We start from the raw sequence: 48422 nt of genomic DNA on the forward strand, positions 1-48422 counted from the left end.
ACGACCTGACCGGCCTGGCCCGCGTGAAGGAGGGACGCAACCCCGAGCCGACAGCATCCGTCATCGACACCCAGAGTGTGAAGACCTCCACCAACATGCCCCTGACCAGCCAAGGAACCGACGCAGCGAAGAGAACGCCATGGTCGAGCACGGAGCCAGCCTGGGAGTCGACGTCGAGGTCGTCCACCGCAAATCCGAAGCCCCTGGATTTCACGTGGTGAAAAGGCGATGGGTGGTCGAACGAAGCCTGGGGTGGATCATGCTAAGACGGCGCCTCGCCCGCGACTACGAGACCTTGCCGACCAGCTCCGAAGCCATGATCCACATCGCCTCGATCGACAACCTCGCCAAGCGCATAACGGACGAGACCACACCAACCTGGCGAGGGACTTACTAGGGCATAAAGGGCAATCCGTTCACATCAAACGCCCACTGAGTGCCTGACTGAAAACCGGTGACTGTGCAGATGGTCAGCGCCATTCGCCGACGACGAGGCCCGGGAGCGTCCAGGGAACTCCACCGCGCTGTACGGTCGGGCGAGTACCGCAGCTGTCGACACAGGAGCCGAGATGGGACCGGATCATGTTTCTGATTGGTTCTGGGAGGTCCTGGAAGCGACACGACCGCGTCTGTCTGCTCTGGAGTTGTGGTTGGAGTCCCACTCGCGGGAGGTGCTTGAAGCCTTCGCGCTCGCATACGAGTCCGCGGCGGAATCGCTGGCCGACTTCTCGGAAGGTGTGAGCGTGGATGGGGACGTCTGGTCCGAAGACAGCACCGAAGATCTGTGCATGTGGGTGGTCGGGCAGGGCTACGGGCTGTGGAGCTCGGTGGTTGTGGGAGAACTGCGGCTGGAAGAAGTCGCTCAGATGTATCTGGGCCGTGCTCCGCTGCTTCCAGAAGGCGTGGCGCCGTGGGACGGGGATGTCTCGGACCCTGAGCACAGGGGCTACCAGTCTCCCGGGGCCATCGTCCACGGCGTCTACCGGACGCGATTCGCCGAGGAGCTCCATGAACGGCTTGAGGGTATGTGAGGAGATTGCCCGGGCCGGGCGGGTAACGCGGGCGGGGCTCCTGGCGGATGCGGCGGCCCACTTCGGCCCGCTGCGGCAGTTCACCCTGGCCAACTCCCACCACCGCAGTCACCCCGCGCAAACCCAGGCACTGCACCGCTACCTGCGCTGGCGCAACACCAACGCCCGCCACCCCGACGTACTCGCCGCCCAACGCAAGGAACGTGCCCGCAGCCGCAGCGAAAAGGGCATCCGCTGGGGCGGCGCCCCCTCAACACCGCAGCCTGACCAACCGCGAACAGCAGCCCCCGAACGCCGACGGGGCAGGTTCAGGAGAAGGACAAGCGACAGAAGGATGACTCAGGAGGCGAACGGCTCGATCTCCCCCGCAAAGACGATGACCTGGTCGATGAGGCTCCGCCGCAGATGGACGACATCCGTTCCCGCCAGGCGGGGGCCTCCATCGGGCGTGGTGAAGACCCACTGGTACCGGGCCCACTCGTCAGGCATGTCCACCGCTGAGCAGCGCAGCATCGTGCCGGTCCCCGCCGGGTGGCGCCGGATGTCCAGCACGAACCGCTCGACCGCCGCGATTCCTTCGATGCGGCCCAACGGCCCCCAGAAGACCACGTCTGAGGTCAGGGCCTGGGAGAGCAGGGCAGTCACATAGCTGTCGTCCGAGGCGTTGAACGCGGAGATGAACGTGTCGATCGCGGAGCGTGCGGTCTCTTCCTGCATGCCCCAGTAATACCAGCCGTTTCGCGTGCGCGCTCATCCCGCGAGCCGCCTTCCGATCACGGTGAACCATCCCGGTCACAGCACTAGGGCGGGTATCGGGTCGCGATCAATCTGTGGGAATCGCCCTCACGGCGAGGCCTGATCAGGTAGATCATGTCGCGTGACGCGAGTGCAACTGGCGGATGCGGAATGGGAGTTCATCGAGCCGTACCTGCCGATCGGCGAGTACGGCCCGTACCCGGAGCGGCTGCGGCAGCAGTTCGGGGGCGTGATCTGGCGGTTCAGGACCGGAGGGCAGCGGCGGGAGATGCCGGCGGAGTTCGGCGCGTGGTCAACCGTCTCCGATCGCTTCCGGCAATGGCGTGACGCGGGCGTCTTCGAAGCCCTGCTGGAGGGCGCGATCGCGGAGGCCGCGAGGCGGGGCGAGAACGACGACGTGCCCGGCGGCGGCGCAGGCTCCGGCTGAAGGCCGCCCTGCCCGGACGCTCCAGAGGCGGGCAGGCCAGCAGGATCCATGTCGCCGGTGAGCGGAAGTGCCGACCGCTGGTGTTCGTGCTGACCGAGGGACAGGCCGCCGACAGTCCGCAGTTCATCCCCGTGCTCAAGAAATTACGGGTTCACGGGCCGGTCGGCCGTCCCCGCACCCGGCCCGACGCGGTCGCCGGGGACAAGGCCTACTCGTCCTGTGGCAACCGCGCCCACCTGCGTCAACGCGCGATCAAGGCCGTCATCCCGGAGAAGGAGGGCCAGGCCGTCAACCGGACGAGGAAGGGCAGCCGTGGCGGCCGGCCCGTCAGCCACGACGCCGACCTCTACAAAGAGCGCGACACTGTCGAACGGCTGATCAACAAGCTGAAGGCCTGGCGAGGCATCGCCACCCGCTACGACAAGACGTCCGCCGGCTACCTCGCCGGCCTCCATCTCCGCGGCGCGATGATCTGGATCAAAGACCTCAACAGGATCACCCCTTGATCGCGACCAAATACGCTCCCTAGCCTGCGCGTTTCACTTGCGGGTGCGTCTGGGTCATGATCAGAAACGCGAAAGTGCCTTCTGTACTGGGATGATGAGGCTTGTCGAAGGTCTCTGTCAGCCCAGCAGGAAGGCACTTTCTACGTGCACACTACCGGGTCACGTCCCCCGGCTCGTCGTCTCCGCCGACGGTCGCGGTGTAGTCAGCCATGCCGGATCCCGCCTGCTGGCGGATCTTGCCGAGGCCACCGGCCTCACACAAGCCTTCAGCCACGCCCTGCGCCGGCTGCGTCCGCGCGGCACCGGCCACGACCCGGGCAGGATCGCCGCCGACCTCGCGGTGATGCTCGCCGACGGCGGCGAGGCGATCGCCGACCTGGCCCTGCTGCGCGACCAGCCCGAGGCCTTCGGCCCCATCGCCTCCACCCCGACCGCACGGCGACTGCCGGCCGGCATCGATGCGGCCGCGCTCAGCGCCCTGCGCGCGGCCCGGGCCGCCGCCCGCGAGATCGCCTGGCTGCAGGCCGGCGAGACCCGGGAAGCAATACCCGCCTCGCACGCGGGCGGACGTCAACTGCCCGGCCACGGCGTTCGATGGGCCGGGTCGGCTCCAGTTACGACAACGCGATGGCCGAGTCGTTCTTCGCCACGTTGAAGCGCGAACTGCTCTACGGCTCACGCTGGCTGAACCGGGCACAGGCCCGTATGGCGGTCTTCGCCTGGATGGCCTGGTACAACCGAAGGCGGCGTCACTCCGCCCTCGGATACCGCAGCCCCGTCGACTATGAACGGCAACACGCCGCGAGCGTCATTAACCTGGACTTGGTCGCATAACAGGTAAGTGTCTATAAAATAGGGCAAAGCCTGCCTCACCTGGGACATCAACAACCGTCTGCCGCAGATCGCCACCGAGACCGACGGCTCAGGCGCACTGATAGGCGACTACACCTACGACCCACTCGGACTCCCCCAGAGCCAGCACACGCCATACGGCACCTCCCACTTCCACCACGACTGGCTCGGTTCGACCACCGACCTCACCGGCTCCACCGGCGAGCAGAAGAGCCGAACCGCCTACGACCCCTACGGGCAAGCGGGCACCGCCACAGTCGCGACCAGCGCCCCGCCCACACCGTTCGGCTTCGCCGGTCAGTACAACGACCCGGCCCTGCAGGGCAAGCAATACCTCCGGGCTCGCGAATACGACCCCGCCAGCGGCCGCTTCAACACCCGCGACCCCCTCGCCACCCCGGCGAACTCCCCGTGCGCGTCCAGGTACACCTACGCCGCTGGTGCACCCACCATCTACACCGACCCCACCGGCCTGTCCCCGAAGACGACAACCCCGACGACGTAACCCTCGGAAACGCCGGCGGCTGGCTCGCTCAAGGCGCCAAAGCCCCCTTCGAGTTCGTCGGCGACGTCTTCAACGCCGTCACCGGCCGCAACGGCGGCGCCGGCGCCTTCGTCGACAAGTACTTCCCCGTCCGCCCCGCCTACGCGATGTACGTCGCCGCAGCCAAACTCCGCGAATTCGGCTGCACCAACGTCGCCGATCTCGTGGAAAAGAACGCCGACGCACTCGCCCAACAAGTCGCGGTAGCCGGTCTCGGAGGCCTCAGTAGGTGGATGACTGGCCGAGGGAAGCTCGAAGCATCGGCGATAACTGATCAACTTTCCAGCCTTGAGCGCGAGGTGGCTCTTCAACGGGCCAAGCGGACCGGCTCTGGACCCAAGCTACTCATGAACACGGACGTAATCCAAGCCACCGCAAAGAAGTTCGGCATCGACTACAGCAACATTACGGTGGAACTATGCAAGGGGACCGCCGGGCTTGGAGGCTTCACTAGGCCGGATCAGACAGTCGTACTCGCCCGCGATGCCTTCCTGAACGAAGAGACACTGGCCCGCACGCTATTTCATGAGAAGATCCACGTCGACGATATTCGACGCGGCATTCCCTACCCCAAGTCGCAGGAGGAGGCGGAACCATGGGAGGACCGCGCATATGCCCAGGAGGAGGAGTGGTGGCAGAATATGGGGAAACATATCCGCTAGACAAACTCGGGCCGCAGGAGACAGGTAGAATGCAGAGCAAGCGCGCAGATTGGGAAAGCTGGCTGAACAGCTACCAGCGAGCCATCAAATCTCACCCTAGTCGCATCGAAGACGAATGCCCAAACTGCGGAAGCCGCTCCCTGAAGCTGGTTTTCATTGGGCCGCTGGGGCTCGGGGCCGCGTCCGCGCAATTCTGGTGCGAATACTGCCTCCGGGGAATCATCATCTCGCGGTGCCAGATCCCTGAAGGCGCACACTTCATCCCGTCCGATCAACCGCGAAGTCGAGATTCCGGATGGCCTCCAAACTTTATTCTGGTAACCCCGGAATAGCCATCTGAATTCCACACCTTCGGCAGGCGAGGGCACCCGCCCTCGTCTGCCGTTTTCAGCTCACTCCATGCGCAGCAATCTTCCAGCGGCTCACCGGCTCCGCCTCTTCCGGCTCAGTGTCCGGTTCGGAGGACGGCGTCAGGCCGGAAGCACGCACAGAGCATGGACGAATCCGTCGGGGTGCGTGGCCTTCCCAGCCGTCGTCCCAGGTACGAGACAAGCCGACCTGCCACACCCCTTCCAGGCCAACATCGCACACCGTTCTCTCCTGCAGCTCACAGGTTGTGCTGCCGGCCTCGACCGCGCGCTGCAGTTCGGTGCCGATCGGTTGGCGGTTGCTAACTTGCGCGTTTCATCCGGGGTCGCGTCCGGATCATGATCGGAAAAGCGAAAGTGCCTTCTGAGCTGCAACGATGAGGCTTGTCTAAGGTCCCAGTCGTTCCAGTAGGAAGGCACTTTCTGTGTGCACCCTACCCGCTCACGCCCCAAGCTCGTCATCAGCGCCGACGGGCACGGGGTGGTCAACCACGCCAGCTCGCGTCTGCTGGTGGATCTGGCCGACGCCGCCACCCTGACCGGTGCCTTCTCCGACGCCCTGCGCCGGCTGCGGCCTCGCGGCACCGGGCACGATCCCGGCCGTGTCGCGGTGGACCTGGCGGTGATGCTCGCCGACGGCGGCGAGGCGATCGCCGACCTGGTCGTGCTGCGCGACCAGCGCGATGTGTTCGGCTCCGTCGCCTCCACCCCGACCGCCTGGCGAGTCCTGGCCGGCATTGACACGGCAGCCCTGAATGCCTTGCGGGCAGCGCGGGCCAGGGCCCGCGAGGTCGCCTGGCTGCAGGCCTCCGAGACCGGACGCGACATACCCGCCTCGCATGCCGGAGGGCGTGAACTTCCGGTCCTGGTCCTGGACATCGACGCCACCCTGGTCACCTGCCACTCCGAGAAGGAACAGGCCGCCCCCACCTACAAACGCGGCTTCGGCTACCACCCGCTGCTGTGCTTCCTGGACAACACCGGCGAAGCCCTCGCAGGTCTCCTGCGGCCGGGCAACACCGGAGCGAACACCGCCACCGACCACATCACCGTCATCGACCAGGCCCTCGCCCAGATCCCCGACGCCCACCGCCACGGCACCCCGATCCTCGTCCGCGGAGGCTAGGCCGGTCGCATTTGCCAGGAGCTCCTTGTGTCCTTTGACCCTGCCGGGACTGGTGATGCCAACTCTGAACCGGCTCCGGCGTGTTGTTGCGTGGCCTGCCGGTTCGGCCGCGGTGGCGCGCACCCGCCGCGGCCGCGTCGGTATCCCTCGGACATGAGCGATGCGGAGTGGCTGGTCACGGAGCCGCTGCTGCCCCTGGCGGCGTGGCGGTGGGGGAAGGGCGGGCGTCCGGAAGAGCGCTGCCGCCGGGTGATCGTGGATGCGATCCGGTACGTGGTGGACAACGGCTGCAAGTGGCGGGCCCTGCCCGCGGACTTCCCGCCACACGCCACCGTCTACTTCTTCTTCGTTCGTTGGGAACGGGCCCAGGCCGTCGACGACCTGCACGATCGGCTCCGGGATCGGCTTCGCCGACGGGAGGGCCGCGATGCCGAGCCGAGCGCGGCGATCGTCGATTCGCAGTCGCTGCGGGCCGCCGAGACCGTGGCCACCACAGGCCGCGGCCAGAAGGTGAACGGAACCAAGCGGCACGTCGCGGTGGACACGCTTGGTCTGTTGCTGGTCGTGCTGGTCACCGCCGCGAGCGTGCAGGACCGCGACGGCGGCCGGCCGCTCCTGATGCGCCTGCGGCAGATCCACCATCGTATTCAGCACGTGTGGGCGGACGGCGGCTGTGCCGGCAGGCTCGTGACCTGGGCGAAGGCGCGGCTCGCGCTGACCGTGGAGATCGTCGAACGCAGTGACGACATGACGGGATTCGTCGTGCTGCCCCGCCGCTGGGTGGTCGAGCGGATGCTGTCGTGGATCTGCCGCAGACGCCGCTGTGTCCGCGACTACGAGCGGCTGCCCGACCACCACGAGGCCATGGTGAAGTGGTCGGTGATCATCCTCATGACCCGCCGACTCGCCCGATCATCAGCCGTCTCCCGCGCAACGTGACCGGTTCTCGGTCAGGCGCTCAGCGGCCCATCACCCGCAAAGGAGCGAACACCACCTGATGCCACGCCAGGTGGGAGCCCAACCGTGCGCCGACAAGGCCCATGACCACCACTTCGTCCGGGTGTTCCTCCGCGAGCGCGGCATCGCGGCCCGCGTCCTGCGGCGAGGCCGGGCCCGGCGAGGGCGAGCAGCTCGGCGGTGGCCGGCTGCTTCGGCGGCCAGTCGTAGGTCCGCCACGGCCGAGCGCGCCGAGGAGGCGGTGGTGCCGACCAGGACCACCAGGAGCCGCGGGAAGGTCCGCCGGTGCAGCTCCCACGCCCGCCCCGCCCTTCGGGCCCGGCTGCTCCCACAGCCGCGCGCAGGCGGCCAGCTGCGCCGTGCGGTGCTCGGCGCCCGCACCGGGGCGCGGTGGTGTGCCGGTCAGGGCGACCAGCGCGCTCGGGAATGCCCGTCGGCGCCGCTCCCATGCCCGCTCCGATCCGTCCGGGACGCGGTCCGGCCCGGGCCACCGGCGGGGCCGTGTTCGGGCCCTGACGGCCGCTCCGTAAGGTACACGCATGCGTCTCATGCGTTTCCCGGTTTTGGTCACTGCCGTTCTGTTTCTGGCCGCGGCCTGCTCCGGCAGCCCTGATCCGGTGTCCCCGTCGCACGCCCGCCCCTCCTCTCTGCCCGCTCCGGATGCCGAAACACAGTCGGAACCCGCCCGGATCGCCTTGCGCGACCTCACCTCGGCCGAGTTCCAGCACATGTGGTGGAACTGGGCCGCATCGACCGAGGCCTCGCAGAACCCGGTCATGGACACCGACGGCCGGTTCTGCTCGCGGGGCCAGCGAGACGAGGGGATCTGGTTCCTGGCCGGGACCTTCGGCGGCGCGGCAACACGCACCTGCACAGTGCCTGAGGGCGCGTCGGTGGCGTTTCCACTGGTGAGCCGGGTCAGCGGGGAGTCCTCGGACTGCCTGAGCTTCATGAACGAGGCAAAGGGAAGCGCCGTTCTCGACAGCCGCACGTTGCCGCACGAGGAACTCGCCTCCACTCGCATCAGGCTGACGCCCGTCGAGGGAAGCCCGATCAGCGAGCCACCGGGCATCTTCACCTGGTCCTGCGGCCTGTGGGTGCGGCTCGACCCACTCACTCCCGGAACCCATGAGCTGAGCATCCGTGGTTCCTCGGGGACCTTCTCTGTCTCCGTCGACTACAAGCTTCTCGTCTCCAAGCCGAAGCCGACGGAAGCGGTCTGACGGTCGGCGCCCGTACGGCCGTCGCATCAACTGGGCCTCGCTCAACAAGCCGGCCGAAGGCTCGCTCGACCATCCAGCCGAGAGACCGGACGACGAATCCTCTGGTGGCCGGGTCGCGGTGGACGATTCCGATGTCGCTGCCGGGGCTTGCCGGGAGCACCGGTACCTTGGCGCCGGGGTCGCGCAGCACACCTCTCCGGAGGGCCTCGCCATGCCGTCGTCATGGGACAAACTCACTGCGGACGATCGCCAGGAGTTCCGCGAACTGCGGGATTCGCTGGCCGCCGCCGGCATCATGACCAGCATTACCCAGGTGGCCGCCAACGAACAGGACGTCCGGCAGTGGGGCCGCCGCGTAGCGCAGCCGGCCCGTGTCCGCCCGCCGGGACCTGGGCCGGGCGATTCTCGACTCTGCACTGGTGTGTGGTGCGATCTGGCTGCGCTGGTCGGGCCACGACGGCATCCGTACCCTGCACCACGGTGCCGGCCTCGCCCGCGGCTGGGTGGAGAAGGACATCGACGGCCTGGCCGGCTGGGCGGCCCTGGTCGACGGCCGGCTCGTCGTCACCCGGGACCGGGACGGACGGGAGCAGCCCGTGCTGCACGCCGAGGCGTGGGAGGCCGGATCGACGTCGCACGCCGCCCTCGCCCAGTACCCCGCCCACCCCGGCGACGAGGACGAGTCCGGGGATCAGGACGAGGACCAGGAGCACCAGCTGCTCGGCGACATCCGCACCCGGGTCCGGCGCCGGGCGGCCGGGCTCACCTGGCCGCGCCGCCGAGGCCGCCTACCAGGCCCGGCAGAGCGCCGATGCCGCGCACCGCCGACCCTCCTCTACACGGCCCTCGGCCGCGCCGGCCTCCACACCCTCACGAGGTCTTCACGTTGGTCAGCGGTGCCGGGACGGTGTCGGTCACGGTGTAACCGCTGGAGTTACCGGGCCCGTTGTTCTTCACCGTCAGCGTGTACGTCACGGCCGCACCCGGCTTGACGATCTCCGGCCCAGGTGACACTGCCGGAGGCGCCGGTGATCGCCTTGTAGGGCCGGGTCGGCACTTCCTGCCCGATGAACACCTGCGGTTCGGCCGGATCGAACGGGTCACCGGCCGCCGCGTGCGACTGAGGCGCGATGACGAACGGGGTCGCGAAGGCGCCTGCTCCGATGAGCAAGGCCATCAACAGCAGTCCTGTGAGCGAGCGGCGCGGGCGCCCTCTGTGCCGCCCTGAGCGGCGAACTATGGTGCTCATTCAGTACCTTCCGGTCTCTGTCGCGGTATCCCGCGAAGAACGTTTCGTGCTCGATGCAACTGCCCTCTGCCGGGCCACTCCGAGGCCTGCTCGGCGGCTGCGCCGGCAGAGGTCTCCGTTCGGCCGGAGGCCTCCGCGGGGACGGTCGTCGAAGACTCGGTGTCGTCCTGTGCCGCTTCCGGCGGCGGTGGCGTTGACGACGTGACGGGATCGGACATCGGCTGGACCGGCTCCGGTACCTCCTCGGGTCGGCCTCGCCTGTCCGCGCCGGGCCGGGACTCCGGCTGCCGCGGTGGCGGTCTCTCCCCGGGTCCTTCGGCGCCAGCTCTCAACCACCGCTTCAACCAGCCCACTTACGGGACACCCTCCTGATAGGAAGCCACGGCGCGCGCAGCATCGGACCCCGTCCACGCACCGGAATCAGGCCGGCAAGCACCCGATTCTGAAGGGGAGTAAAGCACTGGTTTATTCAAACTTGTCGTATCTGCGCATGTTTTGCGTCTGCGTTTCGCCCCCCACTTGAGATCGCGGCGGGTTGAAACGATCCGCGTGTCATCGGCCGGCTGTCGAAAAGTGCCGAAGGGTGATTGAACACCAATGGGGCACCGGGGAGTTCACCCCGCCGGGCGATCTCCGGCGACTTGCCGGCGACCGGTGCCGCCGTGCCCAGGGGGCAAGTGGGCGAACATGACGGCTGGCCGGTTTTTTCGGTTCTGCGTATGTTCCTTGGGGGGATCAGGGATGAGGAGGGCGATGTCATGGCTCGGCGTGATCGGCGAATGGGCCGCAATGAAGTACCCGGGGGGATTCAGAGGGCCGAGTCGGGGTGGCTCACTCGAAGGTCGGGTGGCCGGGCGCTCGTGATCCTCCTGCGACCAGGCAACGCCGGAGTGAACACCGCCGCCGACCCCATCGCGGTCGACGCCGCCCTCGCTCAGATCCCCGACGCCCACCGCCACGGCACCGAGATCCTCATCCGCGCCGACATCGCGGGCAGCGCCAAGGCATTCCCAACCCACCTGCGCGCACCCTCGGACAGCGCGGCATCCCGACCGCCTTCTCCCTCGGGCACGCCATCACCGCCGAGTTCCGCAAAGCCATCCGCGCGCTGCCCGAGCAGCTCCGGCACCCCGCCCTCGAACAGGACGGCTCCCTCCGCACCGGGGCCGAGGCCGCCGAACTGACCGGCATGGTCGATCTCGCCGGCCACCCGGACGGCACCCGGGCCATCGTGCGGCGCGAACGCCCCCACCCCGGCGCCCAGCTCTCGCTCTTCGACTTGGACGAAGGGATGCGCCACCAGGTCTTCCTCGCCGACACACCCGCCGCCGGTGGAGGCTCGCCGCAACACCCGGAGGTCCGCCACCGCGCCCACGCCGGAGTCGAGGACCACATCCTCCCCCAGACTCCGTCCGGGGGTACCCCCAGCGGCAAGACCACCGGCTTCGGGCGCCTCTCCTCACGCCACTTCGCCATCAACGCGGCCTGGCCGGAGCTCTCCCTGACCGCCGTCGACCTGCTCGCCCGGGCGCGGACCCTGCTGCTGGACGGCGAGCCGGCCACCGCCGAGCCGAAGAAGCTCCGCTACCGGATCCTGCACACCGCCGCCCGGATCACCCGTGCCGCACGACGCATCCGCCTTCGAATCGCCTCCGCCTGGCCCTGGCGCCACGAGCTCACCCTCGCCTTCGCCCGCCTCGCAGCGCGGCCCCGCCCGGTGACCTGACCCGACGACACCGCCACCGACCACCCACGACCCGAGGACCCAAGGAGCACCCGACCGCGCGTCGGGCCCTCGGCATGCCCACCCCGCCCCGAACAGGCCGGGCACCGCCACCCCAAAGATCGACCCGGCTCGGCCAGCCCCAACCGAAACGCGAAGGCCAGGGCCGAACTCGGCCGAAAGAAGCAGAGGGAAGCAATAGTTGACGATCAGTCGGAGAGCTGTGGCGCGAGCCGCCGCGCGCCCGGCCGCCCGGCCCGAGAAGAGGCAGGTGCTGAGGAAGGTACCCTCCAGCGCGTTGTAGCCGTGGACCCCGCCGCCCCCGAAACCGGCCACCTCGCCCGCCGCGTAAAGGCCTTCGACGGGCCGCCCGTCCGGGCCGAGGGCCCGGGAGTCGAGGTCGGTCTGGATGCCGCCGAGGGTCTTGCGAGTGAGGACGTGCAGCTTGACGCCGATCAGCGGGCCGGCCGCCGGGTCGAGGATGCGGTGCGGCGCGGCGGCGCGGCCGAGCCGGTCGTCGAGGTGGCGCCGGGCGTTGCGGATGCCCTGGACCTGCGAGTCCTTGCCGAAGGGGTTGGCCACCTGGAGGTCGCGCGCCTCGATCTGCCGGCGTAGCAGCGCCGCGTCGAGCAGGGGCTCGTCGGTGAGCGCGTTCATCCGCTCCACGAGCTCCTGCAGCGTGCGCGCGACCACGAAGTCCGCACCGCGCCGCTTGAACGCCTCGACGGGCGCCGGCGCGCCCGTTGGGCCGTGCCGGCGAGCGTCCCGGCCCCGGCCGTCCGAAGGCCGGGGCCGGGCCGCGCGGGGATGGTTGAGTGTCCGCGTACCGGTGGCGGCGGTGTGGACGCGGGGTGGTGCGGGTGGCGGGCGAGGGCGGCTTCCCGTCGCGCGGGGTGTGGCGACGCCCCGCGCTGCGCTGGGTGGACGTGCTGGTGACGGCGGCCCTGCTCTCGCTGCTGTACGGACTGCTACGGCCGGCCTGTAGGGTTCCAAAAGTCCTGCACATGCGCTGAGCTGCGTGTTCGTCAGCTGCTCTGGTCTTCGTCAAGCGGTGTTGTGGTACTCGTGGATGAGTCCGTCGAGGACGTCGTGGCGCTGGATCCGCTGGGCTGGGAACGGGATGACGTCGGGGTTGTCGGCAGGAGCGCGAAGTTGCAGCGCTCGGTGCGGCCGGGCGGAGTTGTAGTGCCGGGCGTATTCGGCGAGCAGGTGCCGCAGGTGCTGCTCGTTGTAGATGAGCAGCCGGTCGGTGCACTCGGACCTGGCGGTGCGTATGAACCTCTCCGCGTGGGCGTTCATCCGTGGTGTCTGCGGCGCGCTCTTGAGGATTTCGATGCCGTCGGCGGTGAAGACGGCGTCGAATGCGTGGGTGTAGCGGCTGTCGCGGTACGAGGCGGGTAGCGGAAGCCTGCGGCCCGTTCGCCGAGGTCGGCGAGGAGGTTGCGGCCGAGCTGGGTGACCCGGGCGGCGGTCGGGTGGGCGCTCTGCCTGGCGCCGGTTGTTCGTTGAAGGTCTGTCGCGCGGTGCACGCCGGGTGCGCGACTCTCCGGCAGCGGGTGGTCTCGGTTCGTGCAGTCGGCGGCGCAAGTCGGTCGTCTGGGCGCCAGTTTCGAACATCGGCGGCTTTGCGGCGGGGGTGTGCGTTTCGCTCGTCCTCGTTGTCGTGATCCCGACCGAGGAGCTGACGGTGACGACAGGTGAGATCGGGACGGCCCGCCCGGGCGCGGCCCGCGGGCTGGAAGCGGTGGACGGGTTCGCGGCGGCCCGGGAGCGGGTGTGCGCGAGCCTGAGTGCGGCCGTCGGCCCGGACGGCGCGGTGCGCAGGCCGTGCACCAGCCGGACGCTGGAGTCGGCGCTGTTACTCGTACTGCTGCGCCGGCGCGGTGACCACCCGCGGCAGGAGCGGGAGCTCGCGGAGTTCCTGGCCGCCCCGCAGGCGCAGGCCGACGGGTTCGACGCGGCGTTGGTGCAGGCGGTCCTGCACGGCCGGACGGTCGGCGCCGATGTGGTCGGCGGTGAGCTGCTGGCCGGGTTCGACCACTTCTCGATGGCGCGCAAGCGGCTGCTGTTCGACGTCTGCCTGGCCGTGGCGGGTGCTGTGCCGTTCGACGCGTCGATGCTGTGCCCGCCACGCGCGGCGGACCGGGGCAGCGAGAACGGGGACAACACGGTCACCTGGGTCGAGATGATCATGCTGAGTGTGCGGGTCCTGGTCGCGCACGGTCTCGGTACGGGTGCGCAGGTCGACGCTGGGGAGCGCGAGCGCCTGCTGGAGCTGTTGGGCTCCAGCCGGGCGCCGGTGTGGGAGAACTACCCCGCCGCGCACCTGCTGGCGCTGCTGGCCGTCCAGGAGTTCGCCCCCGGCCACCGGCTGGTCGAAACCGGCGTGGCCGCGGTGCTGGTGTGCCGCAACCCGGACGGTGGGGTGCCGAGCATGTCGGACCTGGACGTGTTCAGCACCGCGCCCGCCGGGATCGCCCTGACCCGGGCGGGAGCGGACCGTGCGCTGCTGCACCGCATGTGCGACTACCTGATCGGCCAGCAGATGCCGGACGGCGGCTGGGCGTTCGGTGAGCACATGCGGCACAACGACGTGGACGACACCTCCTACGTCGCGGCCTGCCTGGCAACCGTCGACCCGGTGCGCCACCGTGAGGCCCTGCTGCGCGCCGGCGGGTACCTGCGGGGCATCGTCGGACGGGACGGCGGGTTCCCGACCTACGTGAAGGGCGATCCGTCGGAGGTCGGCATGACCGCCGGCGCGGTCAGCGCGCTGGCATGGAACGGGACCGACCACGGCGACCTGCTGGACGGCGCGGCCCGCTGGCTGCTGGACTCCCAGCACGAGGACGGCACGTTCGAGCGCAGCTGGAGCCTGAGCGAGGCGAACACGATCTGGCGGGCGATGTGGGCGCTGCACTCGCTGCCCGAACCGACCCGCACCACCCTCCAGGAGCGCATCGCCGATGCGAGCGCCGCCTCCCACCGGTTCCTCGCCCGGGCGCAGAACGAGGACGGCGGCTGGGGCTACCGGCCCAAGGACCCCAGCGACACCACCAGCACCTGCTACTCGCTGATGGCCCTGGCCGCCATGGGCCGACGCCCGCAGGACGACGCCGTCGTGCGGGCGGGCGTGGCCCATCTGCTGTCCCGACAGGGACCCGACGGCGCTTTCACCGCACTGCCCGACCAGGTCGCACCCCGCCCCCTGCTGTTCGACGCGCCCATCTTCACCGACACCTGGGTCCTGCTCGCCCTGACCGGCTGCGACAGCGACGAGACGCGGTGACCGGGCGCCCTGCACAGGCGAGTACCACCCGCGCACCGAGGCCCCTGCCCGTCGACCGCCCCTGCCCGCTGGACCCGCCCGCCGAACTCCAGTACCTGCGCACCGAACTGCCCGTGGCGCCGCTGGCCTTCCCCGACGGCCCACCGGGATGGCTGGTCACCCGCTACGACGACGTCCGCACCGCCCTCGCCGACCCCCGGCTCAGCTCGCGGCGCCCCCACCTCAACTCCCACATCCGGGCCAGCCTCATCACCCCCGCCGAAATGGCCGCACTGCGCCCCAGCGACCTGCTCACCAGCGACCCGCCCGAACACACCCGGCTGCGCCGCCTGGTCAGCGGCCAGTTCACCACTCGCCGGATGGCCCTGCTGGCCCCGCGGATCCAGGACATCGTCGACCAGCACCTCGACGCCCTGGCCGCCGCCCCCCGCCCGGTGGACCTGATGACCACCGTCGCCCTGCCCGTCCCGTCCCTGGTGATCAGCGAACTCCTCGGCGTCCCCTACACCGACCGCGACCGCGACCGCGACCGCTACCAGCGCCTCACCGCCGAACTGCTCTCCCTCGACCGCACCCGCGAACAACTCCTGGCCAGCAAGGCCGAGATGAAGGACTACCTGCTGCACCTGATCCGCACCAGACGCGCCGAGCCCGCCGACGACCTGCTCTCCGGCCTCCTCCAGGCCCAGGCCACCGACACCACGCTGACCGACGACGAGATCGCCGCCCTCGCACAGCTCATCCTCATCGCCGGCCACGAGACCACCGCCAACGTCATCGGCCTCGCCACCCTCCTCCTGCTGCGCCCGCCCCGCCTGTGGGACACCGTCCGCCGCCGACCCGACCTCGTCGACGGCGTCATCGAGGAAACCCTGCGCCACGCGACCGTCCTGCAGTTCGGCCTGCTCAGGGTCGCCCGCGAGCCCCTTACCCTCGCCGGACAGCCCATCGCGGCGGGCGAGCGGGTCGTCCTCCACCTGCCCGCCGCCAACCGCGACGGCGCCCGCTTCACCGACCCCGACCACTTCGACCCCCACCGCCCCGACGCCGCCAAGCACCTCAGCTTCGGCCACGGACCCCACCACTGCATCGGCGACCAACTCGCCCGCACCGAACTGCGCACCCTGCTCACCACCATGCTGCACCGCTTCCCCGACCTGCGACTGGCCACCGACCCGGACGAGGTCGCCACCCACCGGCACCGGGTCGTCCACGGTCCGGCCCGCCTCCCGGTGGACTTCACCCCCTGACCCGTCACCCGCACAGCCGACCCACCAGGAAGGGACCACACGAACGGTGGCGACCACGACTCCTGCCGGCCACGACACGTACTCCGCCTACGCCTTCGACTTCGACGGCACCCTCGCGGACACGGCCGACATCAACCACGGCGCGGTACAGGCCTCACTCGCCGCCCACGGCATCACCGTCACCCTCACCTGGCTCGCCGCCGAACCCGCCTTCACCGCTGGCCAACTGCGCCGCCGCCTCGCCCTCCCACCCGCCGCCCTGCCCGAGGACACCTTCGTCCAGGCGGCCCGCGCCTACTGGTTCGCGAACACCGACCGGATCAAACCGATCTCCGCGGTCGCCACCGCCGCACGCACCGCCGCCGAACACGCCGCCCTCGCCGTCGTCTCCGCCAACTACAGCGACATCGTCCGCCACGGCCTGACCGTCATCGGACTCGACGACCTCCCCTGGACCATCGTCGGCCGCGACGACGTCGCCCAGCCCAAACCCGCCCCCGACGCCTACCTGCACGCCGCCCACCTGCTGCGAACCGAACCCGGTCACTGCCTCGCCCACGAGGACAGCGACGAGGGCATCACCGCCGCCACGGCCGCCGGCATGCGCGTCATCGACATCCGACACCGACCCTGGTGATGATCCCGGGCAAGTCCACCGGCCGGCAGGAGCATGCCTCGGCATGCAGCAGCTCATGCTCCTGGTGCTCGTCGGCGTGCACCATGCTGGCTGCATAGGCCGGCGCCGGGGTTGGCTGGAAGCCTGCCACCCTCTCACCCACATGGCCCCACGCTGACGTGCAATGCGCGGCACACCTCTGCCAATGTGGCTGCGGCCAGATGGATCTTCAGGATCCTGATGATGACTGGAAGGACGCGCCATGACCGAAGCCGAGGCCAGGGAACTGTTCGCAAAGATCGACAGCGACTCCGACGGACAGATCAACGTCGTCGAACTCGCCAACCACTTCAAGAGCGAGGGCCACCAGGGGCAGCTCAAGGAGAAGGTCAAGGAGGCGATGGCGGCGGACAGCAACCGCGACCGCGTCCTCGACTTCGAGGAGTTCTACGCGCTGGTCAAGTAGCACGTGGGCGGACCGCCCCCGGGAGCAGGACAGGAACGAGTCCCGGGGTGATCGCCGGGTCCGCGCGCGGTCGGGTGCTGCTGATCGGGCCGGCAAGGCCGGCACGATCGCGGGGCACCTCCGTGCCGCCCGGGGGTGGTCCGTCGTGCGCCCTACTGGTGCACGTACTCGCGGCCTGGACGCACGTCAAGCACAGGTCAAGCCGCGGATCCGCGTCGACTCGCGGCCGAGCCACTGCTCGGCGCGTGCACCGGCCGCAACCCACGCCGAGTTCGCCGGCCTCCTGAGAGCGGCGGAAACCGCCCGGGACAGGTACATGGTGGCAATCACGGCCTGCTGCGTACCGCGCGTCGACCAGCTCGTGTCACTGATGCGCGAGGACACCCACTGCGTCCCGATCGGCCGGACCGTGCCGGGGCGCCCCTGTCTCCGGGGCCGCATCTCCGTCTGCGGAAGCGGGGCGGGCATCCGAAGGGCGCGGCCAACAAGAACCGCAGCATGGTCATCGTGGGCCGTTCACGCGGTCGGCGGCGCGCCAGCCGCCCTCGGGCAGCGGGCAGAACTCGGCCACGGTGTCCTTCGGCCGCTTGACCTTCCGGAAGGTGCCGTCCCCGCTGTCGAGATGCGTGACCGCGGACGACCGGTGCAGGATCTGATCACCCCCCTTGGCTGCGCTCACCACGACAGTTCCCCCGTACAGTGCCCTGCCCGGCGGGTCGTGTGATGAACCCGCCGGACAGGCTGCGGAGTTCGGCGTCGCGGCCGCCGGTGACGGGCTGAGGTGCGCCCAGTGCCGGCGGGGGGCTACTGGTTGGTGCCGTTGATGTAGAAGGGCTTCATGTCCACGACCTCGTTGGCCAGGGTGTGGCCCAGGCCCTCGCGTGCGGCGTTGGCGAGCAGGCCGGTGTCGGTGTCGGCGGTCCAGGCGAACAGGCCACCGAGGCCCTTGGTGCGGGCGTACTCGGCCTTGGCGCGGACGGACCGGGGGGTGTCGAGGGACATGTAGACCTGGCTGTCGGGGTTGTAGAGGTAGTCGGCGTCGGCGGTGGTGTCGGTGTAGAGGGTGAAGCCGTTGCGGCCGCTCTGCCGCTCCAGGTCGAGGTAGTTGCGCAGGATGTCCGCGTAGTCGCTCACCCCGGATTCGAAGCTGCCGACCGTCGCTCCGTCGGGGCCGGGGTTGTAGGTGCCCCGGAGCGGTGAGGCGCTGGAGACGGTGGCCTGACGGGCGTTGCGGCTGTAGGTGGTGTAGCTGAGGTGGATCGTGCGGGAGGGGACCTGGGCTTCGGCGAGGAGGTAGGTGACGGCCTTGTCGATGCTGAGGGTGTTGGGGTCGTCCGGGTTGCCGTACAGGCCGGCCTGGTGGCCCAGGGCGGGCGAGGAGGGTGAGGCGAAGAGGTCGTAGGCCATCAGGTCGAGCCGGCCGGCGCCGGATTCCAGCAGCGCGGGGACGTTCATCGCGCGCAGCCTGTCCGGCTCGGCGGGGATCGCCACGGCGATGGTGGCATCGGGTAGGGCGGCCTTGGTCTCGCGGATGAGCGTGGCGTAGTTCCCGGCGTCCTCGGGCCCGAAGTCGTTGCCTTCCGCGCCCTGGCTGCCGGGCCACTCCCAGTCCAGGTGGAGGGTGGTGAACATCGGGAAGGCGCGGAAGATCCGCTGCAGGGACTGTGTGAACCTGGCCCGGGACTGGGGTTCCTTGGTGATGTGGTGGAACGCCTGGCTCATCGTCCAGCCGCCGACGGTCAGCCCCACCTTCAGGTCGGGGTTGTCGTGGTGGAGCCGGTTCACCGCGCCCAGCAGCCCCTGGGCCTTGGCCGGGTCGAACATGTCGGCCGCGTCGTCCGACACGAAGCGGTTGAAGCCCAGATTGAGATAGGCGAGGACGTCGCCCCACGCGTCGATGAAGGTCACCGCACCCCGCTGGTTGGGCAGGTCGGACTCCGAGGAGGCGATCTTGAAGTCGATCGCCGCCCGGTTGATGAAGTCCCTCTTCTCGCCCTGGTCGCCGATGATGCCGGCGAAGCTGACGACGACCTCGTCGAAGGCACCGCCCGAGGCAGCCAGCCGCGCCGCGTCGATCCCTCGGCCGCCCACGCTGTGGTCGACGTTCGTGTCCCCGGCGTACGAGCCCAGGCGGGAGTCGTAGGCGGAGAAGTCGGTCAGGAACCCCGACACCGTCAGATCACCGTTGCTCCGGTAGGTGTTGAAGACCGTCTTCGCCACCCGGCCCGGCGTGAACGAGGGGGAGTGATCCGTCTTCGCCGGATCGAATCCGTTCGCCTGGTAGGTCTTCTCGGCCGCGCCCTTGCCCCAGACCTGCCCATCGCACGTGGTCCCCGGGTCCGAGGAATGCACCAGCTCGCTCATGACAACTTCCCATCACATTAAGTGCCCAGCCGGTTACCGGGCGCCCCAGGGGGAGCATAGAGTCGTACCGGGCCTGCCGAGGCGGACAACGGGAAACCGGGCACACCCTGGTCGGTGTCACACCTCTTGTCGGGAAGCCGGCCGGCGGAAGGGCGACGGGCGTGGGCCGCGTCGGTTCCGAGCAGATGACCCTGGTTCGGCCAAACAGCTGTTCGCGCGTGAACCTCCCCGTTTGGTCGGGCAGCGAGTCCGAGGTCGAGGACCTGGGCGGCGCGGCCGACGGAGCCGGGCATGAGGTGGCGGTAGAGGTGGTCGCCCGGGTTGCCGTGCGGCCTTTCGGGCTCGGTTGGGATGGGTGTAGCAGGGTCACGTCGGAGGGGAGGTGGAGCTGCCCGGTGACGGTGGACGGGCCGTGGCCGGTCCGGGCGGCCGGCAGGGTGAGCGGCGGCAGGTCGTCGTCCTGGGTCGGCGAATGTCCGGTGCCGGATACGGGCGGCACGTATGGAGAAGCACGCGCGGGGCCGCGTCCGGAAAATGAACGCGGGATCGGATTGAGCGCGCTTCGGCAAGGAAGGGAATGGCCACATGACCGCAATGCAGGACGTCTGCGCCGACCTGGCGACGGAAGGGGCCGAACTCGCCCGGCTGGTGACGGGCCTGTCGCCCGACCAGTGGTCCGCGCCGAGCCCGGCCGCGGGCTGGACGGTCCGGCACCAGGTGGCGCACCTGGCGCTGGTCAGCCACCTGATCGACCTCGGGGTGCGCGACCCGGTCGCTTTCGAGGCCGAGACCGCGCCCATCCGGGAGGACTTCGGGACCGGCATGGCGGCCCGGCTCGCCGAAGGCCTCGCCGAGCCCGTCCCCGACCTGCTGCGCCGCTGGGCCGAGCAGAGGGCCGCCGCCGAGAAGGGGCTCGCCGCCGCTCCCCGGCGCGAACCGGTGCCGTGGCTGGCCGGTCCGCTGCCGGCCGGCGTGCTCGCCGCGGTCGCGTTGATGGAGCTGTTCGCGCACGGCCAGGACGTCCACGAGGCCCTGGGCGTCCCGTACGCCTTCACCGATCGGATCGGCCACATCGCCTTCCTCGGCACCAGGACCCGGGACCTGGCCTACCGGGCCCGCGGCCTGGAGCCCCCCGCCGAGCCGTTCCGGTTCGAGCTGACCGGCCCGTCCGGCGTCTCCTGGGCCTTCGGCCCCGAGGAGGCCGAGCAGCGGATCTGCGGCCCGGCCGCGGACTTCTGTCTGCTCGTCACCCGTCGCAGGCACCGCGACGACCTCGCGCTGACCGCCGTCGGCGCGGCGGCCGACCACTGGCTGGGCATCGCCCAGACCTACCTCGGCCCGCCCGGCGAGGGGCGCGGCCGCATTGGGCAATATCACGTATAGATCGGCCACTCGGCGGCTGGTTTCCTCGCTGTCGGGCCGGTTCGGCCCGCCCGCCACGAGGGACCGGGAGGCGCCGTGCCAGAACAACGAACGAGTCGGTGGCTGCCGGCCGGACGGGCCACGCCACGCTCCCGGCGGCCCGGCTCGCCGACGCCGTGCAGCGCTGGTGGGCCCGGCACATCCCGGCCGAGTTCGGCGCGGCCTGCACCTGCGTCCACGCGGTGCCCGCCGTGGCGGCCGCCACGGCCGGCGGCCCCGTGCCCCGGCCGGTCGAGGAGGCGATGGCCGACATCGTCCACCGGCTGTACCGTACGGGTCTGCTGACGCGGCGCCAGGCGGGCGCCGCGGGCGAACTGACCACATCATGACGGCGGCGCCGCGCGACGCCCCGGAACCAGAGGAGACGACCGTGACAGCGGCGCAGACCCAGCACGATCCGGCCGAGCAGCACTTGGCCTACCGGCGCAGCCGGAAGGCGATCGCCACCCTGGTGGCCGGGCTGCCGGACCCGGCCGCCGTCGGCGTGTCCGCCTGTCCGAACTGGAGCGTGCGGGACCTGATCGGGCACCTGGTGCACATCTGCGAGTCGTTCGTCGCCCTGGAGGACAGCCAGATCGACCTGGGCCCGCTGGAGGGCGTCCCGGCGGCCGAACTGCTCGACCGCTGGGACGGGTTGGACGGCGCGCTGCTCGAGGCCCTGGGCCATACCCCGGAGCTGCGCCGGCGGATCCTGCTGCTCGACGTGTTCTCGCACGAGCTGGACCTGCGGCTGGGGCTGGACGCGCCCGCCGAGCCGACCGCGCACCCCGCGTTCGACGGTGCGCTGGACCTGAGCACCATGGGCTTCGGCCTGGCGGTGCACGGCGGCGGGCTGCCGGCGTTGCGGATCGAGACCCCCGGGCGGGCCTGGGTGGTGGGCGAGGGCGCCCCCGCCGCTACCGTGCGCGGGGTGGCGGTGGACGTGTTCCGGTCGCTGACCGGCCGCCGCACCTGGCCGCAGATCGAGGGCCTGGAGTGGTCCGGGGGATCGGCCGGGAAGTGGGCGGAGGCGTTCGCCTGGGGCCCGTTCGCGCCGCCCGCGGCCGAGGTGGAGCCGCTCGTCGGGCGCTGAGCGGGTCCGGCCGCCGCGCGCCGTGCGGCGGCCCCTCACGTCCCGGTCAGGGCGGGCGCGTGTACCGGGGCGGTGCCGGGGGCGGGCCGCCGCAGGGAGTCGGGCTCCGGCAGTGCCGGCAGGTCCGGCGCGGTGAGCAGCGCGAGTTCGCCCACCGGGCGTTCGCCCGACGGAAGTTCGCCCAGCGGGGCGTCCAGCCGGGCCCGGCCGAGGCCGGGGTCGGTGCCGTCCCGGCGGGCTGTTTCGGCGGCCACCACCTCCCGGACCGGCTCGGGCACCGGTTCGGCGCCGACCCGGTCGACGGCCGCCGTGCCGCGGGCCGGCGCGTCGGCGATCCGCGGATCGGCCGCCGCCCGGTCCAGGTCCGGCGGCAGCGGCGCGGCCGGCAGCAGCGACAGCGACGTGCCCGGCGTGGCCGTCGCCCGGACGGACGCGCGCATCAGGCCGATCAGCACCCGGAGCACCGGGCCGAGCGCCTGGCCTGGCCTGGGCGTTCGGCGGCAGCGGGCCCAGGAAGATAGTGACGGAGGACATGCCGGTGCTGGAGGAGGCGCCAGTCAGCAGGACCGCGGGCGAGGGCCGCTCACCTGCCTTCCGCCAGGCGCTCCTCGGAGACGGTGGCGTCCTCCGGCTGCGAGGCGATCCGGCTGCGGGTCACCGAGTTGCCCAGGCCCAGGCCGTCCACCAGGCGGTTGATGAAGGCGAACAGGGCGGCGGTGAACACCGCCTCCAGCATCTCCTCGTTGCTCCAGCCGGCGGCCTCGGTCGCAGCCCAGTCCTCGTCGGTGATCCGGAAGGCGCCGGTGCCGACCTTGGTGACCAGGCGCATCAGCGCCTTGGTGCGCTCGTCGATCGGCAGCTCCTCCACCGAGGGGGAGTTCTCGATCGCGTCGGTCAGCTCCTGAGGGCCGCCGAACTGGGCCAGGAACCAGTTGTGGGTGCCGACGCAGTACGGGCAGCCGTTGACCTTGGAGCTCCAGGCGGAGATCATCTCGCGGGTCGCGCGCGGTAGCACCCCGTCGTTGAAGACTCCGCCGTATCCGGCGATCACGACCTCCAGCAGGTCGGGGCGGCTGGAGACCAGCCGGAACATGTCCGGCACGAAGGGGATGCCCATCCGCGACTTGATCGCGTCGTACAGCTCCTTCGTCCGGCCCTCGGCCTCGGCCTCCTCCACCAGCGGGACGCGAACCGTGCTCAGCACATTCGGATCGGTCATGGGTAATCGCCTTCCCTTTCGACGGTACGGGTCGCCCCGCAGGCCTTTCCGAATCCGGGGGGACGCGTGGAATTCCTGCCCGGCTGGCAACTTCGTGGTTCTCCCCATGGTGGCAGGAACACTGCGGGCTTCTCGTCTCTCAGATTGCCCTGGATGCGCCGGCCCCGGACGCTGTCCGCCCGGCCCGGCGGCACGGGACAGAGCCGCGGGGTCTCGGGATCGGGTCCGGTCGGCGGCCGGACCGGGGCCGGCGCATCCAGGGGCAACCGTCCCGTCGCCGAGGTGGGATACCGTGCACCGTCATCGAGGGGCGATACAGGGGTTTGTCATGGGACGACGGGTCGAGAGCGCGCAGCCGCAACTACGCCGTCAGCTGGGCGTGTTCGACGCGGTGGTCGTCGGTCTGGGGTCGATGATCGGCGCGGGGATCTTCGCCGCGCTGGCTCCGGCCGCCGCCGCGGCCGGGTCAGGCCTGCTGCTGGGACTGGCGCTCGCGGCGGTGGTGGCGTACTGCAACGCGACCTCCTCGGCGCGGCTGGCCGCCCGGTACCCGCAGTCCGGCGGGACGTACGTCTACGGGCGGGAGCGGCTGGGAGCGTTCTGGGGCTACCTGGCGGGCTGGGGGTTCGTCGTCGGCAAGACCGCGTCCTGCGCCGCGATGGCGCTGACGGTGGGCGGCTACGTGTGGCCCGGCCAGGCGCACGCGGTGGCGGTGGCCGCGGTGGTGGCGCTGACGGCGGTGAACTACGCGGGCGTGCAGAAGTCCGCATGGCTGACCCGGGTGATCGTCGCGATGGTGCTCGCGGTGCTCGCCGCCGTCGTGGCGGCCGCGCTGACCTCGGGCGGTGCGGACGCGGTCCGGCTGGACATCGGTGCGGACGCCACGGCGCACGGGGTGCTGCAGGCGGCCGGCCTGCTGTTCTTCGCGTTCGCCGGCTATGCCCGGATCGCCACCCTCGGGGAGGAGGTCCGCGACCCGGCCCGTACCATCCCCCGGGCCGTCCCGGTCGCGCTGGGCATGACGCTCGTCGTCTACGCCCTCGTCGCCGTCGCGGTCCTCCTGGTGCTCGGGTCCGAACGCCTGGCCGGCGCCGCTGCGCCGCTGGACGAGGCGGTGCGGGCGGCGGGCGCGGACTGGCTTACCCCGGTGGTCCGGGCGGGGGCGGCCGTGGCCGCGCTCGGCTCGCTGCTCGCCCTGATCCTCGGGGTCTCCCGCACGACGCTCGCGATGGCCCGCGACCGGCACCTCCCGCACGCTCTGGCGGCGGTCCACCCCCGGTTCCAGGTGCCGTACCGCGCCGAGCTCGCGGTCGGCGCCGTCGTCGCGGTGGTGGCGGCGACCGCGGACGTGCGCGGGGCGATCGGGTTCTCGTCCTTCGGGGTGCTGACCTACTACGCCGTCGCGAACGCCTCGGCCTGGACGCTGACCCGGGCCGAGGGCCGCCCGCCGAGGCTGGTTCCCGTAGTCGGTCTGGCCGGCTGCCTGGTGCTGGCGTTCGCCCTGCCGGCGTCCGCGGTCGTCTCGGGCGCGGCTGTCCTGGCCGCAGGGGCCGCCGCCTACGCGGTGCGCCGGGGCGTCTCCTCGTAGGCCGGGGTCGTCGAGTGCGCCGGCCTGGGTTCCGGAGGCCGTTGCCCGGACGGTCGAGCTCCTCGGACGGCCCCGCCGCCGGGGCCGGACGGCCGCCCTGTGGATGGGTTGCGCGGCCGAGCGGGTCTGGCCGTGAGGGGCACGTGAAAGGTGCGGTGGGGCGCCGGCATCGTTGCCGAGGCCGCCGCGGTCGCGACGGAGAGCCAACCCGGCCTCGACGAGTCGCCGGAGCCGGTCGTCGGGCGTCGGGCGTCGGGCGACCGTGTTCATCGGCGCGGGCCGGTCGCTCGGCCCGTCAGTCGGCGAAGAGGTGCGGGTTGAGCGGTACGGGCGCGGCGGGGGCCTCGTGCTCGTGGCGGAAGTGGTGGATCCGGGCGTCCGGGCCGGGGAAGTACTCCGTCACCCGGTCGCTGTCGGACCAGCGCACGTCGTACGGCGGGCTGCCGTCCGGGTGGTGCAGGCCGATGATCTCGCCGTCCCTCCTGGTGGCGCCCGGCCGGGTGCCCTGGACGATGATGCGGTCTCCCACGGCGGCTTTCATGCCGTCCTCCTGCGGTCGGTACGGGACGGGGCCGGCCGCCCGTACCTCCATGACACCACCGGAGGCCGGGCACGGCAGGGGCCGGAAGGTCCCGGGCCGGTGGCCCGTCCTCGCCTGGGACCTCGACGACGGCGGGCCACCGGCCGGCTGACCGCACCCTGGCCCACAGCGGAACGGCCGCCACCGGGCAGCGCGTGTGGCGGGGCAGCGCCGACAGGTCAGGACGGCGGGAACGGGGCGTTCGTGGCCGCGTCGGTGACACCGGCGCGGAGCAACTGGTGTCCGAGGTCCACCAGGGCCCGCCCCGCCGCGTACTCGTCGCCGATCTCCGGTACGGGGTCGTCGTGGGGGTTGCGACGGGCCGTGGTCCGGCTCTCCAGCGTGTTGTCGCCGGTGTCGAGTACGGCGTGCACCTTGGTGACGTCCCCCTCCTCGAAGAGGTCCAGGCGAAGGGTCCACCGTTTGGTGCGGGCCGGCTGGGGTGCGGTGCCCTCGTTCATGTTCGCGTCCGTTCGTTCGGGGGCGGGCCACGCGGGCCCGTCCACGGGGACCGGTGCCGCCGGTGTGTCCGCGCGGCCCGCCGGGACGGGGGCGAGGCGTGTCCGGTACCTCCATCGTGGGACCACGGGCCGCGAGTCCGCGAGGGGAGCGGGCCCGGCGGCGGACGGACCGGCCGGGACCGCGACGCCGGTGGTCAGCGTCCGCCGCCCGGGGCGGAGGGCACCGTGACGACCGGGCAGTGGGCGCGGTGCAGCAGGCCGTGCGGGACGGACCCGAGCCGCATGCCGGTGAACCCGCCACGCCCACGACGCCCCACCACGACGGCGAGCGCGTGCTCGGAGGCTTTGGCGAGTTCCTCGACGGGGTGGCCGCGGATCACCTCGTGCGTGAGCGTGACATCGGGGTGGACGGCCCGGCGTCCGGCCGTGGTCTCGCCCAGCCGCCGCCGCAGGGTCTGGACGGCCGCGCCCTCGTCGACGTGGCCGTCCAGGTGCGACTGCCAGACCCAGACGGCGCGCAGCGCGGCCTGCCGCCGTTCGGCGAGGTCGAAGGCGAAGTCGACGGCCGCCCCGGACGACGGGCTGCCGTCCACACCGACCACCACGTACGGCGGCTCCTGGGTGACGTGCTCGGGTTCGCGGACGACCACCACCGGGCAGTGGGCCTGGGCGCTCACCGGGACGGTCACCGAGGACGTGCTCAGCACCTCCTCCAGCCGGTTCAGCCGGCGTGAGCCGAGGACGACGAGTGCGGCGTGGGCGGACTCCCGGCAGAGGAGCGGGGCGGGTGCCGCCTCCTTGACGGCGGTGGCCACCGACAGGTTCGGGTGCCGTCGGCGGGCGAAGGCCGCGGCATCGTCCAGGGCCCGGTCGCCGCGCTCCCGCAACTCCTTGAAGGCATGCGGATCCTCGGACACCGGCGGAAGGGCGTGGACCATCCGCAGAGAGAGTCTGCGGCGGTCGGCCTCGTCGGCCGCCCAGGCCACCACCATCCTCCCCGGGGTGAGGGTGTCCACGCCGAGGACGACCGGGCGGCGCTCGCTGGCGGATGTCATGGCTCCTCCACCGGATCGGCCGGCCGGTCCGTGACGACCGGCCCTGCTCCCACGGTAGGGAGACCGGGGCGTTCGGTGCGAGGGCCGTCCGGCCCCATGCGGGAGGGCCGGACCGCACGGGGCACCGGTTGTCCGGCCCGCAGCCGGTTCTCGATCAGCCGCCGGACGTCGCCGGTGTGCCGGCGCAGACGACCGGAGACGGCCACGGCCGGCGGCTGCGGAGCGTTGATCCGACGTGCACCGGCGGGGAGCCGGGCCAGGTCGGTCTCGAAAGCGGCCCGGGCCCGGGCGAGCGGAGGCCGTGCGGCGGTCCGCTCACCGCCCGACATCACCGTCTCCAGCAGCGGGGTGGTGTCCTCGGGCGCGGGCTCGTCCCGCAGTGCGACCGTGTCGGTGCACCCCGGCCCGCGATACACCTGCTCGGCCCCGGGCATCACCGCCAGTGGCGGACCGGACGAGTACGGCATCGACCGGCTGGTCCACGCCGGCGCACCGCACGTCGTACGGTGGACTGCTCTGGTCCGGCCGGCTCACAGACTGAAGGTGTGTCGCTCACCGGGCCGGACGATGGTCGGCGCTCCCCGGAACCGGATCTGGACGGGCTCCTGGCGGCTCTGCCGCAGGCTCACCGTCACCGCCCGCCGGTCGGTGGCGATCACCACACCCCAGTGGCCGCGGTAGCGGAGTTCCAGCTCCAGGCGGCCAAGGGCGGACGGCAGACGGGGATCGAGCCAGAGTGCGTCCTCGCGGATCTCCAGGCCGGTGTAGCAGCGTTGCAGCAGGTCGACCGCGCCGGCCATCGCGCCGAGGTGGATGCCCTCGGCGGTGGTGCCGCCCTGGGCATCCCGGAGGTCGGCCACCAGGGCGTCGCGGAAGTACCGCCAGGAGGCGCGGCGGTCGGAGCGGGTGAGCACCCAGGCATGCACCACGGAGCTGAGCGTCGAGCCGTGGACGGTACGCCGCAGGTAGTACCCGGTGGTGCGGCGCAGCAGCTCGTGCCCGGCAGGGTAGCCGAGCCGCCGGAGCAGGTCGCGGACCTCGCGGGCGGAGAACAGGTACCAGAGCATCAGCACGTCCGCCTGCTTGGACACCCGGTAGCGGTTGACGGTGTCGCCCTCGGCCTCCAGGATCCGGTCGAGCCGGCGCAGGTCGGGGTAGCGGTGCCGGTAGGCCGTCCAGTCGAGTTCGTCGAGCCGTTGGTAACCGTCGAACTGGCTGAGCACCCCGTCGTGGAAGGGGACGTGCAGACGCCGCCCGACGTCCTGCCAGCGGTCGAGCTCGGCGCTGTCCAGCGCCAGTCGTTCCAGCAGTTCGTCGCGGCGGTACTCCGGGAGGATCCGTACGGTGTCCAGGGCGCGGGCCAGCACCCAGGAGGCCAGCACATTGGTGTAGGCGTTGTCGTCCAGGCCGGGACCGGCCGCCCACGGGTAGGCGTCGTGGTACTCGTCCGGGCCGAGCACGCCGCGGATCGAATAGCGTTTCCGCCGGGGGTCGTAGGTGGCGGTCGAGCACCAGAACCGGGCGATCTCCAACAGCATCTCGGCTCCGGCCTCGGCGAGGAAGTCCATGTCACCGGTGGCCTGGTAGTACTGCCAGACGTTGTAGGCGACCGCCGAGCCGACGTGCCGCTGGAGGTGGCTGCGGTCGGGCAGCCAGCGGCCGGAGAGCGGGTTCAGGTGCAGCCGCTGGGACTCCTCGCGGCCGTCGCTCGCGCTCTGCCACGGGTACATGGCGCCGCGCAGTCCTGCTTCGCGGGCGCTCTGCCGGGCGGCGCCCAGCCGCCGGTGGCGATAACGCAGGACGGCCCGGGCGAGTTCGGGGAAGCGCGGGTTGAGCAGTTGGAGGACGAACAGTTCGTCCCAGAAGACGTGGCCCCGGTACGCCTCGCCGTGCAGCCCGCGGGCCGGGATGCCGACGTCGAGGTCGGCGGAGTGCTCGGAGTACGTCTGGAGCAGGTGGAACAGGTTCAGGTGCAGCGGGCCGGCGCCGTCGAAGTCCGCCTCGATCCGGCAGCGGCCCCACAACTCCGCCCAGCGCACGGAGTGTTCGGTCAGCAGCCGGTCGAAGGCGGCGGCCTGCGCGGCCAGGAGCCGGGAGGCGGGCAGGGGCGCCTCGATCGCCGGGTCGCGGGAGGTGTGGACCGCGACGGTCTTCTCGATCGTCACCGGGCGGTTCCGCCGGATCTCCACCGCGAGGGTCTGGGCCGCCCGGCCGTCCCGGAACTCCTCGGTGCGGTGGGCCGGGACGGGCGCGCCGCCCGCGTGGTGCAGGCGGGTGCGGGCCGCGAGCGCGATGTGCAGCGGCGACCCGATGGCGGCGACCTCCAGCCAGAGCAGACCGTCCTCGTCCACGCCCTGGCCGACGGGGAGGAGGTGGCGGTCGGCCAGGCCGCGGTAGCGCGCGACTCCGGTGTTGGTGACGGTGCCGTCCAGCTCCGAGCGGATCTCCACCGGACCGGACCAGTTCTCCGCCGTCAGCGTGCACTGCAGGACGAGCAGGTGCGGTTGCGCCTGGCTGGCGATCCGCCGCTGGACAAGCCGGGTCCGGCGCCCGCCGGAGTCCACCACCAGGGCGGTCCGGGTCAGGACACCGCGCCGGAGGTCGAGCTCCAGGGCCTGCTCGGCGGGCGGGCCGGTGAACCACGTGCCGCCGACGGGGCGGAAGGTCAGGGGCAGCCAGTTCGGGGTGTTGATCAGGTCCTCGTTGGTGACCACCCGGCCCGCGACCGTCGAGGCGGCGCGGTCGTAGCAGCCGGCCAGGTAGGTGCCCGGGTAGTGGACGCAGTCGGCGACCGACTCGGGTGCGGCGCCCCGGCTGACGAGGTAGCCGTTGCCGACCGCGCAGAGGACCTCCCGCAGCCCCTCCTCGGCCGGGTCGAAGCCCTGGTAGCACAGGGTCCACGGATCGGGCATCGCGGCGTTGGCCGCCGTCGTCGTGGCGGTGTCCGGTTCCACGCGCGGCCTCCGTGCTGTCGGCGTCCTTCCAGTCTGCGCAACGGGCCGTCGGGCCGCTCCCCGGCCGAGCCGAGCCGCTCGTCCACCGTTTCCGGTACCCGGTCGGGGCGGAGCCGGACGGCCGGTCCTTCTCCTCCGGTGCGCTGCGGTGGTCCGGCGCGCAGAATCGGTGGGGAGAGGACACCAACACCCGGGGAGCCGGCGATGGACGTGACCGAGCCCGTGCAACCCGCCGAGTCCGCGGGGCCCGTGCGGGTGTTCCTGCTGGACGACCACGAGGTGGTCCGGCGTGGGGTGCGCGATCTGCTGGAAGCGGAAACCGACATCGAGGTCGTCGGTGAGGCGGGCAGCTGCGCGCAGGCGCTCGCCCGTATCCCGGCGCTGCGGCCGCAGGTCGCCGTCCTCGACGTCCGTCTGCCGGACGGTGACGGGGTCACCGTCTGCCGGGAGCTGCGCGACCGGATGCCGGATCTGGTCTGCCTGATGCTGACGTCCTTCGACGACGACGACGCCCTGCTGGACGCGATCATGGCGGGTGCCGCAGGCTATGTGCTGAAGCAGGTCAAGGGCGCCGACCTCGTGGGCGCGGTGCGGACGGTGGCCTCCGGTCAGTCCATGCTCGATCCGGCGACCACGCGCAAGCTCATGGAGAGTCTGCGCCACCACGAGGAGACCGACACCGGGACGGTCCTGTCCCAGCTGACCCCGCGTGAGCGGGAGATCCTCGCCCTGGTGGGGGAGGGCAAGACCAATCGGCAGATCGGCCAGGAGCTCTACCTGGCCGAGAAGACCGTCAAGAACCACGTCTCGCGGCTGCTCGCCAAGCTGGGCGTGGAACGGCGTCTCCAGGCGGCCGTGCTCGCGGCCCACGCCGACCCGGAACACCGGTCCGACCGTTCGCGCTGAGGCCGACCGGCCCCGCCGACAGAGCCGGTCGGCCCAAGCGCGGAGCCGGGTCCGGGCAGCACGGTGGGGATGAGGCAACTGCCGGGGGACACCGTGCCCCGGCGGCGGACCGCCCTCCTGCTGACGGCACACCCCGGGAGACCGCCATGTCCACGCTCGCCCTCGACGCCACCGCCCTGGAGAAACTGGTCTCCGCCGCGGTCGCCGCCCCCTCGATCCACAACAGCCAGCCCTGGCACTTCCGGCTCCAGCCCGAAACCTCGATCCTGGAGGTGCGCGCCGTGCGGGAGCGTGCCGTGCCGGCCGCGGACCCCCAGGGGCGGGCGATGCACATCTCCGTCGGCGCGGCGGTACTCAATCTGCGGGTCGCCGCCCGCCACCTCGGCTGGGCACCCGTGGTGCGCCTGCTGCCCGACCCCGCCGAACCGGACCTGTTCGCCGGCGTCCGGCTGGACGAGGCGTCCCCCGTGCGGCTCCCCGGCACCGAGGAGCTGTACGACGCGATCTGGCACCGCCACTCCATCCGTACCCCGTTCACCGGACGGCCCGTCCCGGCGGACGTCCTGGACCAGTTGGTGGCGGCCGCGCGGGTGGAGGGGGCCACGCTCCAGCTGCCCGACCGGCAGGAGACGGCCCGGCTGCTGGAGATCACCACCGAGGCCGAGCGCCGCAGCACCACCGACCCCGCGCAGCGGGCCGAGAGCCGCAGCTGGATCCGGAGCGGGGACCAGCCGCCGTACGGAATCCCGGTCCACGCGCTGGGCCCGCAGGACCGGGCCGGCCGGCTGCCGATGCGGGACTTCTCCGCCATCCGTCCCACCGAGCACCAACCGTTCGCGTCGTTCGAACGCGAGCCGCGCATCGCGGTGCTCACCACCGAGCACGACCGCCCCGAGGACTGGCTGCGCACCGGGCTCGCCCTGGAGCACGTCCTGCTGACCGCCACCGTGCACGGTGTCCGGGCCTCGCTCCTGCACCAGGCGATGGAGTGGCCGCACCTGCGCTGGACCACCAGGGAGCCGCACCAGCGGCCGGGGCACGTGCAGATGCTGGTCCGGCTCGGCTACGGCCCCGAGGGCGCGCCCACGCCCCGCCTGGCGGCCGCCGATGTCCTGGACCGGGAAACCTAGGGCAGCGGGACGCGCCAGGCCAGTTCGGTGCCGCCGCCGGGCCGTGCCCGGGCGCTGAACGTGCCGCCGAGCTCGACGGCCCGTTCGGCCAGATTGGCCAGCCCGCTGCGTCGACCGTCCTCGGGGAGGCCCACGCCGTTGTCCGTGACGGTGAGTGTCAGGTCGGATCCTGCCGTCAGCGACACGTCGACCGCGCTCGCGACGGCATGCCGGGCGGCGTTGGACAGCGCCTCCTCCAGCACGGCGACCGTGCCCTCCACGATCCGCGGTGGCACCGTGACATCGAGCAGACCGGCCATCCGCAGACCCGGCGCGAAGCCGAGAGTCCGCGCCGCACGCTCGACCACCTGGACCACCTGGGAACGAAGCCCCTTCGACGCGGGGCCGGCTTCGCGGGCGCGCAGGCCGAAGATGGTGGCCCGGATGGTCTTCGCGGTCTCGTCGAGGTCGTCGATCGCCCGCAGGACCCGGTCGGCGGCCTCCGGGTGGTCGATGAAGCGGACGGCACCCTGGAGGGTCATCCCGGTGGCGAACAGCCGCTGGATGGCAAGGTCGTGCAGGTCGCGGGCGATCCTGTCGCGCTCCTGGAGCAGCCCGACCTGTTCGGAGTCCCGACGCCGCTCACCCAGCTCCATGGCCACCGCAGCCTGGCCCGCGAAGCCCAGCAACGGCCCGGACTCGTCCTCACCGAACACGGGCGATCCTGTCGCGCGGGCCAGCATCAGCACCCCGCGCACCCCGTGCCCCGCAATGCCGATCGGTACCGCGACGGCGGGTCCCAAGCCCTCCCAACGCGGCGGACCGACGGTGATCCTCGGGTCGTTCCGTACATCGCAGCTCACCACGAGCCCGCCGGTCCGGGCGGCGGCGCCGACGAAGGAGCCGTCCAGCGGGAGGACCAGGTCGCGGTGCTGCTGTTCCCCGAGTCCGACGGCGGTCCGCACCTTCAGGTCGTCGGAGCCGGGCAGTGGCAGCGCGACCACCGCGAGGTCGGCGCCGGCGATCCCGGCCGCCCGGGCGAGCAGCAGGTCGAGCACCTGCTGCTCGGAACTTCCGGACAGCAGACTGCTGGTGATCTCCGCGTTGGCCGTCAGCCAGCGCTCGCGCAGCCTGGTCTGCGTGTACAGACGGGCGTTGTCGATCGCGACCCCGGCGGCCACGGCCAGAGTGGCGAGCACCGACTCGTCCTCGGCGTCGAACTCGCCGCCGCCCCGCTTCTCGGTCAGGTAGAGGTTGCCGAACACCTTGTCCCTGACCCGGATCGGCACCCCGAGGAAGCTCCGCATCGGCGGATGGTCGGCCGGGAACCCGTAGGACGACGGATGGTCCGAGATCCGGCCGAGCCGCAGTGGCACCGGGTTGCGGATCAGCTCGCCCAGGACCCCGTGACCGGACGGCAGCGCTCCGATCCGCTTCACCTGTTGGTCGGTCATACCGACCGGGATGAACTGGGAGAGCCGCTGGTCCTCACCGATCACCCCGAGTGCGCCGTACCCGGCGTCCACCAGGGTGACCGCCGCCTCGACGATGTGCTGCAGCGCCTGGGTCAGTTCCAGCTCCCGGCCCACCGCCAGGACCGCCTCCAGCAGGCTGTGCACCCGGTCCCGGGTGCCGCGCGCGGCGTTCAGCCTGGTCTGGAGCTCGTCCAGCAGGTCGTCCAGACGCAGGTGCGGCAGAGGAGTCGAACTCTCCGCTTCGCTGCCCACCGGTTCCTCCGAGACTCGCCGGGTGCCACTGCCCAGACTAGACGCGGCGGCCCGGGCGCGTCGTGTCCCGCTGGGCCACCAGGGCCCATCGGCCCCAGCCGCCGGCCCCACCCGGCCCATGGCGATCACCCGTTGCCCGAGGAACGCTGGAAGGGAGGGCGGGACGGCACCGCAGCCGTCGCGCTCCGGCAAGGTGCGACAGGAGTGACCAGGCCATGAAGGCGCTGACCTACCACGGACCGGGCCGTCGGACCTGGGGCGACGTTCCCGACCCCGCGGTGCGCGACCCCATCGAGGCGGTCGGCGTCCCCGCATCCTTCGAGCTGTGCACCCCCGCCTACGACATCTTCGCCGACGCGGGCACCGACGGCGCCCTCAAGGTCGCACTCTTCCGGACGTGAACCCGACACCGGCGAGCCAAGGAGCACACGGTGAACCAGAACCTCCACAACGAAGCCGTCCGCCGCGTCGATCCCGCAGCCGTCGCGCGCAGGGTCGCCGATCGCTGTTCCCAACTCGGCCTGACCGATGAGGTGCTGGCGAACCAGGCGGCCATGGCGCCGCGCTACCTCAAGTACCTTCTGGAGACCGGACCGGACTTCGACCCGGGTGGCTTCCTGCGGATCGCCGCCGCCCTGCGGCTCACCTACCAGGAACTGGTCGAGGGGCGCGCCGACGCCCCGCCGGGACAGCCGGACGTCGGGCCGCGTCCGCTGCTGGTCCACCTCACCACCGCCGAGTGCTGGGACAGGGTCGGTACCCACGGTGTGGGCCGGATCGCCCTGCCCGTCGAACCGGGCCCCGCGGTCTTCCCGGTCAACTACACCGTGGACGCCGCGACGATCGTCTACCGGACAGCCGCACAAGGCGCCGCGGCGCCGGACGACGGAGCCTCGGTAGCGTTCCAGGTCGACCGGATCGACGATCACCTGAGCCAGGGCTGGAGCGTCCTCATCCTCGGCAGAGCCGAGCACGTCGACGACCCCGACACCGTCCGTCACCTGCAGCGGCTGCCCGGTACCACGCCGTGGGCCGGCGGCGACCGACCGCTCTGGGTACGCGTCCGCACGGAGAAGATCACCGGCCGCCGGGTCGGCAGCGGCAGGTCGCCGACCCTGGCGGGCGACTTCTGACGCGCTGATTCGAAACGTCCGGGGAGACGTGGCGACCACCAGGGCGGGAACGGCCGCCCGGGGACGGGCGATCGGGGACGGCTCTCCGGTTACGGCCGACGCCCGCCCCGGGCGCCGGTTCGCCCAGGCCTCAGGGACGGACAGCGCCGTCCCGCGCCGTCGAGGGGGGCACCCGGCACAGCGCGATCTCCGCCGCGATCCGTTCGGCCAGCGGTGCCACGACGGCCGCGACCGGTGCCGACAGACCGGTGCCCAAACTGCCGTCGGCTCCTTCGACGGCGTAGACGACGAGCTGCCGGGGGAGGCGGCCCAGCACCCGGGCGAGTTCGACGGAGATACCCGACCCGCCAGGGCCGACCGGCCCACCCGCCCGGTACCGGCCAGCCCTGGCCGCAACGCCGGGCGCGGCGCTTCCCTGGGAGGCGAGAAGCATTCCGAGGGAGGCGCACCATGCCGCAGACCGAGGTCCCCTTCGAGCAGAGCCTGATGCACACCCGGAGCGGCCGTACGATCGCGATCTCCCGGTACGCCCCGGAAGTCCTGCCGTTGGACCAGGGCCGCATCGTCCTGGAAACCGCCTGTGAGCCGTACGACCGTGACGCGGTCTGGATCCTGTTGACCCCCGGCGAGGCCGGGGACCTGGCGTCGCTGCTGGTGCGGCAGGCCGCGGCCGTGTCGATCGCCCCGGAGCGGTAGCGATGCGGATCGCCGACGTGATGATCACCCCGCCGGTCACGGTGCTGCCACGGGCGACCGCACGGCAGGCAGCGCGCCGGATGGAGACCGAGGCCGTCGGCTGTGTGCTGGTCGTCGGTGACGACACCTTGCACGGCGTCGTCACCGACCGGGACCTGGCCGTCCGGGTACTGTCCACGGGCACCGACCCGGAGACGCCGGTGTCGGAGTTCATGTCCGCACCTGCCGTCACGGTCGACGCGACCGACGATCTGGAAGCCGCCTACCGGGTCTTCCGCCGTGCCGGGGTCAGGCGTCTGCCGGTACTCGACGGACACCGCCCGGTCGGCTTCTGTGGCTGACCGGACCACTCGGAGCACGTCGCCCCGACCGATGGCAGGCAGGCGCGGGGCACGCGAGTCTGGATGGTAGGAGCCGTTGGCATGAGCGGCCCCGGACCGGCGACGTGGGCCCGTCGGCTCAGGAAAACCGGGCACTACGACGTTTCGCCGCGACGATCTGGCAGGAGGAGCGATGAATGATCCGGTGATTGTGGGAGTGGACGGTTCCGGACGGAGCCTGCGCGCCCTCGTGTGGGCGGGAAACGAGGCGGTACTGCACGGCTGTCCGTTGCACATCGTGCATGTGCTGCCCGGCTGGGAGTTCGACGCCCCGTTCTTCCCGCCCGGACGCTCGCAGGGCCTCAGCCGACGGGGTGCGGGCATCCTGAAGGAGGCGGAGGCGATCATCAAGGAGAGCCATCCCGGTCTGGAGGTGGGGTCGGCCCAGTTCCCCGGTTCCCCCGCCGAGATCCTCCGCGCGATGTCCGAGCAGGCGCACAGTGTGGTGCTCGGCGCCCGGGGGGAGGGCGGTTTCTGGAACCTGCTGGTCGGTTCGGTCGGTCTGCAGGTCGCCGGGCCCGGTGGTGGTGGTCGGGCAGATCACCACGGGCCATCGCAGAGTGGTTGTCGGCACCGACGGTTCCCCGCATTCCGACAGCGCCCTGGAGTTCGGATTCGAGGAGGCGTCGCTGCGTGGGGCGCGTCTCCAGGTGTTGCGGGCGTGGAGCATGCCGAATCCGGCCGGCACCGACGGGGCCGAGGTCGACCCGGACGAGGAGGAGGCCCGGCAGCGGAGCGAAGTGGACGAACAGCTCGGCGACCTCGTCCAGCGGTTCCCCGATGTCGAGGTCGAGCGTGACGTGGTCCGCGGAGGAGCCGCGCCACTGCTGGTCCGTGCCTCCGACCGGGCCGATCTCGCGGTCGTCGGCTCGCGTGGCCGGGGCGGCTTCCACGGTCTTGCTCTCGGATCCGTCAGCCACGCTCTCCTGCACTACGGCATCTGCCCCGTGGCTGTCGTGCGCCCCCGCCCCCACAAGGTGCGGGAGTGACGGAGCGTCTGCGACAGGTTCAGGGCGACCCGATCGCCCGCTGACGTCCACCCGAGGGCTCCGGGTGGTGGGACGTTCCACCGTCCAGCCCCTGCCCGGGGCGCCGGCCGAGAGGTCGCTCCGGCGGCCGACCCGCGCTTGCACCCGCAGGATCGTCCTCCCGTGCCGGGTCGGCGTACGGACCCGGCAACGGTGACCGGATGTCCCGGGCCGGTGGGCCGACCGGCTCCGCCCGTCGCCCGCGCCGCCGACGGACCATGGGACGGGAGGCTCGAATGCATCGGATGATCGCACGCATGCTGGTTCCCGTTCTGCACGCGGCCGGAAAGTCCGGACCCGGGCCCGTGCGGCGGCCGTCGAAGCCTGGGCCGCCGACATCGGCGCCGCAGTCGCCGGGCTGGCGGCGATGGCTGCTGCCGGCCGTCCTCGCCGTCACGGTGCTGTCCCTCCTGCTGACGCACAGCCGTACCGGAACAGAACCCCGTTACGCCTACAGCGACTTCGCGGGCAGGGTGGACGCGGGCCAGGTCAGGACGGTCGACATCACCGACAAGGGCGCGATCACCGGCACGCTGAAGGACGGGACGAGGTTCACCACCCAGATCCCGACCGCACTGGACAACAGTCAGCTCACCAGACAGCTGCAGACCCAGCACGTCGCGATCACCGCGACCCAGAGCGGAGGCGGCTCGATCCTGTCGACCCTGTTCGTCTTCCTGCCGTTGATCGTCATCGCCGCGCTCTTCCTCTGGTCGGGGCGTGCGGTCTCAAGGACGATGACCGGTGGTCTGAGCGCGATCGGGCGGTCACGGGCGAAGATCATCGAGGCGGAACGGCCGAGTACCCGGTTCATCGATGTCGCGGGCTACGAGGGCGTCAAGCAGGAGGTCAGCGAGGTCGTGGACTTCCTGCGCAGCCCCGAGCGGTACGCCGCAGCCGGGGCCAAGGGACCCCGTGGCGTGATCATGGTCGGCCCGCCCGGCACCGGCAAGACCCTGCTCGCCCGCGCGGTCGCCGGAGAGGCCGAGGTCCCCTTCCTCTCGGTGACCGGCTCGGCTTTCGTCGAGATGTTCGTCGGCGTCGGGGCCTCCCGGGTCCGGGACCTGTTCGACGATGCCCGCAAGCGAGCCCCGTCGATCATCTTCATCGACGAGATCGACGCGGTCGGCGGTCGGCGCGGCGGCGGTAGCAGGCTGGGCGGCAACGACGAACGGGAGCAGACCCTCAACCAGCTGCTCGCCGAGATGGACGGCTTCGACCAGGGCACCGGCATCGTCGTCCTGGCCGCCACCAATCGCCCGGACGCGCTCGACCCGGCGCTGCTGCGGCCCGGCCGGTTCGACCGCCAGGTCACCGTGCCGCTGCCCAGCCAGGCCGAGCGGGCCGCGATCCTCGCGGTCCACGTCCACGGCAAGACGCTGGCCCCCGATGTCGACCTCGACCGCATCGCCCGCGGCACCCCCGGTTTCTCCGGCGCCGACCTGGCCAACCTGGTGAACGAGGCCGCCATCAACGCGGTACGCGCCGAGCGCGCCACCATCAGCGCGCAGGACCTCGACACCGCCCGCGACCGGGTGCTCCTCGGCCGCCGCGAGTCCTCCAACGCGCTGCTCCCGGAGGAACGCCGCTCGGTCGCCGTCCACGAGTCCGGGCACGCCCTGATGGCCGCGTTGTGCGCACACGCGGACCCGGTCGCCAAGGTGACCATCCTGCCCGCCGGCGTCACCCTCGGTGCCACCGAGCAACTGCCCGAGGCGGAGCGGCACCTGTACAGCGAGAGCTACCTGACCGACCTGCTCACCGTCAAGCTCGGCGGCCGGGCCGCGGAACTGGTGGTCTTCGGGGAGGGATCGACCGGCGCGGCGAACGATCTGGCCAACGCCACCGCGCTCGCCACCCGGATGGTCCGCGAGTTCGGCCTGTCCAGCGAACTCGGGCCGGTGGGATACGCCATCACCACCCCGCAGCACCTCGGCGAGAGCCCGGAGGACCTGCTGCGCCGGCCCTACTCGGAGCAGACCCAGCGCACGGTCGACCAGGAGGTGGCCCGGCTGCTCCGGGAGGCCGAGGCACGGGCGGTCGGGCTGCTGCGCGGTCACCGCCGCGAGCTGGAGGAGCTGGCCGGGCTGCTGGTGGAGCAGGAGACCGTGGACGGCAAGGTCGTTCTCGGCATCGTGAACGGGAGCCCACGGCCGGCGCAGCCCCGCCGGCCGCAGGAAGGTCGGAGGTGACGGGCGGAGCGGTGACGGGCGGAGCGTCGACGGAGCAACGCCCGCAGTACTCGGTCCGCACGCAGGACCACCATGAGGGAGCGGCGCCCGCTGCCCGAGCCCCGGATTCCGCGCGACTCCCCTCGGGCGGCCCACGAGGGACCCTCGGCAGCCGTACGACGAGGTGCTCGCCTTCGCCTTCGAGGAGGCCTCGGTGTGTTCGGTGCCACTGCGGGTGGTCCATGCCTGGAGCCCGCGGGGTGGCAGGGCACACCTGTCCTTCGGAAGCGGCGGCGGTCAGGAGAAGGACTTGGCGGCTGCCGAGGAGCGGGCCCTCGCGCAGATGCCGGCACCCTGGCGCGAGCGCTGTCCGAACGTGGAGGTCGCGACAGCTTCGGTGTCCGGCAGTCCGGCGGTCGCTCTGGTGGAGTCGGCGTCGCGGGCCGGGCTCCTGGTGGTCGGCCGCCACGTCCGGCGCGTGCCCGTCGGACCGCACCTGGGTGCGGTCGCACATGCGGCGATCCACCATGCGCTCTGCCCCGTCGCGGTCGTGCCGTTCAGCTGACCTGACACCGGGTTCTGCCGGTCGTTCGACCGGACCGGCATCCGCGCCGCCGTTGCCGGATCTGCCGGTCGGACGGCCTTCCCCGGTCCGGGCGGTCCGCGGGTGGCGTGGTGCGCCGATTCACGCAGCCGAGGCCTCGGGCGCGGGCGGCACGACGACGACGGGAACGTGGGCGTGGTGGATGACCTCGGTGCTGGTCGAGCCGAGCGCGAGGCGACCCCAGATGCCGGCGCCCCGGGTGCCCACCACGAGCAGGCTCGCGTCCCGGCTCGCGTGCAGCAGGACCTGCGTGGGCCGGCCGCGCTCGCAGTGGACCTCGACCTCGACGAACGGCTCGCCGACCTGTCGGCGTAGCTCGTCGACCGAGTCCGTCACCTCGCGCGCGACGATGTCGTGCAGGTGCGTCGGAAACTCGCCGCTCGTGCGGGGCCAGGCAGCCCCGCCCAGATCCGACCGCCCGGTGTGGCTGGAGCCGTAGGCGCAGACGGCCCGCACGGTGACGCCGCGCACCTGTGCCTCGCGGAGGGCGAAGAGCACGGCGCGACGGGCGGGCTCCGAGCCGTCCGTACCGACCACTACCGGGCCGGCGGAACCGTGAGTGGAAACGTTGCCCATGGTGACCTCCGACGGTGTGCGGCCGGTGAGCGGGCCGGCGGACTCCGCGACTCCGGTAGGTCCGAGGGAGGGCGCGGTCGCCGACCTGTCCGCTGTCCTCCATGGTCCTCCGCCTGTCTCGCCGTGGCACGTCCGTCCCCGTCGTGAGCTCGCGCTCCGTCGGATCAGCGGCATCGGGACGGCTCCGAGGGCGCCGTCGTTCGCGCGTGCCCTTGAGGCTCTTGCCCGGCGCCTGCCCGGATCCGGGCACCTTGATCCGGGCACCTTGACAGACGTAGCACAAGCGCGGCGAACCCGGGGGGAACATCGAGCCCGTGCGTTCGTGGTCGTGCACTGGACGCCTCCGTCGGTGGCCGACCCGTGTACGAGGGCCTGGGAGCACGAGGGCCTGGGAGCACGAGGACTTGGGCGCGGCGTTCAGGATCAGTGCCTGAGCGCCGCGCTCTTCCTTGACGGTGGAAGAGCCCGCCGCCGTTGGCCCGGGAGGTCGCCGTCGCGGCCATGTCGGCCCCCTGGGGGTCAGTTCGACTTCGAGAGGCCGTCGGATCGGGGGAGCGGTTTTCTAGAGGCCCTGGGCGAGCAGGAGTTCGTGGGCCAGGCGGGCGCTGCGGGCGGCCTGCTCGGGGTCGGGTTCCTGGTCGGGGATCTCCTCCATCCCCTGGACGAGGGTGCGGATCGCCTGCCCGAGGGCCTGGACCTGGGACTCCAGCATCTCCACGCGCTCAATGGCGCTTTCGAGGTCTCGACCGGGCGGGTGGAGGCCGTCGCCGGGTGAGTCGCTGGTGGCGGGGTCGGTGGTGGGGTGGGTCGTCATCGGTTGCTCCTGCGGGGGTGGTTGTGTCGGGGGGCTTGCCCGGCGGGTGTGATGAGGCCGTAGCAGCCGTCGTAGCGGTGGCGGACGGGACGGGCCCGGGCGCGGCGACCAGCTCCAGGGCCTTGGTGTCGACCTCGGTTCCGGTTCTCATACGAGCCCTCCTCGGGCGGAACCGTGGCTCTTCGGGGCCGCCACACCGTGATGCAGCGCGGTACACCCGGCTGGAGCGCGAGGCAGGTGCGGCTGCCCGTACGGCTGACGGCATCCGGCGTGCCCACTCGGCCCCGGTACGGTTGCGTCCCGGTTTCCCGGGCCGACCGTGGACCACTCCGTACCCGACGCTAGTCCGGTTCGCGCCCAGAAGCGATGGCCGCGCGGCCCCGCCCGGTGGTCTGCTCCCGGGAGATCGTCAATTTCCGGGCCGCGCCTTGCGCTCGCCGAGATTCTCCGTGCCGGGCGCGGGCCCGGATGTCAGTCGTGCGGGATGACGGCGACGGGGCAGACCGCGTGGTGGATCGCGGCGTGGGCCACCGGGCCGATGCGTGGTCCCAGGCCGGTGCGGTACCCGCCGCGCCCCACTACGAGAAGGCTTGCGCCGGGTGCGATGTCCACGACGGCCCGGCCCGGGCCGTCGTGGCTGAGGTGCTCCACCACGTGGACGGTGGGGAACTTCTCGTGCCATGGGAGCAGCGCCTCGTGCAGTGCCTGCTGGTCCGACTGTTGCAGAGACTCCTTGGGCGGCCGGTCCCAGCTGAGGGCCACTGGCCGGCGAGTGGTGGCGTGGACGGCGAGCAGGGGCGTGCGGCGTCTGGCGGCGGCGCCGAAGGCGAACCCGACCGCGCCCTCGTACCCGGAGCGGAGACTCATGCCAACGGCCACCGCGCCGGGCCGCGCGGCGGGTGTGCGGGTGCCCTCCGGTTCCTCGCAGGCGCGGACCAGCACCACGGGCCGTTCGAACCGGGCGACGGCGTGCAGGGCGAGCGAGCCGAGCAGGTAGCCCTGGACGCTGCCCAGCCCCTGCGAACCGAGCACCAGCATCTCCGCGTTGCGGGCGGCGGGCAGCAGTGCCGTCGGCGTGTCCACGGGCAGGACTTCGCTGATGACGGGTACGTCGGGGTAGCGCTTGAGCAGGTCGCTCTCCGCGTCCTGGAGGATGCGCTGCGCTGCCCGGGCCTGTGGGTGCTCACCGGGGACGTTCTGCGCCGTCATGGAGCGCAGGATCCACAGGTGCAGCAGCCGTACCGGTAGCCCGCGCAGTTGCGCCTCCTGGGCTGCCCAACGGGCGGCGGACAGGCTCTCGGGGGAGCCGTCGAGGCCGACGGTGATCTCCGGTTGCATGGTGGTTGCCTCCGTGTCGTCATTTCTGCCCGATCTCTGCCGGACCGGACGGGCCGTGGCAGCTCAGACGGTGGAGCCGGCTTTCCCGCCCGGTGGGACCATGACGGTCGCGGTGTGCCCCGTGTGGCCGTCGGCTCCTCGCGGTACTGCCGTCCGAGCGCCCCGTGACAGCCTCCCGCACTTCACGGCGGTACCACGTCCAGCCTGGACAACGGCGGCACCGGTCGCACTTCGGGCGGCCGGGGCAGGCGCCTGTGGGAACGGTGAGACTGGGAAGTGATGGACCACTGCACGGTGGTGGTGAAGACGGCGGAGCCGGCCGGCCCGCCGGGAACGGGAGTCGACCGATGGCTGGGAACGGGCGCGACGGACAACGCCGGCTGACCGGCGAGCTGGCCGAGCTGGTCCGGCTGGCGGGCGCGGCAATGAGCGAGGTCATGGACGGGCTGACCGGCTCGGCCGCTGTGGCGGAGGGGGCGACGGCTGCCGACAAGGCGCTGGCAGAGCTGCGTGAGCGGATCGAGGAGGACGCGGCAGGCGTGTTGCCGGGCAGGACCGCACAGAGGTCGGACCGGCACGCGATCGTCGTCGGCGTGCATGTGGGTACCGAGGTGGAATGCCTGGCGGATCTCGCTGAGCAGCTGCTGCGACTGGCCTGGTCGCGCCAGTCGGCCGAGCCGTGGCCGGAGCGGCTGAGGCTGCCCCTGCGCGGAATGGGCGAGGTCGTGCTGGTGATGCTCGCCAAGGCCGCTGACACGCTGGAGGCCGAGGCCGCCGAAGCCCGCGCGGATCTGCTCGCGGAGCAGCACGAGGTCGCCCAGCGGCAGCGCCTGTTGTACGAGCTGCTGCTGTCCGGGGCCGAACCTGCCGGGGCCGGAGACAGCGCCGACGCTACCCTGCTGGCGTGTTACTACCAGCGCTGTGCCGACCACGCCGTCTCCGTCGCGCGCCATGCGGTCCTGTTTTCGGCGGCCGGGGGCCGGTGAGGCGGGCGAGTCTGCCGACCGCCAGTGCCGCGGTGGTGACCGCCGTCAGCGCGGCCTCGTGACCGTGACCGGTGGCCACCGGGGAAGGCCGCCCGTGCCTCCCGTCCGCCGGGGTCGAGTTTCCGGTCATGCGGTGCCGGCGGCGGCGGTGGCGTCGAGGATCAGCTGCCAGGTGGCCTGGTTCAGGACGCTGCCGCGGTGGGTCACCAGCAGGGCGGCCTGGAGCGGGTCGGTCGGATCGATCGCCGGTGGGCCGCCGCCACGGGTCAGATGCCGGAGGAGCGCCGTGACGTTGTGTGCGAAGGCGGTCGATGCGGTGGCGGGTACCTGCGACGGGAGGTTGCCGGCGCCCATCACCGTGACTCCGTCACCGACCGGCGTCGTGGTGTCCGGTTCGGCGCCCTCGACGTTGCCGCCCAGCGGGCCGACTGCCAGGTCGACCACGACCGAGCCGGGGCGCATCGCGCGCACCGCGTCGCCGGTCAGCAGCGTCGGTGGTGGCCTGTCGGGCGGGTCGACGGAGGCGAAGACCAGGTCGAAGCCGGGGAGCGCGGCGGCCAGCCCGTGGCGCAGCTCGTCCTGCTCGGTGTCGAGGGCCTGGGCCAGTCCCGCCGCGCCGGTCACCGGGGGAAGGTTCGGCAGGTCGAGCAGGGTGGCGCCGAGCGCGACGGCCTCCGCCCGCTCGCGGCGCCGCAGCTCATGGACGTGGACGAGCGCGCCGAGGCGGCGGGCCGTGTCGACCGCCTGCAGGCCTGCGGCCCCGGCGCCGACAACCAGGGCCCGGACGGGCTCGAAGGACGCGGTCGTCGAGCCCCAGGGCGGCAGGCAGCGGTCCAGCCGGTCGGCCGCGGTCAGCACGGCCCGGTAGCCGGCGATCCGGGCCTGCGAGGTGCGGGCATCCATGGGGTATCCGTCGCTCATCTTCTCCGGTACCAGGTCGAGACCGATCGCGGTGAGGCCCTGGTCGGCCCATTGGCGGACCAGGAAGGGGATCAGGGTCGGCCGGAGCAGGGCGATCAGCAGCTGACCCGGGCGAAAGCGGTGGGTGAGACCGAGGTTGGGGCTCTGTACGCCGAGCAGGATGTCCGCGCGGCGCAGCAGGTCGGTGCGCGGAACGAGACGCGCGCCGACGGCGGTGTAGGCATCGTCGGGGCACCAGGCGCGGGTGCCGGCGCCGGGCTCCACCAGGACGGTCAGGCCCAGCGCGCCGACGGTGCGGACCAGTTCGGGGACGAGAGCCACCCGCCGCTCACCGGGTGCCGTCTCCCGCAGGACCCCCGCCGTCATAGCCGTCACAGCCGTTGCCACCGCCCTTCGGAGCAGGCCGACATGCCCAGTATGTCGCGTTTTGAGAGGCTGGATCCCCCGGACGGACCACCGGCAGCCGAGGAGCGGACGACCGGACGAGCGGACGACCGGACGAGCGGAGGGAGCCGGCGGTGGCAGGCAGGGGCTGGCAGTTCTGGGTGGACCGGGGCGGTACCTTCACCGACGTGGTCGCGCTCAGCCCGGACGGGCGGGTGCTGACCCACAAGCTGCTCTCGCACGACCCGGCGAGATACCGCGATCCCGCCGTCGCCGGAATCCGCGCGCTGCTGGGTCGCGAGGGCGGCCGGGCCGGTGCCGATCGGATCGAGGCGGTCCGGATGGGCACGACGGTGGCGACCAACGCCCTGCTGGAGCGCAAGGGCGAGCCGACGGCGCTGGTGATCACCCGCGGCTTCGCGGACGCGCTGCGGATCGGCTACCAGAACCGGCCGCACATCTTCGACCGTGAGATCAAGCTGCCCGAGCCGCTGTACGGCCGGGTGATCGAGGTGGACGAGCGGATCACGGCCGAGGGCACCGTACTGCGCGCGCCCGATCTGGAACGGCTCGCCCACGATCTGCGCCGCTGCTACCGGGACGGCATCCGTGCGGTCGCGGTGGTGTGCCTGCACAGCTACCTGCACCCCGCGCACGAGCGGGCGGTCGGTCGGCTCGCCGAGGAGATCGGCTTCCCGCAGGTCTCGCTCTCCAGCGAGGCCAGCCCGCTGATGAAGCTGGTGCCGCGCGGCGACACCGCCGTGGTGGACGCCTACCTGTCGCCGGGGCTGCGCCGCTATGTGCGGGAGGTGGCCGAGGAACTGCGCGGCGTGCGGCTGATGTTCATGCAGTCCAACGGCGGCCTTGCCGAGGCCGGGCACTTCCGCGGCAAGGACGCGATCCTCTCCGGGCCGGCCGGCGGCATCGTCGGCATGGTGCGGATGTCGCAGCTGGCCGGCTTCGACCGGGTGATCGGCTTCGACATGGGCGGCACATCCACCGACGTCTCGCACTACGCGGGCGAGTACGAGCGGGTGCTCACCACCCAGGTGGCGGGCGTGCGACTGCGCGCGCCGATGCTGGCCATCCACACCGTGGCGGCCGGCGGCGGTTCCGTCCTGCACTTCGACGGCAGCCGGCTCCGGGTCGGCCCCGACTCGGCCGGGGCCGACCCGGGACCGGCCGGCTACCGCGGCGGCGGACCACTGACCGTCACCGACGCCAACCTGGAACTCGGGCGGATCCAGCCCGAGTACTTTCCACAGGTCTTCGGCCCCGATGGCGACCGGTCGCTCGACCTCGACCTGGTGCGGCGCCAGTTCGCGCAGCTGGCAGAGGAGATCGGCGCCGCCACCGGAGAACGGCGCTCACCCGAGCAGATCGCCGAGGGGTTCCTGCGGATCGCGGTGGGCAACATCGCCAACGCCGTCAAGCGGATCTCGGTGCAGCAGGGCCGCGACGTCACCCGGTACGCGCTGACCACCTTCGGCGGGGCAGGAGGGCAGCACGCCTGTGCGGTGGCCGACGCGCTGGGCATCCGTACGGTGCTGGTGCCGCCGATGTCCGGGGTGCTCTCCGCGCTGGGTATCGGCCTGGCCGACACCACGGTCCTGCGGGAACGAGCGGTGGAGCGTGCGCTCGAACCCGCCTCGATGCCGGCGGTCCGGGAGATCGCCGGAGAGCTGGAGGCAGCGGCCCGGACCGAACTGCTCGACCAGGGCGCCGCTACCGAGCGGATCCGGGTGACGCACCGGGCACGGCTGCGCTACGACGGTACTGACACCACGCTCGCGGTCGAGCTGGCCGGGCCCACCAGGATGGCCGCCGCGTTCGAGGCCGTGCACCGTGCCACCTACTCGTTCCTGATGGACCGTCCGATCGTCGTCGAGGCCCTGCTGGTGGAGGCCACCGGCCTCAGCGAGCAGCCCGATCTCGGCGCCCTGGGCACACCGGGCGGACTTCCCGGCGAGGCGCACACGGTGCGGCTGTACACCGGTGGCGCCTGGCGCGAGGTGCCGCTGCTGGAACGAGAGCGGATGCGTCCGGCACACACCGTCACCGGCCCGGCGGTCATCGCCGAGGCCAACGCCACCACCGTGGTCGACGAGGGCTGGCGGGCGACGCTGGCCCCGACCGGGCACCTGCTGGTGGAACGCTCCGGCGCCCGCGCCGAACCGGGCGTCGGCACCGCAGCCGACCCGGTGCTGCTGGAGATCTTCAACAACCTCTTCATGGCGATCGCCCAGCAGATGGGCGCCCGGCTGGAGTCGACCGCCCAGTCGGTCAACATCAAGGAGCGGCTGGACTTCTCCTGCGCGCTCTTCGACCCCGACGGCAACCTGGTCGCCAACGCCCCGCACATCCCGGTGCACCTGGGCTCGATGGGCACCACCGTGAAGGAGGTGATCCGCCGCCGGGCCGGCGCCATGAGGCCGGGCGACGCCTACGCGGTCAACGACCCGTACCACGGTGGCACCCACCTGCCCGACATCACCGTGGTGACACCGGTCTTCGACAGCGATCGCGACGAGATCCTCTTCTTCGTCGCCTCCCGGGGCCACCATGCCGAGCTCGGCGGAATCTCCCCCGGCTCGATGCCGGCGACCAGCCGGGAGATCCACCAGGAGGGCGTGCTCTTCGACAACTGGCTCCTGGTGGCGGACGGCAGACTCCGCGAGGCCGAGACCCGGAAGCTGCTCACGGAGGGACCCCACCCCTCCCGCGACCCCGCCACCAACCTCGCCGACCTGCGCGCGCAGGTCGCCGCCAACCAGAAGGGCGTGGACGAAGTCGCCGCGATGATCGAGCACTTCGGGCTGGACGTGGTGCAGGCTTACATGCGGCACGTGCAGGACAACGCCGAGGAGGCCGTGCGCCGGGTCATCGACTCCCTCCAGGACGGGCAGTACCGGTACGAGACGGACTCCGGCGCGGTGATCGCGGTGCGGGTCGAGGTCGATCGCGCACAGCGCAGCGCCACGATCGACTTCACCGGTACCGCCGCTCAGCTCGACTCCAACCTCAACGCACCGTCGGCCGTCGTCACCGCCGCCGTGCTGTACGTCTTCCGCACCCTGGTCGCCGACGACATCCCGCTCAACGACGGCTGCCTGCGCCCGCTGCGCATCGTCGTACCGCCCGGCTCGATGCTCGCGCCCGTCTACCCGGCGGCGGTGGTCGCGGGGAACGTCGAGACCTCGCAGGCGATCGTCGGCGCACTCTACGCCGCACTCGGTGTCCAGGCCGAGGGCTCCGGGACGATGAACAACGTCAGCTTCGGCAACGAGCACCACCAGTACTACGAGACGGTCGCCTCCGGCTCGGGAGCGGGCGAGGGCTTCGACGGTGCGAGCGTGGTGCAGACACACATGACCAACTCCCGCCTCACCGACCCCGAGGTCCTCGAATGGCGCCTGCCGGTCCTGCTGGAGGAGTTCGCCGTGCGCCACGGCAGCGGTGGTGCGGGCCGTTGGCGCGGTGGCGACGGAGCGGTGCGGCGGATCCGGTTCCGCGAGCCGATGACCGTGAGCATCCTGTCCGGGCACCGGCGGGTACCGCCCTACGGCATGGCCGGCGGAAAGCCCGGCACCCTTGGCGCCAACCGGGTGCGCCGGGCCGACGGCAGCACGGTCCGGCTGGCCGGCTGCGACAGCGCCGACCTCGCGGCAGGGGACGTCCTGGAGATCGAGACTCCCGGCGGGGGAGGTTACGGGCCGGCCTGACGCACCGCCCGGTCGGGTGCCCCTGTGCTTCCGCGGCAAAGGACACGCCAGAGAGCACACCTGACCAAGCCCTACTAGGCCGCGTATTCGGTCGTGATCAATGGGTTCGGGTGAGGTCCTTGATCCAGATCATTGCGCCGCGGAGGTGAAGGCCGGCGAGGTAGCTT

At 71.8% G+C, this 48422-nt stretch carries 43 protein-coding genes and 9 pseudogenes; 32 read left to right on the forward strand and 20 right to left on the reverse strand.

The annotated features are described in order from the left end of the window. The 3 genes and pseudogenes from AB0P06_RS29855 to AB0P06_RS29865 form a co-directional block, all read left to right on the forward strand. A pseudogene (locus AB0P06_RS29855) lies at positions 1-397 on the forward strand (transposase); the annotation flags it as partial. A gap of 172 nt (positions 398-569) precedes the next feature. Next, positions 570-1031 (forward strand): hypothetical protein, encoded by a 462-nt coding sequence (locus AB0P06_RS29860; protein WP_148836477.1) that lies wholly within the window; start codon positions 570-572, stop codon positions 1029-1031. 55 nt (positions 1032-1086) lie between these two features. Further along, positions 1087-1275: pseudogene (locus tag AB0P06_RS29865) on the forward strand (IS630 family transposase); the annotation flags it as partial. 95 nt (positions 1276-1370) lie between these two features. Here the strand turns inward: AB0P06_RS29865 and AB0P06_RS29870 are convergent. Continuing rightward, complete coding sequence (locus AB0P06_RS29870; protein WP_363612767.1) at positions 1371-1748, reverse strand: nuclear transport factor 2 family protein; 378 nt, start codon at positions 1746-1748, stop codon at positions 1371-1373. Between the two features lie 160 nt (positions 1749-1908). Here AB0P06_RS29870 and AB0P06_RS29875 point away from each other — a divergent pair. The 8 genes and pseudogenes from AB0P06_RS29875 to AB0P06_RS29910 all read left to right on the forward strand — a co-directional run bounded on the left by AB0P06_RS29875 (position 1909) and on the right by AB0P06_RS29910 (position 8452). Further along, positions 1909-2720, forward strand: a pseudogene (locus tag AB0P06_RS29875) (IS5 family transposase). A gap of 166 nt (positions 2721-2886) precedes the next feature. Beyond that, positions 2887-3243: pseudogene (locus AB0P06_RS29880) on the forward strand (transposase); the annotation flags it as partial. A gap of 62 nt (positions 3244-3305) precedes the next feature. After that, positions 3306-3554, forward strand: a pseudogene (locus AB0P06_RS29885) (integrase core domain-containing protein); the annotation flags it as partial. 100 nt (positions 3555-3654) lie between these two features. Next, a complete protein-coding gene (locus AB0P06_RS29890; protein WP_363612850.1) occupies positions 3655-4077 on the forward strand; it encodes an RHS repeat-associated core domain-containing protein in 423 nt (140 codons plus the stop codon). After that, positions 3984-4778 carry a hypothetical protein gene (locus AB0P06_RS29895; RefSeq protein WP_363612769.1) on the forward strand — a complete coding sequence of 265 codons (795 nt, stop codon included), beginning with the start codon at positions 3984-3986 and terminating at the stop codon, positions 4776-4778. Before AB0P06_RS29890 ends, AB0P06_RS29895 begins: the two co-directional genes overlap by 94 nt. A 795-nt stretch (positions 4779-5573) precedes the next feature. Beyond that, positions 5574-6263 (forward strand): annotated as a pseudogene (locus tag AB0P06_RS29900) (transposase); the annotation flags it as partial. Between the two features lie 162 nt (positions 6264-6425). Further along, positions 6426-7211 (forward strand): IS5 family transposase, encoded by a 786-nt coding sequence (locus AB0P06_RS29905; protein WP_363612771.1) that lies wholly within the window; start codon positions 6426-6428, stop codon positions 7209-7211. A 557-nt stretch (positions 7212-7768) separates the two neighbouring features. Beyond that, a complete protein-coding gene (locus AB0P06_RS29910; RefSeq protein WP_363612773.1) occupies positions 7769-8452 on the forward strand; it encodes a signal protein in 684 nt (227 codons plus the stop codon). Between the two features lie 870 nt (positions 8453-9322). Here the strand turns inward: AB0P06_RS29910 and AB0P06_RS29915 are convergent. Then, positions 9323-9556 carry a hypothetical protein gene (locus tag AB0P06_RS29915; protein ID WP_363612775.1) on the reverse strand — a complete coding sequence of 78 codons (234 nt, stop codon included), beginning with the start codon at positions 9554-9556 and terminating at the stop codon, positions 9323-9325. Between the two features lie 1079 nt (positions 9557-10635). Beyond that, the gene (locus AB0P06_RS29920) at positions 10636-10911 is read right to left on the reverse strand and encodes a hypothetical protein (RefSeq protein WP_363612777.1); all 276 of its coding nucleotides are present in this window, start codon (positions 10909-10911) and stop codon (positions 10636-10638) included. Between AB0P06_RS29920 and AB0P06_RS29925 the strand changes: the two genes are divergently transcribed. Then, the gene (locus AB0P06_RS29925; protein ID WP_363612779.1) at positions 10891-11427 is read left to right on the forward strand and encodes a transposase; all 537 of its coding nucleotides are present in this window, start codon (positions 10891-10893) and stop codon (positions 11425-11427) included. The two genes, AB0P06_RS29920 and AB0P06_RS29925, sit on opposite strands and share 21 nt — an antisense overlap. 216 nt (positions 11428-11643) lie before the next feature. Here the strand turns inward: AB0P06_RS29925 and AB0P06_RS29930 are convergent. Further along, a pseudogene (locus AB0P06_RS29930) lies at positions 11644-12165 on the reverse strand (FAD-binding protein); the annotation flags it as partial. A 303-nt stretch (positions 12166-12468) separates the two neighbouring features. Continuing rightward, the gene (locus AB0P06_RS29935; protein WP_363612781.1) at positions 12469-12723 is read right to left on the reverse strand and encodes an integrase core domain-containing protein; all 255 of its coding nucleotides are present in this window, start codon (positions 12721-12723) and stop codon (positions 12469-12471) included. A 388-nt stretch (positions 12724-13111) separates the two neighbouring features. Between AB0P06_RS29935 and AB0P06_RS29940 the strand changes: the two genes are divergently transcribed. The 4 genes from AB0P06_RS29940 (at position 13112) to AB0P06_RS29955 (ending at position 17045) form a co-directional block, all read left to right on the forward strand. Next, the gene (locus tag AB0P06_RS29940; protein WP_363612783.1) at positions 13112-14713 is read left to right on the forward strand and encodes a prenyltransferase/squalene oxidase repeat-containing protein; all 1602 of its coding nucleotides are present in this window, start codon (positions 13112-13114) and stop codon (positions 14711-14713) included. Continuing rightward, positions 14710-15963: a cytochrome P450 gene (locus tag AB0P06_RS29945; RefSeq protein ID WP_363612785.1), complete on the forward strand. Its 1254-nt coding sequence runs from the start codon at positions 14710-14712 to the stop codon at positions 15961-15963. The genes AB0P06_RS29940 and AB0P06_RS29945 overlap by 4 nt, the downstream gene beginning before the upstream one ends. Positions 15964-16009: 46 nt before the next feature. Beyond that, on the forward strand, positions 16010-16600 hold the full coding sequence (locus AB0P06_RS29950; RefSeq protein ID WP_363612787.1) for an HAD family phosphatase: 591 nt from the start codon (positions 16010-16012) through the stop codon (positions 16598-16600). A gap of 241 nt (positions 16601-16841) precedes the next feature. Further along, complete coding sequence (locus AB0P06_RS29955; protein WP_363612789.1) at positions 16842-17045, forward strand: EF-hand domain-containing protein; 204 nt, start codon at positions 16842-16844, stop codon at positions 17043-17045. A 502-nt stretch (positions 17046-17547) separates the two neighbouring features. Here the strand turns inward: AB0P06_RS29955 and AB0P06_RS29960 are convergent. Together AB0P06_RS29960 and AB0P06_RS29965 are read right to left on the reverse strand one after the other, a co-directional pair. Next, positions 17548-17724 carry a hypothetical protein gene (locus tag AB0P06_RS29960; RefSeq protein WP_363612791.1) on the reverse strand — a complete coding sequence of 59 codons (177 nt, stop codon included), beginning with the start codon at positions 17722-17724 and terminating at the stop codon, positions 17548-17550. 125 nt (positions 17725-17849) lie between these two features. Next, the gene (locus AB0P06_RS29965; RefSeq protein ID WP_363612793.1) at positions 17850-19409 is read right to left on the reverse strand and encodes a glycosyl hydrolase family 18 protein; all 1560 of its coding nucleotides are present in this window, start codon (positions 19407-19409) and stop codon (positions 17850-17852) included. 585 nt (positions 19410-19994) lie between these two features. Between AB0P06_RS29965 and AB0P06_RS29970 the strand changes: the two genes are divergently transcribed. The 3 genes from AB0P06_RS29970 (at position 19995) to AB0P06_RS29980 (ending at position 21903) form a co-directional block, all read left to right on the forward strand. Then, complete coding sequence (locus AB0P06_RS29970; RefSeq protein ID WP_363612796.1) at positions 19995-20792, forward strand: TIGR03084 family metal-binding protein; 798 nt, start codon at positions 19995-19997, stop codon at positions 20790-20792. Positions 20793-20890: 98 nt separating this feature from the next. Beyond that, positions 20891-21160, forward strand: coding sequence for a hypothetical protein (locus tag AB0P06_RS29975; protein ID WP_363612798.1), 270 nt, complete (start codon positions 20891-20893; stop codon positions 21158-21160). 41 nt (positions 21161-21201) lie between these two features. Next, positions 21202-21903, forward strand: coding sequence for a maleylpyruvate isomerase family mycothiol-dependent enzyme (locus AB0P06_RS29980; RefSeq protein ID WP_363612800.1), 702 nt, complete (start codon positions 21202-21204; stop codon positions 21901-21903). Positions 21904-21938: 35 nt separating this feature from the next. On the opposite strand, the gene AB0P06_RS29985 is transcribed toward AB0P06_RS29980, so the two are convergent. Both AB0P06_RS29985 and AB0P06_RS29990 read right to left on the reverse strand, forming a co-directional pair. Beyond that, on the reverse strand, positions 21939-22367 hold the full coding sequence (locus AB0P06_RS29985; protein ID WP_363612802.1) for a hypothetical protein: 429 nt from the start codon (positions 22365-22367) through the stop codon (positions 21939-21941). Positions 22368-22486: 119 nt separating this feature from the next. Continuing rightward, a complete protein-coding gene (locus AB0P06_RS29990) occupies positions 22487-23122 on the reverse strand; it encodes a peroxidase-related enzyme (protein WP_363612804.1) in 636 nt (211 codons plus the stop codon). A 328-nt stretch (positions 23123-23450) separates the two neighbouring features. Here AB0P06_RS29990 and AB0P06_RS29995 point away from each other — a divergent pair, with 328 nt between their 5' ends. After that, positions 23451-24710, forward strand: a complete 1260-nt coding sequence (locus AB0P06_RS29995) for an APC family permease (RefSeq protein ID WP_363612806.1) — start codon at positions 23451-23453, stop codon at positions 24708-24710. A 295-nt stretch (positions 24711-25005) separates the two neighbouring features. On the opposite strand, the gene AB0P06_RS30000 is transcribed toward AB0P06_RS29995, so the two are convergent. The 5 genes from AB0P06_RS30000 to AB0P06_RS30020 form a co-directional block, all read right to left on the reverse strand. Next, the gene (locus tag AB0P06_RS30000; RefSeq protein WP_363612808.1) at positions 25006-25251 is read right to left on the reverse strand and encodes a DUF1918 domain-containing protein; all 246 of its coding nucleotides are present in this window, start codon (positions 25249-25251) and stop codon (positions 25006-25008) included. Positions 25252-25469: 218 nt separating this feature from the next. Next, the gene (locus AB0P06_RS30005; protein WP_363612810.1) at positions 25470-25751 is read right to left on the reverse strand and encodes a dsRBD fold-containing protein; all 282 of its coding nucleotides are present in this window, start codon (positions 25749-25751) and stop codon (positions 25470-25472) included. A gap of 194 nt (positions 25752-25945) precedes the next feature. Further along, positions 25946-26806 carry a universal stress protein gene (locus AB0P06_RS30010; protein ID WP_363612812.1) on the reverse strand — a complete coding sequence of 287 codons (861 nt, stop codon included), beginning with the start codon at positions 26804-26806 and terminating at the stop codon, positions 25946-25948. Beyond that, entirely contained in the window at positions 26803-27273 is a 471-nt protein-coding gene (locus AB0P06_RS30015) for a hypothetical protein (RefSeq protein WP_363612814.1), read from the reverse strand. Before AB0P06_RS30015 ends, AB0P06_RS30010 begins: the two co-directional genes overlap by 4 nt. 63 nt (positions 27274-27336) lie before the next feature. Continuing rightward, the gene (locus AB0P06_RS30020) at positions 27337-29760 is read right to left on the reverse strand and encodes a glycosyl hydrolase family 65 protein (RefSeq protein ID WP_363612816.1); all 2424 of its coding nucleotides are present in this window, start codon (positions 29758-29760) and stop codon (positions 27337-27339) included. Between the two features lie 204 nt (positions 29761-29964). On the opposite strand from AB0P06_RS30020, the gene AB0P06_RS30025 reads away from it, so the two are divergent. Together AB0P06_RS30025 and AB0P06_RS30030 are read left to right on the forward strand one after the other, a co-directional pair. Then, a complete protein-coding gene (locus AB0P06_RS30025) occupies positions 29965-30666 on the forward strand; it encodes a response regulator transcription factor (protein ID WP_363612818.1) in 702 nt (233 codons plus the stop codon). Positions 30667-30812: 146 nt separating this feature from the next. Beyond that, positions 30813-31796: a nitroreductase family protein gene (locus tag AB0P06_RS30030; protein WP_363612820.1), complete on the forward strand. Its 984-nt coding sequence runs from the start codon at positions 30813-30815 to the stop codon at positions 31794-31796. On the opposite strand, the gene AB0P06_RS30035 is transcribed toward AB0P06_RS30030, so the two are convergent. After that, a complete protein-coding gene (locus AB0P06_RS30035; RefSeq protein WP_363612822.1) occupies positions 31793-33502 on the reverse strand; it encodes a GAF domain-containing protein in 1710 nt (569 codons plus the stop codon). The genes AB0P06_RS30030 and AB0P06_RS30035 overlap by 4 nt on opposite strands. Before the next feature lie 215 nt (positions 33503-33717). On the opposite strand from AB0P06_RS30035, the gene AB0P06_RS30040 reads away from it, so the two are divergent. After that, positions 33718-33903 carry a hypothetical protein gene (locus AB0P06_RS30040; protein ID WP_363612824.1) on the forward strand — a complete coding sequence of 62 codons (186 nt, stop codon included), beginning with the start codon at positions 33718-33720 and terminating at the stop codon, positions 33901-33903. Between the two features lie 30 nt (positions 33904-33933). After that, complete coding sequence (locus AB0P06_RS30045) at positions 33934-34635, forward strand: pyridoxamine 5'-phosphate oxidase family protein (protein ID WP_363612826.1); 702 nt, start codon at positions 33934-33936, stop codon at positions 34633-34635. A gap of 130 nt (positions 34636-34765) precedes the next feature. Here the strand turns inward: AB0P06_RS30045 and AB0P06_RS30050 are convergent. After that, a pseudogene (locus AB0P06_RS30050) lies at positions 34766-34981 on the reverse strand (peptidase M52); the annotation flags it as partial. Between the two features lie 104 nt (positions 34982-35085). Here AB0P06_RS30050 and AB0P06_RS30055 point away from each other — a divergent pair. The 6 genes and pseudogenes from AB0P06_RS30055 to AB0P06_RS30080 all read left to right on the forward strand — a co-directional run bounded on the left by AB0P06_RS30055 (position 35086) and on the right by AB0P06_RS30080 (position 39475). After that, positions 35086-35331, forward strand: coding sequence for a hypothetical protein (locus tag AB0P06_RS30055; protein WP_363612828.1), 246 nt, complete (start codon positions 35086-35088; stop codon positions 35329-35331). A gap of 2 nt (positions 35332-35333) precedes the next feature. Further along, entirely contained in the window at positions 35334-35672 is a 339-nt protein-coding gene (locus tag AB0P06_RS30060) for a CBS domain-containing protein (protein WP_363612830.1), read from the forward strand. Positions 35673-35844: 172 nt separating this feature from the next. Continuing rightward, positions 35845-36213: pseudogene (locus tag AB0P06_RS30065) on the forward strand (universal stress protein); the annotation flags it as partial. A gap of 58 nt (positions 36214-36271) precedes the next feature. Next, positions 36272-36700, forward strand: a complete 429-nt coding sequence (locus tag AB0P06_RS30070; protein ID WP_363612832.1) for a universal stress protein — start codon at positions 36272-36274, stop codon at positions 36698-36700. 296 nt (positions 36701-36996) lie between these two features. Continuing rightward, complete coding sequence (ftsH, locus tag AB0P06_RS30075; protein ID WP_363612834.1) at positions 36997-38931, forward strand: ATP-dependent zinc metalloprotease FtsH; 1935 nt, start codon at positions 36997-36999, stop codon at positions 38929-38931. 163 nt (positions 38932-39094) lie between these two features. Continuing rightward, entirely contained in the window at positions 39095-39475 is a 381-nt protein-coding gene (locus tag AB0P06_RS30080; RefSeq protein WP_363612836.1) for a universal stress protein, read from the forward strand. A gap of 120 nt (positions 39476-39595) precedes the next feature. Here the strand turns inward: AB0P06_RS30080 and AB0P06_RS30085 are convergent, their stop codons facing one another. The 3 genes from AB0P06_RS30085 to AB0P06_RS30095 all read right to left on the reverse strand — a co-directional run bounded on the left by AB0P06_RS30085 (position 39596) and on the right by AB0P06_RS30095 (position 42242). Further along, on the reverse strand, positions 39596-40090 hold the full coding sequence (locus AB0P06_RS30085) for a universal stress protein (protein WP_363612838.1): 495 nt from the start codon (positions 40088-40090) through the stop codon (positions 39596-39598). 562 nt (positions 40091-40652) lie between these two features. Further along, positions 40653-40904 carry a hypothetical protein gene (locus tag AB0P06_RS30090; protein ID WP_363612840.1) on the reverse strand — a complete coding sequence of 84 codons (252 nt, stop codon included), beginning with the start codon at positions 40902-40904 and terminating at the stop codon, positions 40653-40655. 471 nt (positions 40905-41375) lie between these two features. After that, positions 41376-42242: a universal stress protein gene (locus AB0P06_RS30095; RefSeq protein WP_363612842.1), complete on the reverse strand. Its 867-nt coding sequence runs from the start codon at positions 42240-42242 to the stop codon at positions 41376-41378. Positions 42243-42589: 347 nt separating this feature from the next. Between AB0P06_RS30095 and AB0P06_RS30100 the strand changes: the two genes are divergently transcribed. Then, entirely contained in the window at positions 42590-43228 is a 639-nt protein-coding gene (locus AB0P06_RS30100; RefSeq protein ID WP_363612844.1) for a PhoU domain-containing protein, read from the forward strand. A 126-nt stretch (positions 43229-43354) separates the two neighbouring features. Here the strand turns inward: AB0P06_RS30100 and AB0P06_RS30105 are convergent, their stop codons facing one another. Then, positions 43355-44515, reverse strand: a complete 1161-nt coding sequence (locus AB0P06_RS30105; RefSeq protein WP_363612846.1) for an NAD(P) transhydrogenase subunit alpha — start codon at positions 44513-44515, stop codon at positions 43355-43357. Between the two features lie 152 nt (positions 44516-44667). Here AB0P06_RS30105 and AB0P06_RS30110 point away from each other — a divergent pair, with 152 nt between their 5' ends. After that, positions 44668-48255: a hydantoinase B/oxoprolinase family protein gene (locus tag AB0P06_RS30110; protein WP_363612848.1), complete on the forward strand. Its 3588-nt coding sequence runs from the start codon at positions 44668-44670 to the stop codon at positions 48253-48255. The last annotated feature ends 167 nt before the right edge of the window (positions 48256-48422 follow it).

The organism is Kitasatospora sp. NPDC088351 (genome assembly GCF_040685575.1).
Taxonomy (GTDB): domain Bacteria; phylum Actinomycetota; class Actinomycetes; order Streptomycetales; family Streptomycetaceae; genus Kitasatospora.

Excerpts from the sequence above, each read along its gene's own strand:
- AB0P06_RS30040 (WP_363612824.1), top strand. The coding sequence starts at position 33,718 with ATGAAGGCGCTGACCTACCACGGACCGGGCCGTCGGACCTGGGGCGAC.
- AB0P06_RS30055 (WP_363612828.1), top strand. The coding sequence starts at position 35,086 with ATGCCGCAGACCGAGGTCCCCTTCGAGCAGAGCCTGATGCACACCCGG.
- AB0P06_RS30030 (WP_363612820.1), top strand. The coding sequence starts at position 30,813 with ATGTCCACGCTCGCCCTCGACGCCACCGCCCTGGAGAAACTGGTCTCC.
- AB0P06_RS30025 (WP_363612818.1), top strand. The coding sequence starts at position 29,965 with ATGGACGTGACCGAGCCCGTGCAACCCGCCGAGTCCGCGGGGCCCGTG.
- AB0P06_RS30000 (WP_363612808.1), bottom strand. The coding sequence starts at position 25,251 with ATGAAAGCCGCCGTGGGAGACCGCATCATCGTCCAGGGCACCCGGCCG.
- AB0P06_RS29925 (WP_363612779.1), top strand. The coding sequence starts at position 10,891 with ATGGTCGATCTCGCCGGCCACCCGGACGGCACCCGGGCCATCGTGCGG.
- AB0P06_RS29860 (WP_148836477.1), top strand. The coding sequence starts at position 570 with ATGGGACCGGATCATGTTTCTGATTGGTTCTGGGAGGTCCTGGAAGCG.
- AB0P06_RS29905 (WP_363612771.1), top strand. The coding sequence starts at position 6,426 with ATGAGCGATGCGGAGTGGCTGGTCACGGAGCCGCTGCTGCCCCTGGCG.
- AB0P06_RS29965 (WP_363612793.1), bottom strand. The coding sequence starts at position 19,409 with ATGAGCGAGCTGGTGCATTCCTCGGACCCGGGGACCACGTGCGATGGG.
- AB0P06_RS29990 (WP_363612804.1), bottom strand. The coding sequence starts at position 23,122 with ATGACCGATCCGAATGTGCTGAGCACGGTTCGCGTCCCGCTGGTGGAG.
- AB0P06_RS30010 (WP_363612812.1), bottom strand. The coding sequence starts at position 26,806 with ATGACATCCGCCAGCGAGCGCCGCCCGGTCGTCCTCGGCGTGGACACC.
- AB0P06_RS29955 (WP_363612789.1), top strand. The coding sequence starts at position 16,842 with ATGACCGAAGCCGAGGCCAGGGAACTGTTCGCAAAGATCGACAGCGAC.
- ftsH (WP_363612834.1), top strand. The coding sequence starts at position 36,997 with ATGCTGGTTCCCGTTCTGCACGCGGCCGGAAAGTCCGGACCCGGGCCC.
- AB0P06_RS29910 (WP_363612773.1), top strand. The coding sequence starts at position 7,769 with ATGCGTCTCATGCGTTTCCCGGTTTTGGTCACTGCCGTTCTGTTTCTG.
- AB0P06_RS30100 (WP_363612844.1), top strand. The coding sequence starts at position 42,590 with ATGGCTGGGAACGGGCGCGACGGACAACGCCGGCTGACCGGCGAGCTG.
- AB0P06_RS30005 (WP_363612810.1), bottom strand. The coding sequence starts at position 25,751 with ATGAACGAGGGCACCGCACCCCAGCCGGCCCGCACCAAACGGTGGACC.
- AB0P06_RS30095 (WP_363612842.1), bottom strand. The coding sequence starts at position 42,242 with ATGCAACCGGAGATCACCGTCGGCCTCGACGGCTCCCCCGAGAGCCTG.
- AB0P06_RS30085 (WP_363612838.1), bottom strand. The coding sequence starts at position 40,090 with ATGGGCAACGTTTCCACTCACGGTTCCGCCGGCCCGGTAGTGGTCGGT.
- AB0P06_RS29935 (WP_363612781.1), bottom strand. The coding sequence starts at position 12,723 with ATGAACGCCCACGCGGAGAGGTTCATACGCACCGCCAGGTCCGAGTGC.
- AB0P06_RS29870 (WP_363612767.1), bottom strand. The coding sequence starts at position 1,748 with ATGCAGGAAGAGACCGCACGCTCCGCGATCGACACGTTCATCTCCGCG.
- AB0P06_RS30060 (WP_363612830.1), top strand. The coding sequence starts at position 35,334 with ATGCGGATCGCCGACGTGATGATCACCCCGCCGGTCACGGTGCTGCCA.
- AB0P06_RS30090 (WP_363612840.1), bottom strand. The coding sequence starts at position 40,904 with ATGACGACCCACCCCACCACCGACCCCGCCACCAGCGACTCACCCGGC.
- AB0P06_RS30105 (WP_363612846.1), bottom strand. The coding sequence starts at position 44,515 with ATGACGGCGGGGGTCCTGCGGGAGACGGCACCCGGTGAGCGGCGGGTG.
- AB0P06_RS29970 (WP_363612796.1), top strand. The coding sequence starts at position 19,995 with ATGACCGCAATGCAGGACGTCTGCGCCGACCTGGCGACGGAAGGGGCC.
- AB0P06_RS29995 (WP_363612806.1), top strand. The coding sequence starts at position 23,451 with ATGGGACGACGGGTCGAGAGCGCGCAGCCGCAACTACGCCGTCAGCTG.
- AB0P06_RS30015 (WP_363612814.1), bottom strand. The coding sequence starts at position 27,273 with ATGCCGTACTCGTCCGGTCCGCCACTGGCGGTGATGCCCGGGGCCGAG.